Source organism: Bacteroides sp. FSHCM14E1, assembly GCF_019633785.1.
Lineage (GTDB): Bacteria > Bacteroidota > Bacteroidia > Bacteroidales > Bacteroidaceae > Bacteroides > Bacteroides hominis.
Genome location: NZ_JADKYL010000005.1, coordinates 173,014 through 230,684 on the forward strand (window position 1 = coordinate 173,014; position 57,671 = coordinate 230,684).

52 protein-coding genes and 1 pseudogene (2 of these 53 only partly in view) are annotated in these 57,671 nt (G+C 41.7%); 29 read left to right on the plus strand and 24 right to left on the minus strand.

The annotated features are described in order from the left end of the window. From infC to ISX59_RS10075, 3 genes are all read right to left on the minus strand, one after another. Positions 1–287, minus strand: partial view of a translation initiation factor IF-3 gene (gene infC, locus ISX59_RS10065; protein ID WP_032530688.1) — the 5' end (the start) only. The gene continues 325 nt to the left of window position 1, outside the view; the window shows 287 of its 612 coding nt (coding positions 1–287); it begins with the start codon at positions 285–287; its stop codon lies off the left edge, out of view. Between the two features lie 118 nt (positions 288–405). Continuing rightward, the gene (gene thrS, locus ISX59_RS10070) at positions 406–2,346 is read right to left on the minus strand and encodes a threonine--tRNA ligase (protein WP_005776475.1); all 1,941 of its coding nucleotides are present in this window, start codon (positions 2,344–2,346) and stop codon (positions 406–408) included. 80 nt (positions 2,347–2,426) lie between these two features. Then, positions 2,427–4,475, minus strand: coding sequence for a tetratricopeptide repeat protein (locus ISX59_RS10075; RefSeq protein WP_005809025.1), 2,049 nt, complete (start codon positions 4,473–4,475; stop codon positions 2,427–2,429). A 309-nt stretch (positions 4,476–4,784) separates the two neighbouring features. Here ISX59_RS10075 and ISX59_RS10080 point away from each other — a divergent pair, with 309 nt between their 5' ends. After that, positions 4,785–6,002, plus strand: coding sequence for a 6-bladed beta-propeller (locus tag ISX59_RS10080; protein ID WP_220575867.1), 1,218 nt, complete (start codon positions 4,785–4,787; stop codon positions 6,000–6,002). A gap of 133 nt (positions 6,003–6,135) precedes the next feature. Here the strand turns inward: ISX59_RS10080 and def are convergent, their stop codons facing one another. The 7 genes from def to ISX59_RS10115 all read right to left on the minus strand — a co-directional run bounded on the left by def (position 6,136) and on the right by ISX59_RS10115 (position 13,462). Continuing rightward, positions 6,136–6,690 (minus strand): peptide deformylase, encoded by a 555-nt coding sequence (gene def / locus ISX59_RS10085; RefSeq protein ID WP_032539459.1) that lies wholly within the window; start codon positions 6,688–6,690, stop codon positions 6,136–6,138. A 35-nt stretch (positions 6,691–6,725) separates the two neighbouring features. Continuing rightward, positions 6,726–7,142: a Holliday junction resolvase RuvX gene (gene ruvX / locus ISX59_RS10090; RefSeq protein ID WP_005776470.1), complete on the minus strand. Its 417-nt coding sequence runs from the start codon at positions 7,140–7,142 to the stop codon at positions 6,726–6,728. Positions 7,143–7,263: 121 nt separating this feature from the next. Then, the gene (locus ISX59_RS10095; protein ID WP_005819319.1) at positions 7,264–8,382 is read right to left on the minus strand and encodes an OmpA family protein; all 1,119 of its coding nucleotides are present in this window, start codon (positions 8,380–8,382) and stop codon (positions 7,264–7,266) included. Positions 8,383–8,442: 60 nt separating this feature from the next. After that, positions 8,443–9,192 carry a YjbH domain-containing protein gene (locus ISX59_RS10100; protein ID WP_188520888.1) on the minus strand — a complete coding sequence of 250 codons (750 nt, stop codon included), beginning with the start codon at positions 9,190–9,192 and terminating at the stop codon, positions 8,443–8,445. A 69-nt stretch (positions 9,193–9,261) separates the two neighbouring features. After that, positions 9,262–10,338, minus strand: a complete 1,077-nt coding sequence (locus ISX59_RS10105; RefSeq protein ID WP_005776467.1) for a DUF3869 domain-containing protein — start codon at positions 10,336–10,338, stop codon at positions 9,262–9,264. A gap of 10 nt (positions 10,339–10,348) precedes the next feature. Then, positions 10,349–11,596, minus strand: a complete 1,248-nt coding sequence (locus ISX59_RS10110) for a hypothetical protein (protein ID WP_005776466.1) — start codon at positions 11,594–11,596, stop codon at positions 10,349–10,351. A 723-nt stretch (positions 11,597–12,319) separates the two neighbouring features. After that, complete coding sequence (locus ISX59_RS10115) at positions 12,320–13,462, minus strand: site-specific integrase (RefSeq protein WP_005776464.1); 1,143 nt, start codon at positions 13,460–13,462, stop codon at positions 12,320–12,322. A gap of 381 nt (positions 13,463–13,843) precedes the next feature. On the opposite strand from ISX59_RS10115, the gene ISX59_RS10120 reads away from it, so the two are divergent. From ISX59_RS10120 to ISX59_RS10135, 4 genes are read left to right on the plus strand one after another with little or no spacing between them, the layout of a single operon-like run. Then, complete coding sequence (locus ISX59_RS10120) at positions 13,844–14,788, plus strand: hypothetical protein (protein ID WP_032531324.1); 945 nt, start codon at positions 13,844–13,846, stop codon at positions 14,786–14,788. Positions 14,789–14,804: 16 nt separating this feature from the next. After that, positions 14,805–17,030: a carboxypeptidase-like regulatory domain-containing protein gene (locus ISX59_RS10125; protein ID WP_137572328.1), complete on the plus strand. Its 2,226-nt coding sequence runs from the start codon at positions 14,805–14,807 to the stop codon at positions 17,028–17,030. 52 nt (positions 17,031–17,082) lie between these two features. Further along, positions 17,083–17,886: a YjbH domain-containing protein gene (locus tag ISX59_RS10130; protein WP_044301616.1), complete on the plus strand. Its 804-nt coding sequence runs from the start codon at positions 17,083–17,085 to the stop codon at positions 17,884–17,886. Between the two features lie 13 nt (positions 17,887–17,899). After that, positions 17,900–19,021 carry an OmpA family protein gene (locus tag ISX59_RS10135; protein WP_005776459.1) on the plus strand — a complete coding sequence of 374 codons (1,122 nt, stop codon included), beginning with the start codon at positions 17,900–17,902 and terminating at the stop codon, positions 19,019–19,021. A gap of 203 nt (positions 19,022–19,224) precedes the next feature. On the opposite strand, the gene ISX59_RS10140 is transcribed toward ISX59_RS10135, so the two are convergent. The 7 genes from ISX59_RS10140 to cysQ form a co-directional block, all read right to left on the minus strand. Continuing rightward, a complete protein-coding gene (locus ISX59_RS10140) occupies positions 19,225–20,187 on the minus strand; it encodes a PCMD domain-containing protein (RefSeq protein ID WP_005776458.1) in 963 nt (320 codons plus the stop codon). 15 nt (positions 20,188–20,202) lie between these two features. Then, positions 20,203–21,309 (minus strand): sulfotransferase, encoded by a 1,107-nt coding sequence (locus tag ISX59_RS10145; protein ID WP_005776457.1) that lies wholly within the window; start codon positions 21,307–21,309, stop codon positions 20,203–20,205. Between the two features lie 66 nt (positions 21,310–21,375). Then, positions 21,376–22,806, minus strand: a complete 1,431-nt coding sequence (gene cysN / locus ISX59_RS10150; RefSeq protein ID WP_005776456.1) for a sulfate adenylyltransferase subunit CysN — start codon at positions 22,804–22,806, stop codon at positions 21,376–21,378. A gap of 11 nt (positions 22,807–22,817) precedes the next feature. Beyond that, positions 22,818–23,729 carry a sulfate adenylyltransferase subunit CysD gene (gene cysD, locus ISX59_RS10155; RefSeq protein ID WP_005776455.1) on the minus strand — a complete coding sequence of 304 codons (912 nt, stop codon included), beginning with the start codon at positions 23,727–23,729 and terminating at the stop codon, positions 22,818–22,820. 27 nt (positions 23,730–23,756) lie between these two features. Further along, on the minus strand, positions 23,757–24,365 hold the full coding sequence (gene cysC / locus ISX59_RS10160; protein WP_005776453.1) for an adenylyl-sulfate kinase: 609 nt from the start codon (positions 24,363–24,365) through the stop codon (positions 23,757–23,759). A gap of 28 nt (positions 24,366–24,393) precedes the next feature. Beyond that, positions 24,394–25,950: an SLC13 family permease gene (locus tag ISX59_RS10165; protein ID WP_005776452.1), complete on the minus strand. Its 1,557-nt coding sequence runs from the start codon at positions 25,948–25,950 to the stop codon at positions 24,394–24,396. A 20-nt stretch (positions 25,951–25,970) separates the two neighbouring features. Beyond that, positions 25,971–26,789: a 3'(2'),5'-bisphosphate nucleotidase CysQ gene (gene cysQ / locus ISX59_RS10170; protein WP_044301622.1), complete on the minus strand. Its 819-nt coding sequence runs from the start codon at positions 26,787–26,789 to the stop codon at positions 25,971–25,973. 732 nt (positions 26,790–27,521) lie between these two features. Here cysQ and ISX59_RS10175 point away from each other — a divergent pair. Continuing rightward, positions 27,522–30,194, plus strand: a complete 2,673-nt coding sequence (locus ISX59_RS10175; RefSeq protein WP_220575868.1) for a glycoside hydrolase family 2 TIM barrel-domain containing protein — start codon at positions 27,522–27,524, stop codon at positions 30,192–30,194. A 99-nt stretch (positions 30,195–30,293) separates the two neighbouring features. Here ISX59_RS10175 and ISX59_RS10180 read toward each other — a convergent pair whose 3' ends face one another. Further along, a complete protein-coding gene (locus ISX59_RS10180; protein ID WP_220575869.1) occupies positions 30,294–30,791 on the minus strand; it encodes an SPOR domain-containing protein in 498 nt (165 codons plus the stop codon). 113 nt (positions 30,792–30,904) lie between these two features. Then, entirely contained in the window at positions 30,905–31,675 is a 771-nt protein-coding gene (locus ISX59_RS10185; RefSeq protein WP_220575870.1) for an SDR family NAD(P)-dependent oxidoreductase, read from the minus strand. A 189-nt stretch (positions 31,676–31,864) separates the two neighbouring features. Here ISX59_RS10185 and ISX59_RS10190 point away from each other — a divergent pair, with 189 nt between their 5' ends. From ISX59_RS10190 to ISX59_RS10205, 4 genes are all read left to right on the plus strand, one after another. Beyond that, complete coding sequence (locus ISX59_RS10190; RefSeq protein WP_220575871.1) at positions 31,865–33,148, plus strand: DEAD/DEAH box helicase; 1,284 nt, start codon at positions 31,865–31,867, stop codon at positions 33,146–33,148. 454 nt (positions 33,149–33,602) lie between these two features. Continuing rightward, positions 33,603–33,812: a YtxH domain-containing protein gene (locus tag ISX59_RS10195; RefSeq protein WP_005776445.1), complete on the plus strand. Its 210-nt coding sequence runs from the start codon at positions 33,603–33,605 to the stop codon at positions 33,810–33,812. A gap of 26 nt (positions 33,813–33,838) precedes the next feature. Then, positions 33,839–34,204 (plus strand): phage holin family protein, encoded by a 366-nt coding sequence (locus ISX59_RS10200; protein WP_005776444.1) that lies wholly within the window; start codon positions 33,839–33,841, stop codon positions 34,202–34,204. A gap of 4 nt (positions 34,205–34,208) precedes the next feature. After that, positions 34,209–34,472, plus strand: coding sequence for a hypothetical protein (locus ISX59_RS10205; RefSeq protein WP_005809055.1), 264 nt, complete (start codon positions 34,209–34,211; stop codon positions 34,470–34,472). A 69-nt stretch (positions 34,473–34,541) separates the two neighbouring features. Here the strand turns inward: ISX59_RS10205 and ISX59_RS10210 are convergent, their stop codons facing one another. Further along, the gene (locus ISX59_RS10210; RefSeq protein ID WP_005776441.1) at positions 34,542–35,513 is read right to left on the minus strand and encodes a type I phosphomannose isomerase catalytic subunit; all 972 of its coding nucleotides are present in this window, start codon (positions 35,511–35,513) and stop codon (positions 34,542–34,544) included. Positions 35,514–35,776: 263 nt separating this feature from the next. Between ISX59_RS10210 and ISX59_RS10215 the strand changes: the two genes are divergently transcribed. The 5 genes from ISX59_RS10215 (at position 35,777) to rpiB (ending at position 42,121) form a co-directional block, all read left to right on the plus strand. Continuing rightward, a complete protein-coding gene (locus tag ISX59_RS10215) occupies positions 35,777–36,874 on the plus strand; it encodes an aldose epimerase family protein (protein WP_005776439.1) in 1,098 nt (365 codons plus the stop codon). 50 nt (positions 36,875–36,924) lie between these two features. Further along, positions 36,925–38,250: an MFS transporter gene (locus ISX59_RS10220; RefSeq protein ID WP_005809061.1), complete on the plus strand. Its 1,326-nt coding sequence runs from the start codon at positions 36,925–36,927 to the stop codon at positions 38,248–38,250. A gap of 36 nt (positions 38,251–38,286) precedes the next feature. Beyond that, a complete protein-coding gene (gene galK / locus ISX59_RS10225) occupies positions 38,287–39,441 on the plus strand; it encodes a galactokinase (protein WP_005776437.1) in 1,155 nt (384 codons plus the stop codon). 154 nt (positions 39,442–39,595) lie between these two features. Further along, positions 39,596–41,605 (plus strand): transketolase, encoded by a 2,010-nt coding sequence (locus tag ISX59_RS10230; protein ID WP_005776436.1) that lies wholly within the window; start codon positions 39,596–39,598, stop codon positions 41,603–41,605. A gap of 81 nt (positions 41,606–41,686) precedes the next feature. Beyond that, the gene (rpiB, locus tag ISX59_RS10235; RefSeq protein ID WP_005776435.1) at positions 41,687–42,121 is read left to right on the plus strand and encodes a ribose 5-phosphate isomerase B; all 435 of its coding nucleotides are present in this window, start codon (positions 41,687–41,689) and stop codon (positions 42,119–42,121) included. Positions 42,122–42,336: 215 nt separating this feature from the next. Here the strand turns inward: rpiB and ISX59_RS10240 are convergent. Continuing rightward, a pseudogene (locus tag ISX59_RS10240) lies at positions 42,337–42,541 on the minus strand (DUF3352 domain-containing protein); the annotation flags it as partial. Positions 42,542–42,820: 279 nt separating this feature from the next. On the opposite strand from ISX59_RS10240, the gene ISX59_RS10245 reads away from it, so the two are divergent. The 14 genes from ISX59_RS10245 to ISX59_RS10310 all read left to right on the plus strand — a co-directional run bounded on the left by ISX59_RS10245 (position 42,821) and on the right by ISX59_RS10310 (position 53,389). Beyond that, a complete protein-coding gene (locus tag ISX59_RS10245; protein WP_032539790.1) occupies positions 42,821–43,096 on the plus strand; it encodes a tetratricopeptide repeat protein in 276 nt (91 codons plus the stop codon). Positions 43,097–43,114: 18 nt separating this feature from the next. Then, positions 43,115–43,342 (plus strand): ferredoxin family protein, encoded by a 228-nt coding sequence (locus ISX59_RS10250; protein WP_005776432.1) that lies wholly within the window; start codon positions 43,115–43,117, stop codon positions 43,340–43,342. An 11-nt stretch (positions 43,343–43,353) separates the two neighbouring features. Then, positions 43,354–44,436 carry a 3-methyl-2-oxobutanoate dehydrogenase subunit VorB gene (locus tag ISX59_RS10255; protein WP_220575872.1) on the plus strand — a complete coding sequence of 361 codons (1,083 nt, stop codon included), beginning with the start codon at positions 43,354–43,356 and terminating at the stop codon, positions 44,434–44,436. A 10-nt stretch (positions 44,437–44,446) separates the two neighbouring features. Next, positions 44,447–44,620, plus strand: coding sequence for a hypothetical protein (locus ISX59_RS10260; protein ID WP_005776430.1), 174 nt, complete (start codon positions 44,447–44,449; stop codon positions 44,618–44,620). A gap of 94 nt (positions 44,621–44,714) precedes the next feature. Further along, complete coding sequence (locus tag ISX59_RS10265) at positions 44,715–45,476, plus strand: thiamine pyrophosphate-dependent enzyme (protein WP_005776427.1); 762 nt, start codon at positions 44,715–44,717, stop codon at positions 45,474–45,476. Positions 45,477–45,494: 18 nt separating this feature from the next. After that, positions 45,495–46,037 carry a 2-oxoacid:acceptor oxidoreductase family protein gene (locus tag ISX59_RS10270; protein WP_005776426.1) on the plus strand — a complete coding sequence of 181 codons (543 nt, stop codon included), beginning with the start codon at positions 45,495–45,497 and terminating at the stop codon, positions 46,035–46,037. A 122-nt stretch (positions 46,038–46,159) separates the two neighbouring features. Further along, complete coding sequence (locus ISX59_RS10275; RefSeq protein ID WP_220575873.1) at positions 46,160–48,202, plus strand: putative porin; 2,043 nt, start codon at positions 46,160–46,162, stop codon at positions 48,200–48,202. Positions 48,203–48,210: 8 nt separating this feature from the next. Further along, positions 48,211–49,035 (plus strand): transporter substrate-binding domain-containing protein, encoded by an 825-nt coding sequence (locus tag ISX59_RS10280; protein WP_220575874.1) that lies wholly within the window; start codon positions 48,211–48,213, stop codon positions 49,033–49,035. Positions 49,036–49,229: 194 nt separating this feature from the next. Further along, on the plus strand, positions 49,230–50,216 hold the full coding sequence (locus ISX59_RS10285; RefSeq protein ID WP_220575875.1) for a Gfo/Idh/MocA family protein: 987 nt from the start codon (positions 49,230–49,232) through the stop codon (positions 50,214–50,216). Positions 50,217–50,427: 211 nt separating this feature from the next. Next, positions 50,428–50,949 carry an RNA polymerase sigma factor gene (locus ISX59_RS10290; protein ID WP_195316578.1) on the plus strand — a complete coding sequence of 174 codons (522 nt, stop codon included), beginning with the start codon at positions 50,428–50,430 and terminating at the stop codon, positions 50,947–50,949. After that, the gene (locus ISX59_RS10295; RefSeq protein WP_220575876.1) at positions 50,946–51,371 is read left to right on the plus strand and encodes a hypothetical protein; all 426 of its coding nucleotides are present in this window, start codon (positions 50,946–50,948) and stop codon (positions 51,369–51,371) included. Before ISX59_RS10290 ends, ISX59_RS10295 begins: the two co-directional genes overlap by 4 nt. A gap of 28 nt (positions 51,372–51,399) precedes the next feature. Beyond that, complete coding sequence (locus tag ISX59_RS10300) at positions 51,400–51,849, plus strand: DUF6108 family protein (protein WP_005809082.1); 450 nt, start codon at positions 51,400–51,402, stop codon at positions 51,847–51,849. A 13-nt stretch (positions 51,850–51,862) separates the two neighbouring features. Further along, positions 51,863–52,756: a hypothetical protein gene (locus ISX59_RS10305; RefSeq protein WP_220575877.1), complete on the plus strand. Its 894-nt coding sequence runs from the start codon at positions 51,863–51,865 to the stop codon at positions 52,754–52,756. A gap of 165 nt (positions 52,757–52,921) precedes the next feature. Beyond that, positions 52,922–53,389 carry a nucleoside deaminase gene (locus tag ISX59_RS10310; protein WP_220575878.1) on the plus strand — a complete coding sequence of 156 codons (468 nt, stop codon included), beginning with the start codon at positions 52,922–52,924 and terminating at the stop codon, positions 53,387–53,389. Positions 53,390–53,466: 77 nt separating this feature from the next. On the opposite strand, the gene ISX59_RS10315 is transcribed toward ISX59_RS10310, so the two are convergent. The 3 genes from ISX59_RS10315 to ISX59_RS10325 form a co-directional block, all read right to left on the minus strand. Then, positions 53,467–54,585, minus strand: coding sequence for an MAC/perforin domain-containing protein (locus tag ISX59_RS10315; protein WP_220575879.1), 1,119 nt, complete (start codon positions 54,583–54,585; stop codon positions 53,467–53,469). Positions 54,586–54,986: 401 nt separating this feature from the next. Further along, complete coding sequence (locus tag ISX59_RS10320; protein ID WP_032577890.1) at positions 54,987–56,570, minus strand: hemin receptor; 1,584 nt, start codon at positions 56,568–56,570, stop codon at positions 54,987–54,989. 36 nt (positions 56,571–56,606) lie between these two features. Then, positions 56,607–57,671 carry the 3' portion of a hypothetical protein gene (locus ISX59_RS10325; RefSeq protein WP_195316581.1) on the minus strand. The gene runs 258 nt beyond the window's last position, so 1,065 of the gene's 1,323 nt are visible here — the last part of the coding sequence; the start codon falls outside the window, past its right edge; its stop codon occupies positions 56,607–56,609.

Below are 57,671 nucleotides of genomic sequence, written 5' to 3' on the forward strand. Positions count from 1 at the left end.
GGACCAAAACGTATTTCTTTTACGTTTACTTTTACCTGTTTAGCCTTTTGTTCCTTCTGACGCTTCTTTAACTGATACAGAAACTTGGAATAGTCAATAATACGACAAACAGGTGGTTGGGCATTGGGAGAAATCTCCACGAGATCCATTTCTTTTTCTTCAGCCAATTTTAATGCCTGAAAAATGGGATATACTTTAGGCTCTACATCATCACCTACAATGCGGACTTCTTTCGCACGGATCTGTTCATTGATCCGATATTGCGATTTCATACTGTCATTCTTCATTAAATAACGTTTACTTCCAGTTTGTTTTTTATTGTCTACCAAATTAAATTATGTATTAAAGTAAAAGCTGTCTTTAGAACATTATCAAAATGCTGTGCTTTTACAATTGGGCGCAAAGTTACCATTTATTTATCATATTCTGAACTTCTTCGTTCAAAATTTCACCAAAATCTTCAAATTTCATGGTTCCTTTGTCTCCTTCTCCCTGTCTGCGGACAGAAACTTCACCATTTTCAGCTTCTTTCTCGCCGACAATCAGCATATACGGAATGCGCTTCATCTCGTTATCACGAATTTTACGGCCGATCTTCTCATTGCGATCATCCACAATTGCGCGAATTTCTTTTGTTTTCAAGTAAGTCTTCACTTTTTCCGCATATTCATTGAACTTCTCACTAATCGGGAGAATAACGACTTGTTCCGGAGTCAGCCATAACGGGAATTTACCGGCAGTATGTTCAATCAATACAGCAACAAAACGTTCCATAGATCCGAATGGAGCGCGATGGATCATCACCGGACGGTGCTTCTGGTTATCCGATCCCATATATTCCAGTTCGAAGCGCTCCGGCAGATTATAATCCACCTGAATAGTTCCTAACTGCCAACGACGACCGATAGCATCTTTCACCATAAAGTCCAATTTAGGACCATAGAAAGCAGCTTCACCATATTCGATCTTAGCTTTCAGCCCCTTTTCTTCGCAGGCCTCAATGATAGCTTGTTCAGCTTTTTCCCAGTTCTCATCACTGCCAATGTATTTTTCACGGTTCACTTTATCGCGCAAAGAAATCTGTGCTTCAAAGTTAGTGAAATCCATAGAACGGAACACGATTGAAATAATATCCATCACACGAAGGAACTCTCCCTTCACCTGATCCGGACGACAGAAAATATGTGCATCATCCTGTGTAAAGCTACGCACACGTGTTAATCCATGAAGTTCACCGCTCTGCTCGTAACGACACACAGTACCAAATTCAGCAATGCGCAGAGGCAAGTCCTTATACGAACGAGGGAAATTCTTATAAATTTCACAATGATGAGGACAGTTCATCGGTTTCAGGAAGTATTCTTCACCCTCTTCCGGTGTATGAATGGGTTGGAATGCATCTTTACCATATTTTGCATAGTGCCCCGAAGTCACATACAATAACTTGTTACCAATAGGCGGAGTAATCACTTCCTGATAATCGTAACGAGTCTGGATACGGCGAAGGAAATCCTGCAAACGCAAACGCAAAGCAGTTCCTTTCGGCAGCCACATAGGCAATCCCTTACCCACCGTATCGGAGAACATGAAAAGTTGCATTTCTTTACCAATCTTACGATGGTCACGTTTTTTAGCTTCCTCCATTAAAGCCAGATACTCATCCAGCATTTTCTTTTTAGGGAAAGTAATACCATAAATGCGAGTCAGCATTTTACGGTCTTCATGTCCGCGCCAGTATGCACCGGCAACAGAAGTCAGCTTAATAGCTTTAATAGGTGCGGTTGTCATCAAGTGAGGGCCACGACAAAGATCCGTAAAGTCACCCTGTGTATATGTTGTAATATGTCCGTCTTCCAACTCCGAAATCAGCTCACATTTATAAGTTTCCCCACGGTCGCCAAACATCTTTAAAGCATCGTTTTTTGCGATATCCCGGCGAACCACAACTTCTTTCTTTGCAACCAGTTCAGCCATTTTTGCCTCAATTGCAGGCAGATCAGACTCTTTGATGACAGCCTCTCCCGGATCAACGTCATAGTAGAAACCGTTTTCAATAGCCGGACCAATACCGAACTGAATACCCGGATAAAGCTCCTGCAAAGCTTCAGCCAACAAGTGAGCACTTGTGTGCCAAAAAGCATGCTTACCCTGTTCATCTTCCCATTTATAAAGCACTACCGAAGCATCTTCATTGATGGGACGTCCCAAATCATAAATCTCACCGTTCACTCCACACGCCAATACATCTTGCGCCAGACGCGAACTGATACTTTCTGCAATTTGCAGTCCGTTTACTCCCTCGTTATACTCACGAACAGAGCCATCAGGAAATGTTATTTTTATCATAATGTTATGTTATATTTTTCATTATTGCACGCAAAAATAAGGATTTCTTTTTGAGTTTACTATTTTTTATCTAAAAAATGTTATTCCGGCACTTCTGTAAATCGTTTCAGGATATTATAGGCCGAAACAATGCCCAACTCGCCTGCCTTACTTAAGTCAGCTATTCCATTCTTATTGTTACCCAGGAAAATATGTGTCAATCCACGATTAAAATAAGCCTCCGCAAACTCTTTATTCAATTCGATAGCTTTATCATAGTCCGCAATTGCCGCACGATAATCTTTCAACATGGCCAATACATTGGCACGGTTATAATACGCATAAACAAAATCGGGGGCTAAAGAGATCACATGATCCAAGTCACTTTTCACTATATCATAGTCCAAGGCACTGATTTCCGACTTCGGTGGAGCGGATATACCCGGTAGTGTGGCCGGTGCTGCCGAGGCTGCATTAGCTTCTTCTGCCTTTTGATATTCCAACTGCTTGCAACGCACCAAGGAACGCATAAAGTAAGCAGGGAAGAATTTATCATCCAACAAAATGGCCTGAGTCAGATCTTCAACAGAACTGGCAAAATCTTGTACCAGATAGAAATCAAGTGCACGGGAGAATCGTATGCGTGCATCCTGCGGATTTTCAACAATTGCCGAAGTATGTGTATCAATCAATGCAAAGTGGAACTTCACTTGTTCTTCGGTAAGCGGTGATTCCATATTAGTGATATACAAACGTTTTGGTAAAACACCGGCACGATTCAAATCATCTATATACTTATAATAATGTACCGTCCGCTTCACATCGCTCATCTTCTCGTAATAGGTAAGAGCATACATCGGTTCCATCTTGATATTAACATTACGATCCTGTACCCTGCCCCGAATATCACTCTTATATTTCTGTTCCACTTCAGAATTATCTGCGATAACGATTTTCCGGTAATTATTCATATCCTTATCGGACTTTTTACGAGTTTTAGTCTCCTCTTTCTTATTACTTTTTTTATTATCAGCCACGGTCTTATCGCTATTACTTACACCATTTTGCTTGTCAAGTTGCGCTTTCATGACTTTAAACTCGTCCATTTCAGCACCTTTACGGTCGCCGATCTTTCTCCTTGCCTCTGCACGTTGATAATATCCGGCCAAAAAGTTCGGATACATATCAATCACAGTTGTATAATCCTTAATGGCTCCCCGGTAATCCCCCGTTTGTGCACGAAGTAATCCTCGGTTAAACGTAGCCATCATGTTATCCGGTTCTATTTGCAGTACAAAATCAAAATCCTCAATAGCTCGATTGTCATCTCCTACTTGTGCCCGAAGCAAACCACGGTTATAATGTCCGATAAAATTATTCGGATCAATATCAAGAGCCAGATCATAATCACTCATGGCTCCCCGCAGATTATTCTGATGGAAACGGGCTAAAGCACGATTAATATAATTCCCGGCGTTTCTGGCATTCAAATGCGTTGCATGATTCAAATCCGATTCTGCCTCTGCATATTTTCCCTGTTGTAACCTGACGATGGCCCGGGATGCCCAGGCATCAGGATCATACTTATCCATCTCAATAGCTGTATTGAAGTCATTCAAAGCCCGCAATGTATCCTGTTGCTTCAAAGCCACCTCTCCTCTCATCAGATAGGCTCTTGTATATTTGGGAGCAACTGCCAGCAATTTACCCAAATCATCTTCAGCAGCTTTATAGTCTTCTTTCTGTATATGGCATAAAGTCAGATTATGCCAAAGCGTAATATTTTCAGGGTCAAAATGAAGTGCTTTCTTATAGTCTTCAATAGCCCCATCATACTTATTCTGTTTAATCCTTGCAAGCCCACGAATCTGATAAGCACCCACTACAAAAGGATTCCTGTCAATGGCCGCATCACAGTCATCTTCAGCTCCCTGATAATCATCCAGGTTGATCTTGGCAAGCCCTCTGAAAAAATAGGGTTCATACAGGTAGGGTTTTGCATTGATCACTTGATTAAAATACTGAATGGAAAGGACATAGTCCTCAAAGTATAACGCGTTTCGGGCAATCATCATTACCCTGTCTGTGTTTATCTGAGCATATATAAATGTAGGAAACAACAATAATGCTGCTAATATCTTTTTAATCATCGGCTTCTGAATACTTTTTAAGTAGAGCAAAAGTAATGCTTTTCATCTATTAAACAGGGATAACGGACAACTTTTTATATTTTTTGATTATTTTATAGGACCCCTCCATGCAGATATTCAGTAGTCTATACACCTTCTTAACACCTATTAACCTCACATTCATTATTAACTTACGATTATTTCGTAGATTTGTAATATGCCCATAAATCAATATATGAAACGGGTTATCCGAAAATTAAAAATACAGAAAGAAAGACACCTGTACAATATTGCAAACAGGGGTTCTTTTATACATAAAATAGTATCAACATGAAACCAAAATCACTTCTTTTACTACTACCTTTCCTGCTGCTTTCTTGCGGCGGAAAGAAGAACAGTGACCAGCCGTCCGAAGCAACGGTCCAAATTACAGAACCAGAATTCCCTCAAATCGTACCTTTCGAAACAGGTATCGAAACAGAACGGGAAATACTACTGAGTGAAATAGCCGATTCAATACGGTATATCCCGTTGGAGACAAACAATAAATGCCTGATAAGAGGGTTAAAGGGAACCAATATCATCCAGACAAAAGAGTATTTCTTCCTACCATGGCTCGATAAATTATTTCAGTACACAAAAGATGGTAAATTCATACGGACACTGGGCCGCAAAGGCGGTGGACCAGGTGAATTTAACTGGATCATGCAGATTGACGTGGATGAAGAAAAAGGATTGGTCTACATGCTAACAACTACAGGAAAAATCAATATCTACTCTATGGAAACAGGTAAATTCATCCGTGCAATGAAAGTTCCTAATATAGAAGTTAGTGAGTTTGCGATGTTACGTGTTCAGGATACAATTGCCGCAACATTCATGCGCAATAATAACGGAAGACGAAAAGAACGTATTTACCTTTCCAACCTGAAAGGTGATACGTTGCAAATCTTCAATCGTTGGGACCTATTTGAGCTAAACAGCCAATATCGCTGGATGATCAGTAGTGATATAGATCGTTATATGTTCCATTACGAAAACCACACCTGTTATAAAGAATATTATAACGACACCCTATTCACTGTCACTCCAGAAGCTTTAGAACCCCGATATATATTCCAGATGGGCAAATACTCATTACCGATGGAATGCAGGTTTGAATATCTGGATGGAAACGGAAAGCGTTTTCAGGAAATGGCCGCTCCTTACATACAGTACAGTGCCATAGAGACTGACTCCTACATATTCATGCCTTATTCTAATTGGGCAGGAGAGAAAGCGCGAGAAAGACAAATGGCTATTTACGACAAAAAAGCCAAAAACTGTTTCAAAGTAGCCACAGGCCATATAAAAAATGACTTGACTCCTGGTTTACCATTACGCCCGATAACGGCACTTGACAGCCATACACTGTTATATGTATGGGAAGCTCCTGAGCTTTTAGAAAAAGCGGAAGAAACGCCTTCCATACTTCAAATCGAACAGTTGAAAGGCTTAAAGGAAGACGATAATCCGGTAATGATGCTGGTATATTTAAAGCAACCATAACCGGGCTCTTTTAAGAAAAACATCAAATAGCCGTTGCAAGATATTTGAGATGCAGTCCTGAAAAAGTAATGGGTAAAATTGATTTATATGATCAACTTTACCCATTGCTTTTTATTCGAAAATCTCAGGTATATCATTTCACCTGCTTCATCTTATAGGAGCTACGAGCCTTTCCTTTCAACATCGTATTCAGTTTTCCTTTTATCATTTGTTTACGCAAAGGAGAAATGTGATCTATGAACATTTTCCCGTCCAAATGGTCAAATTCATGCTGCATAACCCGTGCCAGAAACCCTTCTACCACTTCGTTATGCTCTACAAAATTTTCATCCATATATCGTACGTGAATCTTACTGCCTCTCTTTACAGACTCGTGTATGCCGGGCAGACTAAGACATCCTTCTTCCATGGATACTTCTTCACCCTCCACAACATCAATATGTGCGTTTATATAAGCCTTACGAAAATCCTTGTATTCAGGATAATCTTCTGAAAGCACATCCAGGTTAATAACAACTACGCGGACAGGTAAGCCAATCTGAGGAGCGGCAAGCCCTACCCCATCGGCATGATCCATCGTTTCAAACATATTTTCAATCAGCTCTTTCAGGTTCGGATAATCCGGCGTGATATCCTCCGCCACCTGCCTGAGAACTGGCTGACCATATACATAAATAGGTAAAATCATATCTTATAATTATTCTTTTTAAATATTGTTTCTTCTTACAAACGTTTACTTTCCAGATAAGACTGCAAAATAATAGTTGCGCTAATTTCATCGACCAATGCCTTGTTCTGTCTGTCTTTTTTCTTAAGCCCGGCTTCAATCATCGTACGGTGTGCAAGCACAGAAGTAAAACGTTCATCTACATATTCAACGGGAATATCAGGCAAACGTTTTCTTAACGAACGTACAAAAGGCTCTATATTTTTCATATTTTCAGAAACCTCATTATTCATCTGCTTCGGCAAACCTATAATAATGCGTTCCACCGGTTCCTGTTTTACATAATTGGTTATGAAATCCAGAAGTTCATGACTTGGTACAGTTGTCAGCCCGTTAGCGATAATCTGCATCGCATCACTCACAGCTATTCCTGTACGTTTTCGTCCGTAATCTATTGCTATTATTCTACTCATATTTGGAGTGCAAAAATACGATTAAAATTTGGATTATCCCCTATTTAACAAACAAAAAGGGTATCCGTTGTGCGGATACCCCTTCCATTATTTATCGGGCTATTGCCTCAATAAAGTTGTATTATTCCAGAATCACAACGCGGTTCAAGAAGTTCTTGCCAAACATGTTGGCAGTTCCACCGAAGCCTACCAGTTCAAGCTGATCCTTGCTTACACCTTCTTTAATAAGTGCATCGTAAACAGCCTGTGCACGAGCTTCAGACAACTTCTGGTTCCACTTGGCGCTACCGGTAGCTTTATCTGCATAACCTGCCACCTTATATTTCTTATCCGGATTAGCCTTCAGGATCTTAGCTGCCAACTGAATATTAACCATACCATAGTCGTCAATCTTAGATTTGCCAATCTGGAAGAAGATAGCGCGAGGTCCGGCTACTTCAACTTCCTTCACAACTTCTTTTGTTACAGGTTTCACGTTAGCCAACGCGTTCTTGGCATCAGCCAAGTCAGACTGAGCCTTAGCCAGTTCGCTTCTGTAACGATTCAGTTCTTCATTGATAGCATTCTGGTCTACCTGAGAACCACAAGATACGAATCTCTTGCCACCAAATGTATAAGTTACACCTGCAGTCAGAGAAACAGCGCCGTCGGTATGAGCAGAGCTAATATTACCGAACGGAGAAGGAGAAACCTCGCCTCTTGCTTCAATGTTGATATCTAAATACTTATTGATATTGAACTGTCCAGCCAAACCAACAGAACCGTTGATCAGTGCATTTACTTTATCCTGATTACCATAAGCTTTGGCAAATGTCAAACCGGGACCTGCAAATACAGAAACTGTGAACAAACGGTCCGGATTGTAACCGCCAATAGCATTCGACAAGTTAAACATACCGTCCGCACGCAGAGTGAAGTAATGTTTATTCTTGCTCTTAATATAAGTATCGGCAGGTTGTCCGTAGTTAGAATACAAGGTAGTCCATGCGCCAGCCACCTGACCACGGATACCCCAAACCGGATTGAACAGTTTACCAACTGACACATTGATCAGCGGAGTTATGGCTTTACCAAAGCCATAATCAAAGTTGTCCGGGTTTACACAACCCTGAGCGCCAACACCTACACTCACAAAGATATTGTCCTTAAAGCTTTCGCTATAGAACGTCTCTTTAGTCTGAGCAGTAGCTGCAGTAGCACCGGCCAACAATAAAGATAATATTACTAATTTACTTTTCATTGTTTTTTGTTTTTAAATATTTCAACTCTTTTAGTTTCTTATTTGCTCCGACCATTCTGCTTACTTCAAATAAATCTTATATGTAAGCCCGCCGGTAAAATATTTCATTCTTTGCAATTCTACCTGCGCATGCAAATGGTTGAAAAGCAAATAGGTAGCACCAAACGCGAAGTCCTTTGCATCATATTCTGCGATCACTGTCAGATCAGGAGCAAAAGATGGAGCATAAGTGAGCCCTCCGGCTAATCCATTCAAGTGGTAATCCACTCTTCGGTTGTACAGATATGACAGATGCACACCTATCTTCTCCTTTCCAACCGGGATATGCTTGGTGGCTGCGACATAAAAACGGCAAAAATAGCCATTACCATCGGCAGAACCTACTTGCCCATCACCTGACTCAGTATAAGGATCAGAAGTTCCCACTACAACAGCCGGCATATGCTTCCACAATTGTCCTTCTTTCAAAACTCGCAAACGGGCAGAAAAATATCTGTCCTGATTCGTAAACTTCTTCTTTCCAACTTTCCAGTCAATCCCTATAGTCTGCGACTGAAACAGCGTACATGTATAGGCTATTTCGAGCCAGGGAAAGATAGTCACGTTCAAAAAGTAATTATACGTATGGTAGTCCCATGTAGGAGGAGTTATCTCCTTATTTAGAAAATTTCCACCGATCATCACTGTCTTATCCCGTTGCATTTCTGCTGACGGAGTATGGAGCAGACCGGTAGTTCCGTACGTCAACTGAGCCGAAAGTGCCAAATGACAGCAAAGGAACAAGCCCATAAGAAGTATCTTTTTCATCATTACCTGCAATTTCTATACTTTCGGTTCAACTCGTACTTTTTAATTCTCAACAATTACTTTTACCTCTGATTAGTCGTTAGATCCACCACCGGCGTTCGGGTTGAAGCCGTGAGAGTCATGAGAATCGTGAGAATCGTGGCTGTAATAGTTAGGATAGATCATTACGCTGTTCTGGTAAGAAACGATACCTTCATAATATTTGCCAGAGATCAGGAATGTCAGCTTCTTAGAAACCAATTGTCCTTTAACTCTATAGCCAATAATACCATAACCGCTCAATACGCTGATCTTAGCATAACCAACCTTCTGTACGAAACCGGCATTCTTGTTCAAAGCTTTAGCAGCATTTGCAAGGAAAGCAGCCTGAATATCAGTAGAAACAGCGCCTTCTGCTCTTGTTGCAGGAGCAGCCACTTCTTTTACATCACCTGTAAGTTCACAACCTTCATTGTAGAAGTAAGGAACCAAGATAGCGGCATCTTTAACAGAGTTTGCAAATTCAAACGGAGTAGTAACCAAGATCGATCCATCAGCCTGAGCTTCAGCAGTAGTAGCTCCAGTAGTAACGTCACCGGTCAACTCTTTTGTAGTTTCCAGACCAGCCTTTTCCTCAGCTGTAGCTGTTGCGCCATCCCACATATTCTTAACTGTTTCAGCAGAAGGTTTAGCTTCTTCAGCCGCTTTAGTTACCAATGCTCCGGCTTCAGATTCAGTAACATCAGTCTTAGGATCAGTCGGAGAAACTACCGGAGGAATAGTTGCTGCTTCAACAGAAACCAAAGCAACGTCTACAGTAGCAACACTTGTCTGGCCGTCACTAACCTGGTTCAGGTATACTTGTCTTGTTACAGAATAATAACCGGTTGCAGAAACTTCCAAGCTATATCCTTCTGCTTTATAAGTAACTTCTTTGTTGAATGTAGCTCCAACTGATTCGCCACCCAATGTAACTTTAGCAGTAGTCAAAACCTGACCTGTAGTTGCGTCAGTAATAGTACCGGCAATATAATACTTTGCAGGGGCTGGTTTTGTTGCTTCATCAACTTCTGCTTTCTCGTAGCAGCTTGTAAACAGTGTACCGCAAACTGCCAAAACGGCTAACGCTAACTTAGCGCCATTACCGAAAAATTTACTTTTCATTTTCATCTCAATAAAATTAAAAATTTAATAATTCTGATTTTACAAAATATGGATTAAAACTATTATCATTCATTACATTATCACTTGCCTGAGAGTTATACCCTTTACCATATATACGTTCATTACCCGCATTATATTGGAATCCGAAATTATTAGGCATTACTCTTGGGATATACCCCTTTCTCTTATATTTGTATGGAGGCAAAGCTATCTGAAACAAGAAACCTCCATTCAGTCCTTTATTACCTGCATGTTGCACTTTCATTCCATAAAAGCCAATAGAGGCATAGCGAAAATGGCGAACCATATCAAAACGGACTCCATATTCTTCCTCCAAATATCGCTCTCCTTTTAAACTAAACTGTGTATTGTATTTCGGCCAATAGAAATTAGCTCCGATAGAACCGGTCAGAGTCCATTTGGTACCATGATAAAAGGCCCAATCTTCAAAATACCCTCTTCCGGTATACCCGATACGCGCATCTACTGAAAAGCGCTCATCTTTAAAGAAGTGTTTTGCTTTTAAATCACCTCCCCAGCGAAACTTATTAAAAAATCCGACTGAGGCGGTCAGAAATGTGCGTTGAGGCAAACGCACTGTCTGTGACAAAGTCACAAATCCGGGACGGATCTGCTTATACCTTTGACCATAATCATTATAGATAGGGAAAATCACTTGTCCGGTCAGTTTCATTCCCTTCCACAAAGAAACTTCTATGGCAGGAGAGACATTAACCACTATTTCATAGACCTTAGACAAAATATAGTTTCTGAATAATAATTCCGGATATACCACTATATCTACCTTAAACAAAGAACTGTTTTGCTTCTTAATACGTCTTGCTTGCTTCCATCCTTCTCCCAAATCATAACTTACATTCCAGTCGGCCCGATTTGCTTCAGCAATACTATCTCCTTTCATAGGCTGATAATAGAGAGATATCTGAGGTATATTATTGTCCAAAACTATTAACCTACATGGCTTATTTTCGGGTAAACCCATCTTTTGAATCAAATCAACAGCTTTACCTATTCCGACTCCTTCAAGACGATAGGCTGAATTCTGTATCACAAAAACCCGTTCCTCATTATCTTCTGTCCACCCTACATTCTCAAATCCCATTTTCACCAGTGCGTCAACAGTAGCCTCTCCTGTTTGACATACACCTTTTAAAGGGAGTAAACAGAATGATATGAGTAAAATTCTGAGCAAAGTAGCGTCAATTGTTATGTTTTTCCTCATGTAAGGGCTTTTGTGATTCATTTGTTTGCTTTAAAACTTATGTACCCTAAAAATTATAGATACAAAATATGGTGCAAAAATAGACACAATTTTAATAATACCAAAGAGTTTTACATGTTTTTTCGCAGATTTGTATCAGTTTTTTTTCATTCGAACTCCTGCTTACTTAAAAATAGACCAGAAAAACCATTTATAATCTTAAATAATATCCATTATATATTTTAGAATCACTAATAGAGCAAGTTATATAGATAAAGAAGTGATAAAATAAAATAGAAATATATATTAATACTAAATTTCCAATAAAATACCGCTATATTACAAATTTACTAAATCCGGGTAAAATCAAGTAGTAGCTAATCTAACCAAATGCACAATTATTACCAACTAAAACAGAAATGCATCGGAAAGACCAGTATATATATAATAATGTATTCATATATTAATATAAACCTACTATATAAAGCAGTTGAATTAACAATGTTAACTACAAAAGCAGCCAATTATATTCTTAGATTTACGAAGTTAACCTTATGTATTTACGAAGTTAATATCTTGGGTTTACGAAGTTAACTTTAACACAGTGTTAAAGTTAACTTCGTAAACCCAAGATATTAGTATTTAATGTCACTGTTTGTCAACACCTTATGTCTTATTAGCTTTTTATCGTTACTCCACAACATTCAGGCATAAGATTGAGGTTCACATTTTCGCAACTACATACCCGAACCATTTATCACCCTCTCAAGTTATATCCGGAATCAGATCAATAGCTTTCTCTTTACTTTCATCTACTATCTTGGCATATATCTGAGTTGTTTGAATGTTAGTGTGTCCCAGGAGTTTGGACACGGTATAAAGATCAGCCCCAAGAGTAATCATCATCGTAGCATGAGTATGGCGTGCCGAATGAAATGTGATATGTTTTTGAATACCGGCTTTAGCAGCCCATCTTGGCAATATCTCATTGGTCCTTCCTAAACTGATCAGTCCTTTGAATACTTTCTCTGTATCCTGAGCCTTCCCACGGACCGGGAGTTGTTTTAAAGCTTCATTACTCAAAGGAAGCGAAAGGAGTTCCTGAGTTTTCTGCTGTGTCATATGCAGTTCTATTTTCCCTATCTTATTTTTTTTCAGATTTCCCCATGTAAGTGCCACTATATCACTATGTCTCAACCCACAAAAACAACTAAATAGAAAAGCCCTCTTCAAAGTCTTATTATGAAAATCCGTTTGCGATAATGTTTTAACTTCATCAATAGTTAAAAAGGCCCTTTCGGTTCTTTTACGTTTAGGTTTTTCCTCTTTTTTTATCTTATCCATCGGGTTTGAGATTATAATTTCATCAATTATGGCACTATTAAGGCAATAATGAAAAACTTTATAATAATATACCTGAGTATTGGCATTTATATGCTTTATACTTTTGCAATGCTTCTGAGTTGCAGTTTTCAAGTACTCAATAAAGCCGAGTATATACTTTTTATCTATCTGCCTAAGCTTAATACCTAATTTATCATAACGCTGGAGATGATATATCAAAGTATACATAGACACTTTTCTTGAAGTTTTTTCTATATCCCTGTCTGCCAAATACTTTATATAGTCTATCAGTGTTATATCCTTTTTCTCTTTTTGATGGTTAAAGCCATATATTCCATTCTGCAATTCTACAATTCTTTGAGCTTTCACCGCATTAGCAAGCTTCATAGTACTCTGATTTAAATCTTTGTCTTCCCGCGTATGCTCAGGTATTATATATAACTTTAAAAACTCATATTGTCTCTTTCCATCTATATATATATCTAAATATATAGACTCACAACCATTCGACAGACACTTGGTTCTAATTCTAACCGGTTCTTTAATCCTTACTTCTTTTTTCATATTATTTGTTTGCATGTTATTAGTTATAAATATAGACATTATTCCGTTATAAGTAACAAACAGGTAACAAAAGTCTCAGAAAAAAGATTTCTAAAGAAAAATGATTAGACGATATCCGCCCACAAAACTCAAATAAACATCTGTTTTTTAGCTACTTATCAATTTCACAAAGATTCTTTATGAGTCTTAATTAAAGTAGCAGTTCGGTAACATACATACTTCATGAAAGTAAAGATCAATCAAAATCATAATAAACCAGGCAAAAGCAACATTTACATAAAACACTATCTATCAATAATCTAAAATCAAACAACAAGCAAAACCATATTATGCAAACCCATATATCGATTTCCCGAAAGAAAGCCATGTCGAATTATCGTTTTGAATAACAACGTTCCTCAGATTTCTCTTTATTATCAGCCATCTAAAAAAGACAGTACCATAGATATTAGCAAACAAGACTGGGAAGTCAGCTATAATCTTGGAAATAGCTGGAACAAAGTAAAAAGGAATAAAAAAAAGAATAGCTCTTTGTATAAAGTAGATATCACAATATATCCGGAATTATCACTAAAAAATCTGGTAATAACGCAAATCTATCAAGTACTTTTCAATTTATCACCCGCCATAGAAGTCTCTTTATGGAGAGGGATGAAATTCACCGCTCAAATGGTGATTCCGGTATACAATGACGGATATGCCAGCAGATACGATAAAGTGCATCCGGGTTTCCTTGAACTATCACAAACGGTTCGTTTACCTTATAACTTATGGGCAACACTGTCTGTAGGTAATTTTAATAATAGCCGATATGGCATTGATTTCAATCTGATTCATCATTTCAACGATGAACGTTTCAGCGTAGAAGGACGTATAGGATATACCGGAACCGGATATTGGGAAGGTTTTACTATGCACTACGGCACAAAGATGCGTACAACATGGTCATTGGGAGGAAGTTTCTATTGGCCCCGCTATAATGTAGAACTAAATGCAAGAGTGGAACAATATCTACTGCAAGAAAAGGCGGTCAGAGTAGAAGCAATCCGGCATTTTCGCTATGCCTCTATCGGCTTTTATGCCATGAAAGCCAAGAATGTAAAAGCCAATGGAGGTTTCCGTTTCCAGATAGCCTTACCTCCTTACCGATATAAACGTAAAGGATATATCCCCCGGATCACACCCTCCAACAATATGGGAATGTCCTATAATGCAGGAAATGAACAATATTACTATAAAACTTATCGGCCGGCACCCGATGACAACATAATGAAGAATAATAGTTTTAATCCATATTTTGTAAAATCTGAGTTATTAAATTTTTAATTTTATTGAGATGAAAATGAAAAGTAAATTTTTCGGTAGTAGCGCTAAATTAGCGTTAACCCTGTTAGCAATGTGCGGTATGTTCGCAAGTTGCTACGAAAAAGATGAGATTGATGTACCTAAAGTGACCGAGCCTACAGCAACAACATATCAAGTTGCAGGTATTGTTGCAGATGCTGAAAGCAATGCTGTGATGGATGGTGTAACGGTAACCAATGTTACAAACTCAAAGTCAATGACCACCGCCGCAGACGGTAAGTATGCTTTGGAAGCCAAAGTAGGAGAAACCAACGTAGTGACTTTTGCAAAGAGCGGCTACAAAACAGTGACAAGCTCTGTATTTGTTACCAAACAAGAGAATGGTTCTATTGTAGCTTATACTATCAATGCCAACATGATAAAAGGCAAAGATACGCCCAAATACAAAACTGTACAGTACAACGTTGAAGGTTCAGTATTTGACGCGACAAGCAGCAATACTAAAGTAGCTATCAAAACAGTAACCATGGCCGGTGTCGTAACCGTCCCTACTATTGCAGGCAACACATTCAGCTTTGATAATGTAACTGTAGGACAACACACTGTATACATTACCGCTGACGGATATACTCCTACTACCGCTGAAGTTGTGATCAACGAAGTAGAAGCACCCGAAGGTGAAGGTGTATACGTTCATACAGCAAAGGTTGCTGTTGGTATGCAAAAAGCAGATGTAGTGGCTGACGCTAAGTACTATCTGTCAGGATGCCTATACAACGAAGACGGAGCTGTTGTAAACAACGCTACTGTTACAGTAAAAATAGGTGCTTATGTCAACACAAGCAACTCGGCAAGTGGCGCTTACAAAATTGAAATTCCTGCAGCAAACATCAAAGGCTTGACAAAAGCTCTTGTTACAATCACTCATGCTAATTACAAAACTTACTATTATACAGCATTCATTGCCCCAGTCAATGCAAATGAAGTGTCTAACAAGACTATTGATGTGACCTTGGTAAAGAAGAGCGAAACGATTGTACCTGATGAAGACGAAAACGAAGTGTTTGTTCCAGGTAATGTTGATATAGCTTTCGATGAAAAAGTAATGGAAAAAGCTCAGGAAGCGGCTCCGGAAAAAGCTCCTGAAGAAAAAGTTCCTTCTAAAGCCGCAGTAGAAACTTCAATCAACAAAGCTTTGGAAGCCGCAGGTTCTACAGTAACAATCACTCCGGTTCAAGCAGAAAAAGTTGTCGAAGCTATGCAGCAATATGTTGATAAAGGAACTATCCAATCTGTAGAAAAGATCGCAATCCTGCCAGTAGAAAAAGAGATGAAAGTAGAAGTTAAGTCTACAATCATTAACACAGATACTGAAGTAGAAGAAAATGTTATCGATGTTATTACTATACCTGAAAACTCAGTGATCATCTTTACAAGCGGTGTTGCCAGCAACTTGAGTATCGAACGTGCAGATGACGGTAAAGAAGAAGGTACTTCACTCCGTGAATTTGACGGCCAACCTACAGGTACAATCTTCGTAACTCCGATGGAAGTGAATTTCGTTCCTGCTAAAGTTGAAGTTGTGAAGGGTGAAACTCCAGAAATCGCTTTGGCTACCCTCTATTACAACGAAACAAGTAAGAAATGGGAAGCTGAAGAAAACTATGCCACTTATAAAGACGGTGCATTCGTTGGTGAAATTCATCACTTCTCTAAATTTAAATTCGGATTTGAAGAAGCCGATAACAAATCTACCGCTGAAGCCCCTATAGATACAATCACTATCGACAAAGTATACTCTACCGGAGATGAAGCTGTTAATACAACCCTGAAAATCACTTATAAGGGTGGCATCAAGTGTAAAGACGGTGCTTCTGTAGCAGCAGTTATCAAGAAAGCACATCCGACATTGACATCTACAACTCTCAACATGGTTACCAATGCTCTGATAGGGGCTATTAAGACAGACAACGAAAACGTGACTCCGACTGCCGACTTTACAGATCAGTTATATTCTGGAACCGTCACAATAGCTGCCAACACCCAGTTGAAGGGTTTCAAGGTAATTAAAAACGCTATTGAAAAAACTTACACCTTACCATTCGCTATCAAGAATGCTAATGGCAGTATTGAAAAGAAGACTGCTTCTGTTACCATTATCAAAGTGGTTAATATCGTAGCCAGCCAGATTACAAGTATCGGTCACGGTCACGGACATGGTGATGACATCAATGCCGGTGGTGGTATCGTAATCTCTGAATAAACAGTGAAAAATAAATGTAGTAATTGAAATCATTGACCTGAAAGTATAAAGGATGTATACAGTAAAATTAAAACGAATCTTCATCGTATCGCTATTTATAGCTATACCCTTTATGCTTTCGGCTCAATTGACCTATGGCACTACAGGATTGCTGCATGCCCCCTCGGCAGAAATGCAAAAGGATAAAACAGTGATGCTGGGTGCTAACTTTATGAATAAGGAGATAACTCCTCCGACGTGGTATTATCATACGTACAATTACTACCTGAATGTAACCATTCTACCTTGGATGGAAGTGGCATATACTTGTACTTTGTTCAAGGCAGAAGCTCTTGGATTAAAACCTTATGGTTACTCAGGGTTCACCAATCAGGACCGGTATTTTTCTCTCAGATTACGGGCATTGAAAGAGGGACAGTTCTGGAAATACATGCCCGCTGTGGTAATAGGAACCTCCGATCCTTTTACCTCGTCCGGTGACGGAGTTGTCGCCCCGACCGAAGGTAACGGATATTTCAGCCGTTTCTATGTCGCAGCCACCAAACATATCCGATTGGGATCAGAGACAATAGGAGTACACCTCTCCTACCTTTATAACAAACGGATAGAATACAAACTGAATGGGATCGCGGCAGGTATCAGCTACAATCCGTCTTTCCATCCGCAATTGAGATTGATTGCCGAATATGATTCGAAAGATTTTGCGTTAGGTGCCACCTATTTGCTTTTCAACCATCTACACGCACAAGTGGAATTACAAAAGATGAAGTACGTTACGGGAGGATTGACACTCCAGTTCCGCTTGTCAGGGAAAAATGGAATAAAAAAGCAAAAACGAAACAAAGAGTTAAAATAAAAAATGAAATAACATGAAAAGTAGAATAGCAATATTGTCTTTACTGTTGACAGGCGCAGCCATCTCCGCCTCAGCCCAGACCAAAGAGCATTATTATAGCGAGAAAGCTAAAGATAATATCTTTATCAGTGTGGGTGTGGGAGCACAGGGATGTGTAAACCCTGACAACTTTGATTATGGCTTCGGACATGCCATAACTCCGCTGATCCATGCATCAGTCGGTAAACTGTTCAACCCTATCTGGGGTATCCGCGGTCAGGTAGCCGGATGCTGGAGCACATTATACTCCGAATACGGCATGCCGGAAGGAGAATATAACAAAATGAAGAATAAAAAGTACTTCACTTTGCGTGCCGACGGATTGTTCAATTTGTCAAATGCCATCGGAGGCTACAACCCCGACCGTTTGTTCACCGTATCAGTGTTTGCCGGTCCGGGACTTACGTTTGCCAAGGCTTATGGTAACCAGGATAAACTGGATGCACTGATTAATGGTTCTGTTGGTCTGATGGGACAATTCAACATCAACAAATACCTGGACATTAATGTAGAGGCAAGAGGAGAAGTTTCCCCTTCCGTATTCGGACGCTATAGCTCAGCTCATACGGATGGCGCTGTTTCTCTGACAGCAGGTGTTACTTACACATTCGGAGGTAAGAGATTCGTATCTTGTGGTGCCCAGGTAGACCAAAGTGCTATTAACGAAGAGTTGAATCGTTACAGAAGTGAATTGTCAAAAGCTCAGTCTGACTTGGCTGATGCTAAGAACGCACTGGCTAACGTGAAACCTGTAACAAAAGAAGTTGTAAAAGAAGTTGAAGTAGCCGGTCCTCGTGCTGTTTTCTTCCAGATTGGCAAATCTAAAATCGATGACTACGGCATGGTTAACATCCAGTTGGCAGCTAAGATCCTGAAGGCTAATCCGGATAAAAAATACAAAGTGGCAGGCTATGCAGATGAAGCTACCGGTAGTGCAAAGTGGAATCAGAAACTATCTGAAGCACGTGCCCAAGCTGTATATGACGCTCTTATCAAAGAAGGCGTAAGCAAAGATCAACTGGAACTCATCGGTTTCGGTGGAACTGCCAACATGTTTGGCAAGAACTTCCTGAACCGTGTTGTAATTTTAGAATAATAGGGTTTCGATTTCCTAATAGAGCGGGAAACAAATTGCTCTATACTTTGAAAAGGTACGTCGCTGAGACGTACCTTTTTTCTTGCCTTGTCAAGCCATGACTCCCCGCTCCGGAATATTTTCTTCCAATGTAAACTAACAAAAAAAGATGTGTCCATTATTCATGAACACATCTTCGCTTATCCTTTTCGTCTGACAGAGTCCTAATATACTAACTTCACATTGTCAATATAGAGCGAGTTTCCAGGCGATCCGATATATGCACCACCATGACTGGACGTAAACTGGAGTACCATATGTGTCGGTACATCATCAGCTTCTCCCCATGCCACTTCATGGATTGGAACACTCTCCCCCTTACTGTTCACCGTAAAATACTCAGAAGCCTGAAGACGCATCATATGAGCCTTATATGCCGGATCATTAGTTATATCGCCATACATAATATTGTAAGTGGCACCATTTTTCCAATCAGTCGAATGATAATAATAGTTCACCATTGTCCCGATACGTTTGGCATATACATTCCCTTTGGCATCTTCCCAACGTTTCTGCAACAACAAAATAACAGCAGGGAAATCCTTGCCCGGCACGTCTGTTATCTTACTGAATCCCGTCGCCCGTATGCGGTTTTCACGATCGGACATTTTCACTTTATAGTCAAACTGGATAGCTGACGGACGTTCGGTAAACGGCACTCCCATCTGTAACATTTTATTAGGATTCTTAGTGCTTTTAATCGGTTCATGTACTGTCCCGAGAAACATAGATCCTGCCGCCAGAACTGTGATATCTACGATTCCGAGCACTTTCACACTCTCCATACGGGTATCCAGACGTGCACAAAAACCATCTCCTCTTGCTTCAGGAAACACCGAAGTATTGGTCTTCGTAATCCCTGACACACGTGCCATAACGTTAGAAGTAGCCCATGGAGACCCTCCTTTATTCGTATAAGGTTTCGCACCTACAATGGTTTCCGTAGGTCCAATGGCATATACTTTTTTGGTATTTCCGCCAATAATACCCGATTCTTTTATCTCACGTGTCACCCACTGATCCATATTCCCAAAAGAGAACATCTCCACCTTCTGCTGTGCCACAGCAGGAGCAGAACACAAAGTTACCAGACCTGCCACCCATAAGCGATATGTCTTCTGAATCATCTTTCCTCCTTTCTTTTATAAACTATAATCCCATTGCTTCAGTGCAAAATCCCAATGATCCTGCACCAGCTGAACAGTACGGTCATCATACTTATATTTGTTTTTCTTATATCCTTTTTTACCTCCCACATACTTTTCTATTGCACCACGTGCTTCGGAGAATCCGGGAATATCCAAAGCATGGTAAATATTCTCAGTCATTCCCATAGCGTCTGCCTCAAAATCCTCAAATTTCACTTCCATCAGGTTTCCCTTGGGAATGAACTGCTTATCAGCTTCATATTTATGGTACAATTTAGCATAAATGGAAAGAATATTGTCCTCCAACTCGGCGGGAGTAATATCCTGTAATTTCAATGGCTGAATCGTATTGGTAAAGAAACTCCGTGTAGATTCAAATACTGTATACGGATTGCGCATCAGATAAACAAACTTCGCATTGGGGAACATTTTTACCAGCTCCTTCACCCGTCCTGTATGAGGGGGATTCTTACTGAGAAACTGGGTACCTTGCGTATTCCATAAAGAAATCTTGATCAACTTGGTAAATGTCTCCTCAAAAACCTTCAGTTCAGCTTCGCTGATATCATCAAAAAGCAAATATTTATCAGCATATTCTTGCTGATATTTGGGTAGGAACCAGAAATTATAGTAGGTATAAGGCATCATATTGGCAAGTGCGAACTCTTCTTCCTGCGGTAAATCGACGGCCAGTTCCATATTATCCGTCGGACGCTTATCCGGCATAAGCCAACTCATATTTTTCTTGAAGAACGGCTGGCCCCACATCATTAAATGTGGAAATACGGTTTGATAAGTCGTGTTATAGCCGAAATGTGTATCGCATGAAAAAACATTGTGCACAAAAGTAGTTCCACTACGCCAGTGACCAAGAATAAAAACCGGATCATGCTCCAATGGTTTATCTGCCAGTATCTTCTCATAACGCTTATCCTGAAGAGGAGCCAAAGTAGACAGTAAACGGCAAACAGCCTTTGTCAGACGATATTTACCTTTATAGGGCGCATCGACCTCCCTTCCTCCCGTAATAGCTTTAAATGTTTGCCAGTCTGCACCCACCAGAGTATTTATAGGAAGTTTATTAAATTCAAGTAATCCCATAATAATGTGTTAGTTGTTAATGTGTCAACAGGCCGTAACCAGCCCGTCGGCACATCGAATCATTATTTACTTTTCTATTCTGACTTCGAAACCTTGTTCACTCAACGATTTCACAGCCTTTTCAATCGCTTCATAATGCTCAGTCGTTATGCCCAGTTTTGGCAGGTTCAGAACCGGAAGATCATCAGAAGCATTCATGTCTTTCCTTTCAACCCGATCGATAATCATCCCCACAGCACTGGTATTATTGGTAATCGGATCAATCAGAATGAACGAGCCACACGATTTATTCTTCTGATACGGATCAAAGAACAACTCTTTGGCTGTAGTAAACACCACACGTGCTATTTCGTTCAAAGAAAGGAAAGGGACAGATGAATGTTCCATCGTATTGACATCCACTTTATACTTAATGCTATCAATACGGGTACGGCTAACGTTCGTTGTCTGTTTGATAAAGAACGATTTGTTGACATCCATCGGTTCTTCATCCATCCACACCAGCATCGCTTCAAAATTACGGTCTACAATAGGCAGGTTGTCCGGATGAACCAACATTTCTCCTCTCGATACATCTATTTCATCTTCAAGTGTCAGTGTAACCGACTGTGGAGGAAAAGCATACTCCTGTTCACCATCAAAAGTAACAATACTCTTAACATGAGATACCTTACCGGAAGGCAAAGCCATCACTTTATCCCCTTTACGTATGACACCGGATGCCACCTTACCGCAAAATCCGCGGAAGTCAAGATTCGGACGAAGTACATATTGTACGGGAAAGCGGAAATCATCAAAATTATTATCACTGTCGATATGCACCGTTTCCAGAAAATCGAGTAAGGAGAGTCCTTCGTACCACGGAGTTCTTTCCGACCTATCCACCACATTATCTCCATCGAGTGCCGAAAGAGGAATGCAGGTTACGTCAGGAATCCCCAGAGGAGCTACAAACTTTTTATACTCTGTTACTATTTCGTTGAAACGCTCTTCCGAAAAATCGACCAAGTCCATCTTATTGACTGCCAACACCACATGCTTGATTCCCAACAAAGAAACCAGGAAGGTATGACGTCTTGTCTGAGTGATCACTCCCATGCGGGCATCTACCAGAATAATAGCCAGATTGGCCGTAGAACCACCGGTTATCATATTACGGGTATACTGTTCGTGCCCCGGAGTGTCAGCAATGATAAATTTGCGGTTATTGGTAGAGAAGTAACGATAGGCCACATCAATCGTAATGCCTTGTTCGCGTTCGGCCTTCAGCCCATCCAGCAACAGAGCATAATCAATGTGTTCTCCTGCATTACCCAACCGTTTACTATCGCGTTCCAGCGCATCGAGCTGGTCTTCATACAATTTCTTGCTATCGAACAGCAGACGCCCGATCAATGTAGACTTTCCATCGTCTACCGAACCTGCCGTCAACAGACGCAGCAAATCTTTCTGTTCGTCTTTATCCAGAAATGCTTTTATATCTAATTTATCTGCCATAGTTGTAATATTTAAAAATATCCTTCGCGTTTCTTCTGTTCCATGCTACCTTCCTGGTCGAAATCAATAACGCGGGTTGTACGTTCGCTCTTGGTAGTAGTCATCATCTCTTCCACAATCTTCTCAATGGTGTCGGCTTCGCTCTCGACAGCACCTGTCAACGGCCAGCACCCCAACGTACGGAAACGTACCATTTTCATCTCAATCTGATCACGATATTTCTCCGGCAGACGCTCATCATCAGCCATAATCAGATTTCCGTCCATCTGCACCACAGGACGCTCCTTGGCATAATACAATGGTACAATCGGAATATTCTCCAAGCGAATGTATTGCCAGATATCCAGCTCGGTCCAGTTGCTCAACGGAAACACACGTATGCTTTCACCTTTATGTACGCGGGCATTGTAAATATCCCACAGTTCCGGACGCTGGTTTTTAGGATCCCATTGATGAAACTTATCACGAAAAGAGAATATGCGCTCTTTGGCACGTGATTTTTCTTCATCACGGCGGGCACCGCCAAATGCGGCATCAAATTTATATTTATCGAGTGCACGCAGCAAAGCTTGTGTTTTCATCAGGTCGGTATGTACCTTACTTCCATGTGTAAACGGTCCTACTCCCGCATGAAAAGCTTCCATATTGCTTTCCACAATCAGATTCCAACCATACTTTTTAGCATATTCATCACGGAACTGAATCATTTCCTTAAATTTCCATTTAGAATCGATGTGCATTAAAGGAAACGGCACCTTGCCCGGATAGAAAGCTTTCTCGGCGAGGCGTACCATGACCGAAGAATCCTTTCCGATGCTATACAGCATAACCGGATTCTCAAACTCCGCCGCCACTTCGCGGATAATGTGAATGGACTCGGCTTCGAGTTCCTTTAAGTGGCTTAATTTATATTCCTCTTTCATTGTTATGATTATTTCTTCATCTATATTCTATTCATGTCTGCTCACACGGGGCAATACAATGTCCAACAGACGCTTGACTGACTCTTCAAGTGAAAGTGTTGAAGTATCAAGTGACAAGGCCGGATGCTCCGGAGCCTCAAATGGAGCGGATATCCCGGTAAAGTTTTTTATTTCTCCTCTGCGGGCCTTGGCATACAACCCCTTCACATCGCGTTTCTCACATTCGGCAAGCGGAGTGCTGACAAATACTTCTAAAAAATCATCTTGCCCGATAATGCGGGCTGCCATCTCGCGGATATCATTATTAGGACTGATAAAAGCAGCAATCGTAATAATACCGGTATCAATAAAAAGTTTGGAAACCTCAGCTATACGACGAATATTTTCCACCCTGTCGGCTTCAGAAAAGCCTAAATTATTGTTTATCCCCGTACGGATGTTATCTCCGTCCAGGATACGGCACAACAATCCACGTTTATGCAATTCGCGTTCCAAAGCAATTGCAATCGTACTTTTGCCCGATCCGCTCAGACCGGTAAACCAAATCATCACGCCATGCTGCCTCAGGAGTCCTTCTTTATCCTGCCGGGTCAGCATCCGGTCGAATATTGGATATATGTTATTATTTTCTTCCATTATAATATGTTAGATGTTGTTTCAGTCATTAAAACGGCCAGATTAAAGGAATCAGGAAAATAGAAATCAGGAATGTTATAAGATTTAAAGGTAATCCGATACGGACAAAATCCATAAACTTATAGTTACCAATACCTTGTACGATCAGGTTAGTCTGATACCCAATCGGTGTAGAGAAACTGGCCGATGCAGCCATACAAATGACCACAAAGAACGGCATCGGATCGACTCCCAACTGGGTTGAAAGCGACAAAGCCAACGGAAAAGCCAACGCAGCGGCCGCATTGTTTGTAATCAGTTCCGTAAACAGATTGGTAATAATAAATAGAACCGCCAGCAATACATGGGGACCGTAATCATCGCTCATGCCGATTATGAACTCTGCCACCTTATCGGCCACTCCCGAGTTCACCATTGCTTTACTGATGGCAAAAGCACAAGCAATCGTTATCAAAATGTCCCACGAAATATATTTAGTATACTTGCGTGCCGGGAAGATTTTAGTCCAGGCCATGATAATAGTAGTAACGGAAACAAAGAAAAACATATCCAGTTTCATGTCCGGAAACATTTCCTTCACTATTGGAAGTTCTCCGACAGTAGCACCTGCTATCATCAGAATCAACAGAATCAATGCAAACCAGCGTTTCCCTTTTCCCGGTACAGGTTCGTTATCATTGCCGTTGGCTAACAACACAAACACGGAAGATTCTCCCCAAGTAGGAATAAATGTATCATCTGCCATCACTACCAATGTATCACCTTCACGCAAAACAACCTCTTCCAGGTTATTGACGAACCGCTGTCCGTTGCGTTTCTTGATTTCTTTGACCTCAGCACCATAATGACGCTTGAAATTAAACTCACCCAACGTTTTATTAATACCCGGAAAACGGGCACCAAGCACAGCTTCCACCCGGTGGAGTTTATCTCCTTCTTCTATTTCCTCATCAGGTACGGCCGTATCGGGACGTGCATCAGGGAGCAACTTTTTAGAAAAAGCAAACAGATAAATGATGCCGGCAATTGCAATAAAGATCCCCACTTTACCCAATTCAAACATCGTAAATCCTTCATGTCCGGATTCCAGTATCATTCCGTGCACAACCAAGTTGGTAGACGTACCGATCAAAGTACAAATACCTCCCAATATAGTCACATACGAAAGAGGAATTAAGAATTTGGTAGCAGGTAAGTGGACGGTACGCGCCCATCGTTTAATGATTGGAGCAAAAATAACAACAACCGGAGTATTATTCAAAAAAGCCGAAATAAAGGCAACGGAAGGTAATAAACGCAATTGTGCCCTAAATACCGTCGTTCGCTTCTGAGGAAGCAACTTTTTAATGACCTGCCCCAACGCTCCCGACTGGCGGATACCCTCGCTTACCAAAAAAAGCAGGGCCACGGTTATCATCCCTTTATTACTGAATCCCTCGAGCATCTCCTTCGGAGTCAAAATACCTGCACAGAGAAACAACACCACTACTGAAAAAAGTATCATGCCGGGACGCATCTTGTCCAGAATCAAAGCAATAACCATCCCCAATAAGGATAATAACACAAACGCAATTTCAAATGTCATAAACGCAAACAATTAATGGTTTATCTTCTCTTCTCAACAATAAACCAAGGATTCAGCAAATTTTCTTTATTATACTGCAAGGGAACATCTTTTTTATCCGCCTGATAAACCTCCATTCCCGCAGCACGTGCTATGGCATGTCCGGCAGCAGTATCCCACTCCATAGTAGGAGCAAAACGAGGATAAACATCCGCTTTACCTTCAGCAACCAAACATATTTTAATAGAACTGCCACTGGATATCAACTCCACATCGCCGTATTTCTGCTTCAACGCTTCAATGTATGCCTCTGTCTCCGGAGTCAGATGTGAACGGGAAGCAACAACCACAAATTGATTTTGCCGACCGCCCTGCGGTAGCCGTACGGAAGCAGCAATCAATTTATCAAGTGTGGCATTATCCTCTAAAGCTGTAATATCCGACAATTTATAAGCACCGATCTCTTCACCGGCAAAATAGAGTTCTTTTTTCACCGGCAGATAAATAACTCCAATAATAGGAACCCCCGCTTTCACCAAAGCTATGTTCACTGTAAATTCACCGTTTCGCTTGATAAATTCTTTCGTACCATCCAAAGGATCGACAATCCACAACATTTCCCACTTACGACGGGTATCATAATCCAAATGTCTCCCCTCTTCGCTCAGAACAGGAAAAGGAGTTTCATTCAAAATAGTGGAAATTATTATATGTGCTTTCCGGTCAGCAATGGTCAAAGGAGAATTGTCAGCTTTCCGCTCTATTTCGAAGTCCGAAGCCGGATCGGTATAAATAGACAATATCTCCTCTCCTGCTTTCAGGGCTGCATCAACAGCAATAAATAAGTATTTATGTTCCATTTTATTACGCAATTAAAACCTTGTTTCCGACAAGGCGTAAAATCCCCAGGTAAATAGAGACACAAAAGTAAAAACTTTATCTCTTTAAAAAGTTTTTAAATAGCTAATTATAACTTCTTTTAGTAGAAACCGGCAAAACCCTAAAAAACCTTTCATATCAAAAAAAACTATTCAGCTATACCTCCAATTTTTTATATGACACAGACAGTGCTAAAAAGAAGCTTCAAAGATAAAACATACGCTCCAAACAACTTCTCTGACGGAGCGTACAAATTAACATTGTTAATTCCTCTTTTGTATCATTTGTTTTCCATTCACAAACATCAAACCTTTTGCATCAAAAAGACTTGATATTTACCCACAAAAGACTTGGTTTAACACAATGTTAAACCAAGTCTTTTCCAAGCTTAGAACAAGCACTGCCATATCACTGGTTATAAGCAAAATAGTACAATACAGCCTTCTTTATCTAAAGAATCTTTATCTTATAGTTTCGGAAAAGATAATTGCTATTTAAGCAAGTAGCAACTCTCCCATCTGAATATATGAAAATAACGAACGGTAATTATACAGCTTAAAAGATGATTTATATAAAGAGTTTGTAAGCCTCTTGCGAGTATTAGACTTTTTTAATAACTTCACGCCGTACTCCGCGAGGATTATGAAACCAACCTATTAAGATTTAAAATCAAAAAAGAAAACACCAATAACTGATTATCAAAACCTACCACAATGAAGAAAAGTATTATTCTGCTATTTATTAGCCTACTTTTATCCCCGCTATGCATTAAAGCGCATCAGCCAGAATTCTCCACCGCCGGATTTTTCCGACTGGCTGATTCCGGTCGGGAGGTCTATTCCATGAATCCTGCATGGCGCTTTTATAAAGGAAATTGCGTTGGCGCCGAAGCTGTTAACTTCAACGATCGATCATGGGAGGTAGTTTCCTTGCCCCATGGCATCGAATACTTGCCTACTGAAGCCAGCGGCTGTGTTAATTACCAAGGTGAAGTATGGTATCGCAAACATTTTACACCGGATGCAACCTTGAAAGGCAAGAAATTATTTCTGCACTTTGAAGCCATCATGGGTAAAAGTAAAATATATGTAAACGGTAAACTACTATCTGAACACTTTGGAGGTTATCTACCTGCAGTTGTCGATGTGACGGATGCCCTGGAATTTGGCAAAGACAACCTGATTGCCGTATGGGCCGACAATAGCAATGACCCTAATTATCCCCCCGGAAAACAACAGGAAGTTCTGGACTTCACTTATTTCGGAGGAATATACCGGGACTGCTGGCTGGTGGCACATAATCAGATATTCATTACCGATCCGAATTATGAAAACGAAGAAGCAGGCGGAGGATTATTTGTCGCTTATGACAATGTATCGGATCTCTCGGCCGAAGTATTGCTCAAAATACAGATTCGGAACTCCGGAAAAAAAGCTTTTAAAGGAGTCGTCGAATACGAGCTTCAACAACCGGACGGACAACAAATAGCTTTTCTGAATTCAGTCATTCGTGTCAAATCCGGTAAGGCAGCCAGTTCATCTGATAAGCTGACGGTAAAAAATCCAATGTTGTGGAGCCCAGAGACACCTACACTATACAATCTGATTGTCCGCGTTCGTGACGAACAGGGCAACGTAATAGACGGATACCGCCGCCGAATCGGGATCCGCAGCATCGAATTCAAGGGAGAAGCCGGATTCTGGCTGAACGGAAGGCCTTATGAAACACCATTGATAGGAGCTAACCGCCATCAGGACTTCGCGATAGTGGGCAATGCAGTGCCAAACAGCATTCACTGGCGCGATGCCAAAAAGCTGAGAGATGCAGGGATGAAAGTTATCCGTAATGCACATTGCCCGCAAGACCCGGCTTTCATGGACGCTTGCGATGAACTTGGACTGTTTGTAATTGTCAATACACCGGGCTGGCAATTCTGGAACGATGCCCCTGTCTTTGCGCAACGGGTATACAGCGACATCCGGAATATGGTTCGACGGGACCGTAACCATCCCTGCGTATGGATGTGGGAACCAATCCTGAACGAAACCTGGTACCCGGCCGACTTTGCCCAGAATGCACATGATATAGTAAAAGCAGAGTATCCGTATCCATATTGTTACAGCGGATGTGATAGTGAAGCCAAAGGAAAAGAGCATTTCCAAATACTTTTCACCCATCCGCTCAATGGAGGCGGAGGAGCCTACTCAACCAACCATATCAAGAAACAGATCACTTACTTCACACGTGAATGGGGTGATAATGTGGATGACTGGAATTCTCACAACTCTCCCAGCCGGGTGGCACGCAACTGGGGTGAACAAGCCATGCTTATACAAGCGCAACATTATGCTTGCCCACCTTACAAATACACCAGTTATGATGCTTTATACCGTACCCCCCGGCAACATATAGGAGGCTGTTTATGGCATTCGTTCGACCATCAACGCGGTTATCACCCCGATCCGTTCTACGGAGGTGTGATGGATGTATTCCGACAACCCAAGTATTCTTACTATATGTTTATGTCCCAACGATCTCCCCGGAAAGAGAAGCGTCTTTTTAAGACAGGTCCGATGGTTTATATCGCCCATGAAATGACCCCGTTCTCCGGTAGAGATGTCACAGTCTATTCTAACTGCGACGAAGTGAGACTTACTTATCTCAAAGGTGGAAAAACACAAACCTATGTCCGCACCCCGGAGAAAGAAGGGATGCCTTACCCCATCATTACTTTCAAAGACGCATACGACTTTATGCAAGACAAAGCATTGTCACGCCAGGGCAAACAGGCCGACGTATACTTATTGGCAGAAGGGCTGATAGACGGCAAAGTAGTAGCTACGCATAAAGTTTATCCGGCACGACGACCGGAAAAACTACTCTTATGGATAGATAATGAAGGAGTAGATCTGAAGGCAGATGGTTCTGACTTTATCACTGTTATAGCTGCCGTTGCCGACAAGAATGGTAATATCAAACGTTTGAATAACTATACCATCAAATTTCAGGTAGAAGGTGAAGGACGTATCTTAGGCGGCGCAAATAACTTGGCTAACCCGGCATCTGTTCGTTGGGGAACGGCTCCGGTACTGATTCAATCTACTTTAAAACCCGGCAAAATCAAAATCACGGCCAGTGTTTTATTCGAAGGGTCACAAATGCCAAGTAGTGCCGTATTAGAATTAGAAAGTAAACCGGGAACCTTCCCTCAAATTTACAGTCAAGAAGAATCTGCATTTATTCCGGCCTTTACCGGACAAGGAACAAACAGTCTAACTCTAAAGTCAGAAACACAACTGGAAAAAGAGAGATTGCAGAAAGCTAAGAATGCCGAGAAACTGAAAGAAGTAGAACAGCAACAGGAGGAGTTCGGCGAAAAGAAATAATCACATCACTATTTGAAAAAGGCAGTAACTTCACAGTTACTGCCTTTATCCGGGAGCAAACATCTGTTGCTCCCGAAATTACCAAAAAGAATTTCTTTATTAATAGATTCTATATAACAACCAGGCACCCTGGAAGTCTTTTCTATTAGGATATTTAGCCTTGAAAGCATCACGTGCCTGTGCAGCAGAAGCTCTATCGGCAAATGTATTTACAATCACACGATACATGGCTGTTTCAGCATTAAAAGCAATAATTGCATTATAACCTTCTTTATCCAAAAAATCTTTCAGACCTTCTGCATTTGCTTTCAAACCAAAACTACCGCATACTACGCTATAATCTTTCAATCCATCGGCACCTGAAACCACTGTTACCTTTTCCTGACGAACGCCTGCAGCATTATCAACAGCTTTTTTAGTTTCTACCGGAGCAGTAACCACCGGAGTGACCTCTACGGGAGCTTCTACCTGCGGTTCAGCCAATTCCTGTTGTTTAGCTTTCTCGTATGCCTTTTTATAAGCACTTTCGCTGGATTTACATGAAGCAAATGCCAAGGCAACGCATACGCCCATCCCTAATACTACTAATTTTTTCATAATCTATACACATTTAGTTAATAATTTCGTATCCACTGTTTGAAGGGGACAAAATAATAGAATTTTTATCACCCCACAAAACAATCTTCCTAAAAAACACCTTTTCAGAAATCTCAGCAATCCTTTTTCTTATAAGAAATCGTACCGGTGGCCTGATAAGTGGGCATCACCAATACCTCGGCTATCTGTATATGCTCGGGGGCAGAAGCAGCATAATAAACGGTTTCAGCAATGTCATCCCCGGTCAGCGGACGAATGCCCTTATAAAAAGCATCGGCAGCATCTTTATCTCCACGATAACGGACGACCGTAAAATTAGTTTCCACCATTCCCGGTTTTATATTCGTAACCCGCAAGGGAGTATCTACCAAATCGATCCGCAGACCGTCCGAAAGTGCTTTGACGGCAGCCTTAGTAGCGCAATACACACTTCCACCGGGATAGGCTGCATCACCGGCTATCGAACCGATATTAATAATATGCCCGCGGCTACGCTCCACCATTCCGGGAACCACCATACGCGTGATAGCCAACAATGCCTTAATATTGGTATCAATCATAATATCCCATTCGTCCAAATTTCCTTCAAACTCTTTGTCCACTCCAATCACAAGACCGGCGTTATTCACCAACACATCGATATTTTTCCACTCTTCCGGTAAAGAGGCCAATGCTGCGGAAGCCGCTTTACGGTCACGTACATCAAACGGCAACAAACAGACACGCACCCCATTTTTAGTTTCCAGTTCCTTTTTCAGTTCTTCCAGCTTTGCCACATTACGGGCATTCAAGATCAAGTCCGAACCCTGTGAAGCAAACTTACGTGCACAGCCTTCACCAATACCGCTGCTTGCTCCTGTTATAAAAACGATTTTACCTTTCATTTCTCATATATTAATTTAGATTTCCCATATAATGAGACACAAAAGTACGCTTAAACCTCCGATGATATGCCCTACACCTTAGTTAAATAAGATTAAAGCATTACAGAAAAAAGGATTTACGTCTTACTATTGACCTATCTTTGTGCTATATAACATAACAGAGCCGAGAGGCTCATTCAATTATTGTACATGACATTTGAAAATTTGAATTTGATAGAGCCTATTTTAAAGGCTTTAAGACAAGAGGGTTACACCTCTCCCACCCCGATACAAGAACAGTCAATCCCCATTTTACTTCAAGGAAAAGATCTATTAGGTTGCGCTCAGACAGGCACCGGTAAAACGGCGGCTTTTTCTATCCCTATCTTGCAAAAATTGTATAAAACGGACCATCGCAAAGGGATCAAAGCATTAGTGCTGACACCAACCCGGGAACTTGCGATACAGATTGGTGAAAGTTTTGAAGCATATGGCCGTTACACCGGTCTGAAACATGCCGTTATTTTCGGCGGAGTAGGACAGAAACCACAGACCGACGCTTTACGGGGGGGGATACAGATATTGGTTGCAACTCCGGGCAGATTATTGGATTTGATATCACAAGGATTCGTTTCCTTGAATTCACTTGACTTTTTTGTTTTGGACGAAGCAGACCGAATGCTTGACATGGGATTTATCCATGATATCAAACGTATCCTGAAACTGCTTCCGACGAAAAGACAGACTCTGTTCTTCTCGGCTACCATGCCACCGGAAATAGAGAGACTGGCAAACTCGATGTTGACAAAACCGGAAAAAGTGGAGGTAACCCCGGCTTCTTCGACTGTGGATATCATCTCTCAACAAGTTTATTTTGTCGAGAAAAAAGAAAAAAAAGACCTGCTGATTCACTTGCTGAAAGACGCCTCTATCGAGTCGGTACTTATTTTCACACGCACCAAATACGGAGCTGATAAACTGGCACGTATATTGAACAAAGCCGGCATCGGCGCAGAAGCGATTCACGGCAACAAAACCCAGAATGCCCGCCAACGGGCCTTGACCAACTTCAAGAATCACACCCTACGCGCCTTGATAGCAACCGATATCGCCGCACGAGGCATCGACGTAGATCAGCTATCGCACGTGATCAATTATGAGTTACCTAATGTACCGGAAACTTATGTGCATCGCATCGGACGGACAGGACGTGCCGGACATGAAGGTGTAGCCATCTCTTTCTGCGAATCAGAAGAACTTCCCTACCTGAAAGACATTCAAAAACTGATAGGGAAAAACATTCCTGTAGTGAAAGAACATCCGTTTGTCACTGCCGAAGGCGCCAAAGCTCAGGAAGAAAAACAAGAAGAGATTAAGGTCAAAGCAAAAGCCAACAAAGTATACCGTGGAAGTCGGGCGAACGGTGACTTCTGGAGACGGAAAAAACAAAAGCCTAACCAGCCTTCTTCTAATAAGCAAGAAAAAAGGAAATAATCCGTTGGCAATAGGGCAGATGTGATTTTCTTTCACATCAAAATATATAAATCAAGCCAATGGTAAATAGAACCCAAAAGCGCCATATACACAGCCCCATGGTATGAGAAAAATCTTGGAGATTTATAACTCCAAGAAAACACTCCATATAAAAGTATAAAGAAGGTGCGTCATAACTCTTTTCACCACGGAGTGCCACAGAGTATCACAGAGTATTTTATTAATAATCAACAACTTTAAATTGCCTCCGTGTTACTCTGTGTCCTCTGTGGTGAGTTTCGACACACACTCTTTATTGATTAAATACGAATATTCCCACAAAGAAGTGAATCTCCCGCTTTAGGGGCTTCAGATTTTAAACAGAGTATTATTTTCTAAAAAAATTAGGGCAAATAGAACAAGTTTTCAATAAAAATGTTAGCTTTGTAATATGATCATTTAAAAACAAAAGATTATGAAAGGACTTAATGTATTAGCAGCTTTTCTAGGTGGTGCAGCCGTAGGCGCAGCCCTGGGTATTTTATTTGCTCCTGAAAAAGGAGAAGATACTCGTCACAAAATCGCAGAGATTCTTCGCAAAAAAGGTATCAAGTTGAATCGTAACGAAATGGAAAATCTCGTTGACGAAATTGCAGCCGAAATCAAAGGTGAAGTAATTGACTAAATGAACAAGACCAAAACAGAGCTATCATGTTTACAGACGATAAAAGCATTGAAAATATCCAGCAACTGTTTGCTGAGTTCAAGAAGTTTCTTGTGCTCCAAAAAGAGTATACCAAACTGGAATTGACGGAAAAATTAACGATACTCCTATCCACGTTAATTATGATTTTAGTGCTTACTATCTTAGGTATGGTAGCCCTGTTTTATCTGCTTTTTGCCTTGGCTTACATTCTTGAACCATTAGTAGGTGGATTGATGGTAAGTTTCGGCATCATAGCAGGCATCAATATCATATTGATCGCCATCATTTATTTTTTTCGCAGGCAACTTATCATTTCACCAATGGTAAACTTCCTTGCAAACCTGTTTCTCAACGATCCCGATAAAAAATGAAGCAATGAACAACAGCACACCTACTCCCCAAAAAATTACGCTGGAAGACATTGCTCAGCGTAAACAAGAAATATTGCAGGATATCCGCAACCAGAAACAAGCCATGGCGGATACTACCCGCCGGATTTTCGCCCCCCTTGCACCTGCAGCTTCAGGTGGTAGCTCACTGATGCGTTCTTTCAATACCGGTATGGCTATTTTTGACGGCGTCATGCTGGGCATGAAAATGATCCGCAAAGTTCGCGGACTTTTCCGGAAAAGATATTAAAAAAACACCCGGACATACATCATTGTATATCCGGGCGTCTATTATTATCATGTGATATCAAGGAAGTCTTCACACGTACGTTTCCAGTAATTTCACATTGCCACCTTGTGGAACAATCGTCACATCCTGAGTGGTGGCAGGAAGCAAAATCGTTTCTCCCGCACCAAGCGTCACCTCGTTGCCTTCATTATCGGTCATCAGACAAGAACCTTCTATACAAATGAAGATAACAAATGAATCCAGCTCTGAATAATCACAACTGATCTGCTCACTCATGTCATAAACCGACGTGGTAAAGTAAGGACAAGCCACCAACTCAACCGGTTCATCTTTCAGAGGTTCATATTTAGTACGATAGTCATCAAGCACTTCATAGTTGATTGCATCGAGTGCCTGGCTGGTATGCAACTCACGTGTTTTTCCATTCGCATCTTTACGATTGAAATCATAAATACGATAAGTAATATCCGAGGTCTGCTGGATTTCAGCGATGAATGCCCCCGCACCAATGCTATGGATACGTCCCGCAGGCAAAAAGAAAACATCGCCCGGATGGATTTCGTATTCCTGAAGCACATCTGTGATTGTATTATTGTACACGCGCTCTTTATATTCTTTCGGAGTAATCTGCTCAGAAAATCCCGAACGCAGTTTAGCCCCTTTATCGGCACCTACTACATACCACATCTCAGTTTTACCTTTTGAGTTGTGGCGCTTCTTAGCCAGTTCATCAGTTGGATGCACCTGTATAGACAGATCTTGCTTCGCATCGATAAACTTTATCAGCAAAGGAAACTCATTGCCAAAACGGGCATAGTTTGCTTCGCCTACCAGTTCCTCACGGTATTTTTTCACCATATCGGTCAGCGTAAGGCCTTTGTCCGGACCATTAGCTACGACAGACTCGTTATTTTCTACGCCGGAAATTTCCCAGCTTTCCCCCACTCCCTTCAAATCATCTTTCAGATGCTTGAACGGGATAATTTTGTCGCCCCCCCAAAGCGTCTGCTTCAGAATGGGTTCGAATTTTAACGGATACATTTTTGTTTTTCTTGTTATAAACTTAGATTAAAAACTCATGATTTTAACAATCAAGGGACAAACATACGAAAAATATCAAATAATACACAAAATCCTGCCTTTTAATTAAAAGTAACATGAAAATTTTATCTTCACATTACAATTTTGGATGCTTTTTCGGGAAACGCTAAACTTTCCTAAATCGCCGAACAGATTTACAAGGAATAATTTGGGAGAACGAAAGAATTTCCCTTTATTTGCAAGAAATTTTAATAATACCAGACATGATTAACACATTCCCAACTGAAGGAAATCTGTCAGGGCTCAGCCGGAAAGATTTTCAAAAGGATATAAACGATAAGAAAACCGATTTGTTTATCCTCAAAAACAAGAAAGGAATGGAAGTTGCCGTAACAAACTACGGATGCGCCATTCTATCTATCATGGTTCCGGACAAAGACGGAAAATATGCCAACGTCGTACTCAGCTACGGCACACTGGATGCACTGATGCACGGACCAGAACCTTTCCTAAGCACCACTATCGGACGTTATGGCAACCGTATCGCCAAAGGTAAATTTACCTTGTATGGTGAAGAGCACAATCTCACAATCAACAATGGCCCTAATTCACTTCATGGTGGCCCCACAGGATTTCATGCCAGAGTTTGGGATGCCGAACAGATAGAGGAAGGCATGATCCGGTTTAACTATACTTCGGCAGACGGAGAAGAGGGCTTCCCCGGTAATCTGGAAGTGGAAATGATTTATCGCCTTGAAGAAGAAGAGAATGCAATTGTCATCGAATACCGTGCTACTACCGACAAAGCGACTGTCGTAAACCTGACCAACCACGGATTCTTTAATCTGGCAGGTACTGCCAATCCCACCCCAACAGTAGAAAACAACATCGTCACAATCAACGCAGATTTCTATACTCCGATAGATGAGGTATCCATTCCAACAGGAGAAATAGCCAAAGTAGAAGGCACTCCAATGGACTTCCGTACCCCGCACACCGTCGGTGAACGAATTAATGATAAATTCCAGCAATTGATACATGGTGCAGGTTATGACCATTGCTATGTACTAAACAAAATAGAAGCGGGTTCTCTGGACCTGGCAGCTACCTGCAAAGAGCCTAACAGCGGACGTACTATGGAAGTATACACCACAGAAGCAGGCGTACAACTATATACAGGTAACTGGCTGGGAGGTTTCGAAGGGACAAACGGAGCAACCTTCCCAGCACGAAGCGCAATCTGTTTCGAAGCGCAATGCTTCCCCGATACACCGAACAAAGCACATTTCCCGTCAGCTACGTTACTGCCGGGTGATGAATACCAGCAGGTAACTATCTATAAATTCGGAGTTGAAAAATAAATAAGGAAATAACTAACCTCATTTTTATAACTAACAACTTTTTAAAAACCATGACACAACAAAAAAAGAATTATGTGTTGCCTATTGCAATGATGTTTGCGCTTTTCGCAATGATTTCATTTGTAACAGGACTTACTAATCCGCTCGGACTTATTGTAAAAGAGCAATTCCAGGCTGCCAACTGGATGACGCAGCTGGGTAATGCAGCCAACTTCATAGCTTACGCCTTTATGGGACTGCCGGCAGGTATGATGCTCAAAAGAATCGGTTACAAAAAGACTGCCCTTACTGCCGTAGCCGTAGGATTTATCGGAGTAGGCATTCAAGTGCTATCGGGACAGATGGACTATCAGCCGGGAGAACTGACTGTATTCTGGGTTTATCTGACCGGTGCTTTTGTTTCAGGTTTCTCAATGTGTATGTTGAATGCGGTAGTAAACCCGCTGTTGAATACACTTGCAGGTGGTGGTAAAAAGGGTAATCAATTGATCCAGTTCGGTGGTTCTCTGAATTCTATTTCTGCTACGATCGTTCCGGTATTGGGTGGTTATCTGATCGGTACCATCAGCCAGGATACACGTATCAGTGATGCTAACCCTGCATTGTTCATCGCTATGGGTATCTTCGCTGTCGTATTCATCGTATTGGCCATCATGGACATTCCCGAGCCTCACAAAGAAAGTGCAAGCGATCATAAAGTAAAAGACACTCACAGCCCGCTTTCATTCCGCCACTTCGTTCTCGGAACAGTTGCTATTTTCGTATATGTAGGTGTGGAAGTAGGTATTCCTAACTTTATCAACCTGTTCCTGACCACTTCACCGGATGCGGCAGGTGCCAAAGGATTCGGTATGGATACAGCTATGGCAGGTTCAATCGTAGGTACCTATTGGTTCCTAATGATGATCGGCCGTCTGTGTGGGGGTGCTCTGGGAGCTAAGTTCTCAAGTAAAACTCAGTTGACAGTAGTCTCTTCGCTGGCTCTGATCTTCTTGCTGATCGGTATGTTTGCCCCCAGTGCAACAACAGTAGCTATGCCTGTATTTAAAGGAGGTGCCAGCATCGGCTTCGGTATGGAAACAGTACCTGTAGGAATCATGTTCTTCGCACTTTGCGGACTCTGTACTTCTATCATGTGGGGTGGTATCTTCAATCTGGCAGTAGAAGGATTGGGTAAATACACAGCAATGGCTTCCGGTATCTTCATGGTAATGGTTTGCGGTGGTGGTATCCTCCCGCTGATCCAGGGCGCTGTAGCCGATGTAACCAGCAGTTATATTGCAAGCTACTGGGTAATCTTCGCAGCTGTAGCATACATGCTGTATTATGCACTTGTAGGTTGCAAGAATGTAAATAAGGATATTCCTGTTGAATAAAAAACATAAATAATAACTTTTAATACCAAAACGATCATGGATATAGAACACGTAAGAAGTCGCTTCATCAAACATTTTGATGGAACTACAGGATTTGTATATGCCTCTCCGGGCCGTATCAATCTTATTGGCGAACATACCGACTACAATGGCGGATTTGTTTTCCCGGGAGCTATCGATAAAGGAATGATTGCCGAAATCAAGCCAAATGGTACAGACAAAGTAAATGCTTATTCTATCGATCTGAAAGATTATGTTACTTTCGGATTGAACGAAGAAGATGCTCCGCGCGCCAGTTGGGCAAGATATATATTCGGCGTATGCCGTGAAATGATCAAACGTGGTGTTGATGTGAAAGGATTCAATACAGCTTTTTCCGGAGATGTGCCTCTGGGTGCGGGTATGTCCTCTTCAGCAGCTTTGGAAAGTACTTATGCTTTCGCACTGAATGATCTGTTCGGTGAGAATAAAATAGACAAGTTTGAATTAGCCAAAATAGGACAGGCTACAGAACACAACTATTGTGGTGTAAACTGTGGTATTATGGACCAGTTTGCTTCTGTATTCGGAAAAGAAGGCAGCCTGATCCGCTTGGACTGCCGTTCTCTGGAATACCAGTACTTCCCGTTCAAACCGGAAGGTTATCGTCTGGTATTGCTTGATTCGGTTGTAAAACATGAACTGGCTTCATCAGCATACAACAAACGCCGTCAGAGCTGTGAAGCTGCCGTAGCTGCTATCCAGAAAAAACATCCTCATGTAGAATTCCTGCGTGACTGTACAATGGATATGCTGGCAGAAGCAAAAGCTGATATCAGCGCAGAAGATTATATGCGTGCCGAATATGTTATCGAAGAAATCCAACGCGTACTCGATGTATGTGATGCTCTGGAAAAAGGAGATTACGAAACCGTAGGCAAGAAAATGTATGAAACTCACCATGGCATGAGCAAACTTTACGAGGTAAGCTGCGAAGAGCTTGACTTCTTGAACGACTGCGCTAAAGAATGTGGCGTAACCGGCTCACGTGTAATGGGTGGCGGTTTCGGTGGTTGCACCATTAACTTGGTAAAAGACGAATTATATGACAACTTCATCGAAAAAGCCAAAGAATCATTTAAAGCTAAATTCGGCAGAAGCCCGAAAGTGTATGATGTAGTTATCAGTGACGGTTCAAGAAAACTGGCATAAAGATTTAAAAACTAATATTCAGAAGGCAAGGCACATCCTAAACAGATGTGCCTTTCTTTTTGTTATGTAAAAAAGCTATCTTTTTATGGTAGATAAATCCCACTAAAAGGTTATCTTTGCGAAAAATCTGAAAAAACTAAATTAATCAATAGATATGAACGATAGTAAACTTATGAATCGTGCGGCTGATAATATCCGCATATTAGCTGCGTCGATGGTAGAAAAAGCCAATTCGGGACACCCGGGAGGCGCCATGGGCGGTGCTGATTTTGTGAACGTACTCTTCTCTGAGTTTTTGGTATACGATCCGCAAAACCCACGTTGGGAAGGTCGCGACCGCTTTTTCCTCGACCCGGGACACATGTCACCGATGCTTTATTCCGTATTGGCTTTCACCGGAAAATATACATTGGACGAATTAAAGCAATTCCGTCAGTGGGGTAGCCCTACTCCGGGACACCCTGAAGTGAATGTAGACCGTGGCGTTGAAAACACTTCCGGCCCGCTGGGACAAGGACACACTTATGCAGTAGGTGCAGCCATTGCGGCAAAATTCCTGAAAGCCCGCTTCGGCGAAATAATGAACCAGACTATCTACGCATACATATCTGACGGAGGTATCCAGGAAGAAATTTCCCAAGGTGCAGGCCGTATAGCCGGTACACTCGGACTGGACAACCTTATCATGTTCTACGATTCAAACGACGTACAGCTTTCTACCAACACAGAAGATGTGACAACCGAAAACGTAGCCATGAAATATGAAGCATGGGACTGGAAAGTAATCACAATCAACGGCAATGACCCGGACGAAATACGTAAAGCTTTGATTGAAGCCAAAGCTGAGAAGAGCCGTCCGACCCTGATCATCGGTAAAACCACCATGGGTAAAGGAGCACGCCGGGCAGATGGAACCAGTTATGAAGCCGATTGTGCAACACACGGTGCACCGTTAGGCGGTGACGCATATGTAAATACAATCAAGAATCTGGGTGGAAATCCGGAAGCTCCATTCACTATATTCCCCGAAGTGGCCGAACTGTACGCAAAACGCGCGGAAGAGCTGAAGAAAATTGTTGCCGGAAAATATGCAGCCAAAGCAGAATGGGCAAAGGCGAATCCCGAACTGGCCGCTAAATTGACAGAGTTCTTCTCAGGAAAAGCCCCGAAAGTAAATTGGGATGCCATAGAACAGAAAGCAGGCGGAGCAACCCGTGCCGGATCTGCAACCGTATTAGGTGCATTGGCCACTCAGGTAGAAAATATGATCGTGTCTTCGGCTGACTTGTCTAATTCAGACAAAACAGACGGTTTCCTGAAAAAGACCCATGCATTCAAAAAAGGCGACTTCAGCGGTGCCTTCCTGCAAGCAGGAGTTTCTGAGTTGAGTATGGCTTGCATCTGCATCGGTATGTCTCTGCACGGAGGTATTATTGCTGCATGCGGTACATTTTTTGTCTTCTCGGACTACATGAAACCGGCTCTTCGCATGGCTGCCCTGATGGAGCAACCGGTGAAGTTTATCTGGACTCACGATGCATTCCGTGTCGGAGAAGACGGACCTACTCACGAACCGGTAGAGCAAGAAGCACAAGTACGTCTGCTTGAAAAGCTGAAAAACCATAAAGGACACAACTCGATGTTGGTACTCCGTCCGGCAGATGTAGAAGAAACAACAATTGCGTGGAAGCTCGCCATGGAAAATATGTCGACTCCTACAGCACTGATCCTTTCACGCCAGAACATCGTTAACCTGCCCGCAGGAACCGATTATTCACAGGCTGCCAAAGGTGCTTACATCATTGCAGATGCCGATGAAAATCCAGATGTAATCCTGGTAGCTTCGGGATCGGAAGTTTCCACACTGGTTGCCGGTGCCGAACTTCTGCGCAAAGAAGGTGTAAAAGTCCGCATCGTTTCTGCTCCGTCCGAAGGATTGTTCCGCAATCAAAGTAAAGAATATCAGGAATCGATACTCCCTGCAGGTGCCAAAGTATTTGGTCTGACAGCCGGACTACCGGTGAATCTTGAAGGTCTGGTAGGATCCAACGGTAAAGTATTCGGTCTTGAGTCCTTCGGTTTCTCCGCACCATACAAAGTACTGGATGAAAAGCTTGGATTCACAGCAGAAAACGTATACAATCAGGTAAAATCAATGCTCTGATCAATCATTCAATGTGCTAATGTGCCAGCTCTTCCGGACTGGGGCATTAGCACATTCACTATATTAGCACATTAAAGAAAAATGAAGAAAATTGGAATTTGTTGCGACCATGCCGGTTTTGAATTAAAAGAATATGTAAGAGGTTGGCTGGAAGCAAAAGGCTGGGAATACAAAGACTTTGGAACATACTCGACAGACAGCTGTGACTATCCCGACTTTGCCCACCCGCTGGCTCTGGCTGTAGAAGCCGGTGAATGCTATCCGGGAATTGCCATTTGTGGCAGTGGAAACGGTATCAGTATGACACTTAACAAACATCAAGGTATACGTGCGGCACTTTGCTGGTCAGCAGAAATTGCACACATGGCACGCCTGCACAACGATGCAAACGTACTGGTCATGCCCGGCCGTTATATCAGTACCGAAGAAGCGGACATGATTATGACGGAGTTCTTCTCGACTGAATTTGAGGGCGGACGCCATCAAAAACGTATTGATAAGATCCCGGTAAAGTAAAACCATATGGTTTCATATCAATAGAAGACCAATTCTTATAATAATACGAGGGTGTGTCGAAACTCTTTTCAGCACGGAGTAACACAGAGTAGCACAGAGTCTTTTTTTTTGCTAATAATCAACAACTTAAAATCATCTCTGTGTTACTCTATGTCCTCAGTGGTGAGTTTCGACACACCCTCTTCTATTTACAGGCAATCCGGCATACTTCTCTATCAGTGCTTCTCCTTACGTTCAAACTCACCTTCTTCAGTATAATATTTCCACGTACCTTTAGGTTGATTATTTGCATACTTCCCACGGAATTTCAGTTTACCATTTTCGTAATATTCACGGTAACGACCATGACGTTTTCCTTCTTTAATCTTCGCTTTTCAAAGCACCTTCCGGATAAAACTCCCGTAATACATTTCCCGGAAAAAAAAGTTCATTGATTACCAAGTGATAAGAATACCTTAAATTAAGCACATTAAGATATAAAAAACATAATTCTTCAAAAGTCTGATATAATCAAAGAATTGTAAACAGTAGGAGCTACAAATACCTACAAACACATCAAAAGAGTATCAGATTGACAAAGAGGTATACTATACTCAGATCTCTATTTTTTTCGGTTTTCCTATTTTTCACAATAGAGATGAACAGGTTAAAAGATAAAAAGCTATCTTTGTGACTCAATAATCCGGAAAATCAAAAGATATGGATCAACTGAAAACCATCAAAGAGCTTATCAACCAAGGAGATATAGAAAAGGCGCTTCAGGCACTTGACGAATTTCTCCGGACTGAACCAGTCGTAAAAGATGAAGCTTACTATCTGATGGGAAATGCTTACCGCAAATTGGGAGACTGGCAAAAAGCTCTCAACAATTATCAATCCGCCATCGAACTCAATCCCGACAGCCCGGCTCTCCAGGCACGCAAGATGGTGATGGATATTTTAAATTTCTACAATAAAGATATGTATAATCAATAAACGTAATAAAGACAGATTATGGCAAAAATCAAAGGAGCAATCGTAGTCGACACGGAGCGTTGCAAGGGGTGCAACCTGTGTGTGGTAGCTTGTCCGCTCAACGTAATATCCCTCGCCAAAGAGGTGAATGTAAAAGGGTATAATTATGCCCAGCAGATTCTTGAAGATACCTGTAACGGATGCAGTTCATGCGCAACTGTATGCCCGGACGGATGTATCTCTGTTTATAAAGTTAAAGTAGAATAAAAGAAAAGAATATGGCAGAAGAAGTTGTATTAATGAAAGGAAACGAAGCCATCGCCCATGCGGCCATCCGCTGTGGTGCCGACGGATACTTCGGATATCCTATTACTCCGCAATCGGAGGTGTTGGAAACTCTTGCCGAACTGAGACCCTGGGAAACTACCGGTATGGTAGTTCTTCAGGCAGAAAGTGAAGTGGCAGCTATCAATATGGTTTATGGCGGTGCCGGCAGCGGCAAAATGGTGATGACTTCATCATCAAGCCCCGGTGTCAGCCTGAAACAGGAAGGTATCTCTTATTTGGCAGGTGCCGAACTTCCATGTCTGATCGTGAATGTGATGCGCGGTGGTCCCGGATTGGGTACCATCCAGCCCAGTCAGGCAGACTATTTCCAGACAGTGAAAGGAGGAGGGCATGGCGACTATAAACTTATCGCACTGGCTCCGGCATCTGTTCAGGAAATGGCAGATTTTGTCGAACTCGCTTTCGAGCTTGCGTTTAAATATCGCAATCCGGCAATCATCCTTGCAGATGGTGTCATCGGACAGATGATGGAAAAAGTCGTTCTTCCTCCCGCCAAAGCTCGTCGTACGGAAGCAGAAGTCATAGCGCAATGTCCTTGGGCTTCTACCGGAAAGACGAAAGACCGCAAGCCCAACATCATTACTTCACTGGAGTTGCGTCCGGAAGAGATGGAAAAGAACAACCTGCGCTTCCAGGCGAAGTACAGAGTTATTGAAGAAAACGAAGTACGTTTCGAAGAAATAGACTGCGAAGATGCAGAATATCTGATCGTAGCTTTTGGCTCAATGGCACGTATCGGTCAGAAAGCCATGGAGCTGGCACGTGAAGAAGACATTAAAGTCGGTATGCTTCGTCCCATCACTTTATGGCCGTTCCCGACAAAAGCAATTGCCGAGTATGCCAATAAGGTAAAAGGTATGCTGGTAACCGAGCTGAACGCCGGACAGATGGTAGAAGACGTCCGCTTAGCGGTAAACGGAAAAGTGAAAGTAGAACATTTCGGCCGCCTGGGAGGCATTGTTCCCGACCCGGACGAAATAGTAACTGCATTGAAAGAACAATTAATCAAATAACTACAGTACGATGAATCCCGATAAAATAAGAAACGTATTGAACATACTGTTTATGATATTGGCCCTGGCGGCTATTATCACCTACTTCGTAGCGAAGGATGACTTTAAGGTGTTTATCTACGTATGCGGCGCGGCAATCTTTGTCAAGCTGATGGAGTTTTTTATACGGTTCACCAACAGATAAGTTTCTGAGTTTTTGTGTTTTCAAATCCGTGAGACTTAAAACCTCCGAACTTAAAACCATAAGTTCAGTGACTTAAAGATTAAAAAAAGAAGTTATGACGAAAGAAGAAATAATCAAGCCCGAGAATCTGGTTTATAAAAAACCGACTCTGATGAATGACAATGGCATGCACTATTGCCCGGGTTGCAGCCACGGCGTAGTACATAAACTGATTGCCGAAGTAATTGAGGAGATGGGATTGGAAGACAAAGCAGTCGGTATCTCACCTGTAGGTTGCGCTGTATTCATATATAATTACCTTGACATCGACTGGCAAGAGGCTGCCCATGGACGTGCACCCGCACTTGCTACAGCCATCAAGCGCCTCTGGCCTGACCGCCTGGTATTTACTTACCAGGGAGACGGCGACCTTGCCTGCATCGGTACGGCAGAAACCATCCATGCACTGAATCGTGGTGAAAATATTACGATTGTCTTCATCAACAACGCCATCTACGGTATGACCGGAGGACAAATGGCTCCTACAACCCTGATGGGAATGAAGACGGCTACCTGCCCTTACGGACGTGATCCGGAACTCCATGGCTATCCGCTGAAGATTACTGAAATCGCTGCTCAACTGGAAGGTACAGCTTACGTAACCCGCCAATCGGTACAAACAGTTCCCGCCATCCGAAAAGCTAAAAAAGCGATTCGTAAAGCATTCGAGAACTCAATGAACGGAAAAGGTTCCAACCTGGTAGAAATCGTTTCAACCTGTAGTTCCGGATGGAAAATGACTCCGGAGAAAGCCAACAAATGGATGGAAGAACACATGTTCCCGTTCTATCCTTTGGGCGACCTGAAAGATAAATAATAATTTAATATTATTAAGATGAAAGAAGAAATAATTATAGCAGGATTCGGTGGACAGGGTGTACTGTCTATGGGAAAGATTTTAGCTTACTCCGGACTGATGGAAGGCAAAGAAGTGACCTGGATGCCGGCTTATGGTCCTGAACAACGTGGTGGTACAGCCAACGTTACAGTCATTGTAAGCGACGACAAAATATCCTCACCGATTTTGAGTAAATATGACACGGCCATCATTCTGAATCAGCCTTCACTTGAAAAGTTCGAAAGCCGTGTGAAGCCGGGAGGTATCCTGATTTATGACGGATACGGAATCATTAACCCTCCTACCCGCAAAGACATCAAAGTATACCGCATCGACGCAATGGACGCGGCCAACGAGATGAACAATGCCAAGGCATTCAACATGATTGTACTGGGAGGATTACTGAAGCTTCGCCCCATCGTTACATTAGAGAATGTAGTGAAAGGTCTGAAGAAAACATTACCCGAACGTCACCATCACTTGATTCCGATGAATGAAGAAGCCATCAAAAAAGGTATGGAACTGATCAGAGAGGTTTAAGCCGACCGAGAATTGAGAATCGAAATTTAAAAATTATTAGCTATGCCACAGCCCGGGAAACCGGATAATTTTTAAAATTCAATTCTCAATTCTCATTTTAATAAGTATCTTTGCGGCTAATTATGAGACGAATCCTACTTACATATATACTCCTTGTCGTAGGTTTACTGACCGCACAGGCACAGTTCAATCCTACACAACAAGTCGATCCCCGTACCGGTAGAGATGCCAACGGTAACCAAATAGACCCGGCCATGCGGGTGCATGAGGACAGTACAGACGTTGAAATACAAGGACTTCCCCCAAAACTCTATATGTGGCATGTCAGCGAAAACCTGGGAACAATCCAGAAAATACCCGCTGATACGGCAACCCACATGTTTCAAAACACCAATTTAGTGGAAGGCCTGAGAGGGCATTATAATTATCTGGGTAACTTAGGTTCTCCCCGCCTGTCACGTCTCTTTTTCGAACGCCATGACGCAGAACCGACCATTTTTATGGAGCCATTCTCCAGTTTTTTTATCCGTCCTGACGAATTCAACTTTACTAACAGTAACGTGCCTTTCACCAATCTTAGCTATTATAAAGCCGGTAATAAAGTGAACGGAGAGGAGCGATTTAAGTCCTATTTCTCAGTAAATGTAAACAAACAACTGGCATTTGGTTTCAACTTCGATTATCTGTACGGACGAGGTTATTACAACAATCAAAACACTTCTTTCTTTAATGCCGCACTCTTCGGAAGTTATATAGGCGACCGTTACGAAGCGACATTGCTTTATAGCAACAACTATCTAAAGATGAATGAAAACGGCGGTATCACCGATGACCGTTACATCACCCGCCCGGAAGAAATGGCAGAGGGAAAAAAGGAATATGAATCACAGAACATTCCCACCCTGTTAAGCAAAAGTGCCAATCGTAACAAGGACTTTTACATATTCCTCACCCAACGTTACAAACTGGGATTCACTCGTGAAGTGGCCAAAGCCAAAGACGATACCACCAGTACGGAAAAGACGGAATTTGTTCCGGTTACCAGCTTCATCCATACAATGAAAGTGGAACGTGCCCGCCACCAGTTCACTTCGGAGGACGAATTGTACAAAATCTACCCGGAAGCTTATATCCAGCCGGGCAATAAGCTGGTGAATGACTCTACCAGCTATATCGGAGTAAAAAATACATTGGGAATCGCTCTGCTTGAAGGTTTTAATAAATATGCCAAAGCCGGATTGACTACCTTTATCTCACATAAGCTAAGCAATTACCGGCTAATGGACAGAGACTCCGTGAGTGTAGATAAATACAGTGAACACGAAGTTTTTGTCGGGGGTGAATTGGCCAAACGTCAGGGAAAAACGCTACATTACCGTGCCATGGGTGAAGTAGGTATTCTGGATAAAGCGATTGGGCAGTTCCGTGTCAATGCCGATCTCGACCTGAACTTCCGCTTATGGAAAGATACGGTCAGCTTTATTGCCCGCGGATCAATCAGTAATACCCTTCCGGCATTTTATATGCGTCATTATCATTCTAAATACTTCTACTGGGATAATGACAATATGGACAAAGAGTTCCGCACACGCCTGGAAGGCGAGCTGAACATCGAGCATTGGCAGACCCACCTGAAAGCCGGAGTAGAAAATATTAAAAACTATACGTACTTCAATCAAAAGGCACTCCCTCAGCAGAATGACGGTAATATTCAGGTGCTTTCCGCCACTCTGTCGCAGAATTTCCGATTGGGTATTTTCCATCTGGACAATGAAGTGACCTGGCAAAAGTCGAGCAACACTACCGTATTGCCCTTACCGGAGCTTTCACTTTACCATAATTTCTACATTCAAACAACCTTGGCGAAAAAAGTGCTTCATGTGCAGTTGGGAGCCGATGTACGCTATTTTACCAAGTATTATGCCCCGGCATATACCCCGGCCATCCAGCAGTTTCATCTGCAACCGGAAGACGATCAGGTAAAGATTGGCGGTTACCCCATCATCAATGTATATGCCAACCTGCAACTGAAACGCACGCGTCTTTTCGCAATGATGTATCACGTCAATCAGGGAATGGGTAACTCGAATTACTTCCTGTCGCCCCACTATCCCATCAATCCGCGCCTGTTTAAGATCGGCGTTTCCTGGAACTTCTACGATTAATCGCTACCATGAATCTATTGAAGCCTAAATATCTGAGATATGTAGTATTAGGACTGATATCAGCCCTCGTTGTCACATTCTGGCCTCGTAAAGAGAAGCCGCAAGGACATCCGCGCGACTACGCAGAGATCGAAGAAAGCGGCATCCTCCATGCCGCCACGGAATATAACTCCATCAGTTTTTATGTGGATGGAGATACCGTTTCGGGATTTCATTATGAACTGATAGAGGCATTTGCCCGTGACAAGGGCTTGCAAGTACAGGTCTCCCCGGTGATGAGCTTCAACCAACGGCTGGAAGGATTGGCCAATGGCACCTATGACGTAGTAGCTTATGGTATACCGACAACAAGTGAACTGAAAGACTCCCTGCTCCTCACCTCACCCATTATCTTGAGCAAACAAGTCCTGGTGCAACGCAAAGCCGAAGAAAACGACTCGCTTGCCATCAGAAGCCAACTCGACCTGGCCGGCAAAACACTAAACGTCGTAAAAGGTTCTCCATCCATTCTTCGGATACACAACCTCAGCAATGAAATAGGTGATACAATCTACGTAAACGAAGTAGCAAAATATGGTTCCGAACAACTGATCGCAATGGTTGCGCATGGAGATATCGATTTTGCCGTATGCGACGAGAGTATAGCCCGGATGGCCGTAGATTCATTGCCTCAACTCGATATTAATACCGCCATCAGTTTCACCCAATTTTACTCGTGGGGAGTCAGCAAGCAGTCCCCTGCTCTGCTCGACAGCCTGAATACATGGCTGTCCAGCTTCCGAAAGAAAGGTGAATATCAGGTCATCTATCGTAAATACTACGGAAAGCAGTAACAACTCCCTCCCCTTCTTTCCAATTCATTTAAAGACTACGATTACCAGTTGCGCAACTGGTAGCATACGGAGTTGTGCAACCAGAGAATGTGAACTAAGAAACGGGCACAGAGAGTCTCTATTATGATAACTGTAAATCATTCGTCGCTTTCAGCAGAATTGAGTATATTTGCGGATGGATAAATAAAAAAGATATGAGCGATAAGATTATAAAATGGGGATTCATTGGTTGCGGAGAAGTAACCAAATACAAAAGCGGACCTGCCTTTCAGAAAGTAGAAGGTTCCAAAGTCATAGCAGTCATGAGTCGTGACGGCAATAAGGCCAAAGCTTATGCCAAAGAACGGAACATTCCGAAGTGGTATGACGATGCACAGGAGCTGATTGACGACCCGGATGTAAATGCCGTATACATAGCCACTCCTCCCTCTTCACACGCCACTTATGCCATCATGTCCATGAAAGCCGGAAAACCGGTATATATCGAAAAGCCAATGGCGCAAACTTACGAAGAATGCGCCCGTATCAACCGTATTTCTCAAGAGACAGGAGTGCCTTGCTTTGTAGCTTACTACCGACGTTATCTGCCTTACTTTATGAAAGTCAAGGAACTGGTAGACAAAGGAATTATCGGAAATGTGATTAACGTGCAGATCCGTTTCGCTCAACCCCCACGCGACCTGGATTACAACAGAGAGAACCTGCCTTGGCGTGTACAGGCAGACATTGCCGGAGGAGGATATTTTTATGACCTTGCCCCCCACCAGATCGATCTTCTACAGGAAATGTTCGGTTGTATTCTTGAAGCCAGCGGATATAAGAGTAACCGTGGGGGACTTTATCCAGCAGAAGATACATTGAGTGCTTGTTTCCAGTTCGACAACGGTCTGGTAGGAAGCGGTTCATGGTGCTTCGTTGCCCATGATTCGGCTCGCGAAGACCGCATTGAGATTATCGGTGATAATGGTATGATCTGTTTCTCCGTATTCACCTATGACCCGATTGCCCTTCACACCGAAAGAGGACGTGAAGAAATAGTTGTAGAAAACCCCGAACACGTGCAGCAACCTTTGATTCAAGCCGTGGTAGACCATCTTCTTGGAAAATCGACTTGTTCCTGTGACGGCGAAAGTGCCACAACGACTAATTGGGTCATGGATAAAATACTTGGAAAGCTCTAAACGATAAACGTTTTGAACGATGAATGAATCATCCACGCTGAACGATCAACGGTGAACAATGACTGATGAACAATAGAGATTGTTTTTTCCTTATGCCTTCGGTCTATTAAAGCACCATTCATCATTGATCGTTCAGCGTGGATAATTAGTTCATCGTTTTTTTATCTTTTCCATGTCACGTTTTCCTTCCTCTTCCGTCTTGCTTATGTAAATGGAACTAAAACAATTCAAAATAGCCGTTCTTCCACTCCGCGACAAATTACTTAATTATGCGCGGAAGTTGACCGATGACCGTTCGGATGCTGAAGATGCCGTGCAAGAAGTAATGCTGAAATTATGGAACCTCCGCCTGAAACTGGACGAGTACCACAGCATTGAAGCACTTGCCATGACTATGACGCACCATACCTGTATGGACATCTGGCGGGGAAAACATACGGACAATTTATCGCTCGACAGCATACAAGCTGCCAGTCCGTCTGCCACCCCCGAACGCTTACTGGAAGAGAAAGACGAATTCCGTCTGATGCGCGAAATAATCGGCACGCTACCACCTCTGCAACAAACCATCCTGAGGATGAAAGATGTTGAAGAGTATGAAAACGAGGAAATCGCCGAAATAACAGGATGCGGTGCCGAAGCCATTCGCAGCAACCTAAGCAGGGCACGGAAGAAAGTGAGAGACATTTACCTACAAACCATACAACAAAGAAAAAGGAGAAACGAAGCATGAATATAGAAGAATTATTGAACAAGTATTTTGAAGGGGAAACCAACTGTGAGGAAGAACGTGAGCTCCGCCGTTTTTTCACTCAGGGCATCGTACCGGAACATCTGCAGATGTATGGCCCGATGTTTGCTTTCTTCAGCGAAGAGAACCGGCAAAGCAAGATTGCCGGCTCCGGAGTTCCGAAAACTTCCGTTCCTCTGCGCCACCGTCTGCTATACATATTCAGCGGAATGGCTGCCGGAATGTTGATTGTGCTGGGTATCGCCGGCCTCAATCAACATTTCAGTACCTCTACCGGAAATTATGTAATCATCGACGGAAAATGCTATACCGACACCCGACTGGTGCGCGAACAGGCCATGGTCGCATTCCGTGATGTCAGTATCAGCGAAGAGGAAGTGTTTGCCACGCTATTCTCCGAATAAAAAAAGAAAACAATAAAAGAAACGATGTATGAATAAAGTCATTCGCACCACATGGATTGTCCTACTGCTCACCGTTGCCTCGGGCATGGTAAGAGCACAACAGGGACTGCAAATAGCTTCCGTATTCCAGAAATACGGCAAACAGAAAGGAGTGACTATGGTAGAGTTATCCAATGAGATGCTGGAAACCTATCAGATGACTCTCTATAAAAGCCTTGTTTTTAAAGACGTCGAAGAAGCTTTGCCCGATATTCTCAACTGCCTGGAAGCCGACAAGAGAAAGGCCAGGAAAGTAAAGGAAGTAGTAGCAGGCGGACAAATACAGTCCGGCTATTATCAGTTACCCCAACTAAAAGAAGATGTCAACCGGTTCATCCTCTTCAAAACCGGCAAGAAAGGCTCGGCTACCTTGATTTACATCGAAGGCGAGTTGGATGCAGATGATTTGGTAACCATGTTATTTATGAAGAAAAACTAAACATTATAAGAGTATGAAACACATTTATTTATTACTGTTTATGCTGATCCCGATGGCGGGAATGGCTCAAGAAAGCGTTTCGCAAGACACGACTCTTTACGTAAACGGACGCAAAATCCTGATTAAAGAAAAAGAGGGGAAAATAAAGGTAAAACTTTACGAACAGTCTTCGCGCGGTGATACGATAGAGAACGATCAGATATTCGAAGGAATCTATACGGACGGACAAACAACCGAACGCCGCACAGCATTCACCATGCCTTTTGTTAAGAGAAAGAACTATTATCGGTTTGAACCGCATATTGCCGGGATCTATATGGGATACACACGGCTCTCCGACGGTATCAATTTCAACACTCCGAACGGATTGGACGTCAATGCAAATAAGTCTTGGGAAATTGGTTTTAACCTGTTTCAAGGTTCCCTGACGCTCTCACGTGATCGCCAATGGGGCATAACGACAGGCTTAGGCTGGGGATATCGCTCCTTCCGTCTGGGTGGCAACTACGCTTTCAGACAAACCGATGGAATCACAAACATTGTTCCAGGGATTCCAGATGAAGAAGTTTACAGCAAAAGCCGGTTACGCTATTTCTATTTCCGTATTCCGGTAACATTGGAATGGCAAAAAAAATTTAGCCACAGTAACGGACACGGTCCTTTATTCTTCTCAGCTGGACTTGAGGCAGAAATCCGCCACGGGGTTAAGTCAAAGGCGAAAGTAAACGGACATAAAGAAAATTTAAGCAATAACCTGAATGTTCATCCGATAGGTATCAACCTTTTGGCACAGGCAGGTTATGGCGATATCGGAGTTTATTTGCGCTATTCTACCTACAGCCTCTTCGAACACAAGAAAGGACCCGAACTTTATCCTTATTCTTTCGGCCTCTGCTGGTATTGGTAACAATAGCCCCCAGCGGTCAGCCGCCGCATCCTGGCAGATGAAAGTAACCTGTCAATCCGTAAAGAATAGGCCGATTTCTTAACTTGAAAGAACAATCTATCGTTCTAATTGTTTATATTTGCAAAAAACATATAACAATATCAACGATAGATTTTTTTATATCACATGACCAAAGAAGAACTAATGCGGAAAGCGATTGAGCTTTCCAAAGAAAATGTAGCAAACGGAGGAGGCCCTTTCGGAGCCGTTATCGCAAAAGATGGAGAAATAGTAGCCACAGGTGTTAACCGCGTAACAGCTTCGTGCGATCCCACCGCTCACGCAGAAGTAAGCGCTATCCGTGCTGCCGCCTCAAAACTGGGAACTTTTAACCTGAGCGGTTACGAGATTTACACCTCTTGCGAACCATGTCCCATGTGCCTGGGTGCTATCTATTGGGCACGATTAGACAAGATGTATTATGGCAATAACAAGACAGATGCCAAAAACATCGGGTTCGACGACTCGTTTATCTACGATGAATTGGAACTGAAACCTGAGGACAGGAAGTTGCCATCCGAGATATTACTCCACGAAGAAGCAATCAAAGCTTTTGAGGAGTGGATGGAAAAAGAAGATAAGATAGAATACTGATAAAAATGAACTTTATACAGGGCTATTTCTACCTCAAAAAATAGAAAAGCCCTGTATAAAAGTATAATTTCAAGAGGTTATGGTCTCCTATAAGTACTTCTATTTCCATTAGCCCCAATAACTCGAGTTGAATTACCATACGAACTGGTATTATGCCCCCGGGAATTATTACGTACAGCTCCTCCTTTACTAGAATCATCAATGTCTACATAACTATGCTCCTTCAAATAATTTTCTACCGCAAGTTTCAACTGCTCTTTCTTAGCCATATCAGATACCAAATCATAAATTGGAATAAGACTTCCAGGTTCTGCATCAACTAAAGTCATATTATTATCATCACAACTCTGTTGCCATGATGATATATCAATTACGGATGGATTTTTAGAATCATAATTAAGTTGCCCTATTAAAGCTCTACTCGGATCTCCTCCCTCTGTTCTATAAACAATTTCCTGCTCCGAATTATCCTTAACCAAAGTTTGATCATAATGCCCATCAACACTCAAATTAAACATATTTTTTATACCCGATGCACATCCAGCTTCTACGGTTGCTGTTTTCTTTGATGTGTTAACAGCGCTTCTATATAGAATTGTTATCCTTCCTCCCAAAGTAATATCTGTTAATACATGTGTTCCATAATGTTGGATAATAAAAGATGGAGATTGTTTAGATAAATCATCAACAAACATCTTTGTCAAATATTTCGATAGTAATTCTGTCGAAGCAGTAAGAAAAAGTCTACGTCTCCTAATAAAAGAGGTATAGTCAGCTATAGAGTATTTCGATGAATAATGTTGAGTGCTACTAAAAGAACTACTCAAAGAACCCGAGAATAAAGATAATGCTCCTCCGAGTTTTACTTTAGAAGTTACATTACGAGTATAGTCTTGTGCCGTAGTACCCGAAGTCATTCTAGCATAATTGGAAGGCACAGCGCCAATATCGACCCTTTCCTCATAATCCTTTCTCAGTGCAACTATATCAATTATTTTACTTTTAGCAGAAGCAGAAGTAAAGTATAATCCTGTCACATCATATCCATAACCTAATAAATCATATAGTTTATCTCCAGAGGCCCTAGTTACAGCAGTGGGTAAGGTAATTTCTTCATTTTCCTGTAATACAGAAAAATCATCATTAGTACAAGCGGCAAATGTGAATAGCATTAGTAAAAGTCCAAGTTTTTTCATACTCCAAAACAATTAAATTATACATTATAAAAAGTGTAAAAGACTATTCAAATGAAATACCAAGTAAAACCGGTTTTTATAAAATCATCTCTCCATATTTTTCCAAATTAAAATTTAAATATTCCAATAACACTACTCAAAAGAGAAAGACTTATTTAAATTAAGGAATAAACTCACTTGCATTCATAATTACATAAATCACAATATCTTCGTTAGAATGAAGACAAATTCTAATTGGATATCAGTGAGTTCATATATTAACATAAAACAAATTTTCTAATAATAAGTTCATTATGCTCACTTAAATCTTTATAAACAAGAATCCCCGAAGAACACTGCATCGTCCTTCAGGGATTTCTATACACACAAAAGTTATAATTTAAATTGCTTGGAAATCTTATTTAGAAACGCATACCTAAAGTAAATAATACTTGGCTACGGGTATTAGTTATCTTAGTTACATTAGGAGTTACAATGCCTCTATCATTAAACTCATTATAGAAAGGATAGAAGTCTTCTTTATAAGAAGAGAATTTATAGGCTAGATCTGCATAAATCATAGTCCCACGATATCCAATACCTAAAGTATAATTGCTAAGTGATTTAGAATTAGCAAAATCAGTGTCTGTATTAACAGAATTATATGGTAAGTACTTTATAGCACCATTCTTGAATATAGATGAACTATAATTGTATCCTAAACGAAAAGCAAATTGAGGGATTACTTTATATTCGGCACCAATGCGAAATGTATTAACTCCCTTCATAACCATCTTTGCTGCATTCGTCTCAAATTCCATCTTATCACCTTCTGGATAACGAAACTTCACAGAAGAATAATCTTCATATTCATATTCAGCACCGATGGCTAAATTTTGTCCAACAGTATATCCAAGGCTGACATTATATTTCCAGGGAGTTTTTAAACGAAATTCCCGATTCATATCTTTATTATTCAACTCCTTATAAGTATCAAAATAACTATTAAGAAGTTCATCTTTCCCTGTATCATTATTATGCATCCAGATATTAGATTCCAAATAAGCACTTGTTGTATACGTCAATCTGTAAAAAGTAGGTGTATGTACTGCAAGACCGATCCGAAAAGGAGAATCTTCAAACGGACGAATAATAGCTCCCATCTTAAAGTCAAAACCGGAACCACTAATGCGATTCATACTTCCTATATTATAGTTCTGTTTATCACCATAATCTTCTGAATAGTAATATGATTTAGTATAGTCTACATCATAAGCTCCAATTGTCAGTCCCAGATAAACTCTGTCACTAATATTAAAGGCTATATTAAAATCATACTGATCAATTCCCCCTTTTTCTCTTGAACGAAAAGTAGAATATGGAGTTTGTGGCAAGACACCAATATACTCACCATTCTTAAAATCGAACAAAAGCCCATCCCAGCCTAAAGCACCTAACCAGCCAACGCCATTATCACTATAAGGATTCAATTTATTATCTGACAGTTCCTTAAGACTCACGCCATTGGCCAACATCCCATTAGCTTGTCCAGTCATATAATCGATTTGCGAATAATTCAAAGCGCCCTCCATAAACATATTTTTATAGAAAGATTTTGCACGATGATAATTAAACCCAAAATTTACATAACGTAATGGAGTGTGATTACCTATTTTAGAAGCAAAGACAATTCCAATGTTATCATAAGACCATCGATTATTATTATTATCAAATGTCTTTCCACCATATTTACTTTCCGTCCCATAAGTAGAAAAACTAAAAGAAGTCATAACATCATTACTTCGATAAATACCTATGCCAGCCGGATTTGTCCCCATAGTAGATATATCTCCTCCTAATGCTCCCATTGCACCTCCCATACCAACAAAACGAGCTGTTCCATTTAAATCTTTGCTAACCAATTTTGCAGCATCATATGCAGTTTGAGCATTTGCTCCTGCAGTCCATAAAAGAACTAATGCAGAAACTATTATTATCTTTTTCATATCCTAATTCTTTTAAAATCTCAATTCACAATTTTCTTATCTTCGACCACCGCTACTTCTGCTGTAGCTACCTCCACCACTTGTCGAACGAGAACTGCTACCACTACTTCTGCTACCGGAAGAATAACTACTACTAGAGCGAGTAGAACTACCTGAGGAATAGCTTCGAGAAGATGAAGAAGAGCCATAAGAACGACGGGTACCTTCATTTGAATAAGAACGAGAAGGTGTTGTTGTCGAACTTCCACGAGTATAAGTAGAAGAAGACCTACTAGTACTTCTTGAATATGTTCCAGAGTTTGTAGAACGATTCGGATGAACGTTACTATTATAACTAGAGCTACTACGTGTACTACTTGGACGAGTATAAGTAGATCTTCTTGATGAAGAAGCATCCGTGCGGGTTGTTGCATCAGGACGTTCTGTATCTCGAACACTTATTACTCTACGTGAGCCATAATTCATACGGCTATCACCGCCACGCGAAGGAGAGATATTATTACCTGAACGAGTATAAGAATCTGTACGCCGTATAGAAGAGGCGTTTACTCTGGAAGAGGTGCTAACACGAGAAGAACCATAAGAACGGCGGTTGGTATAAGTATTATGACTCGCCCAATAATTTCCTCCGCCACCCCATCCGGGATGATAGTGATGATGGTGTCCCCAGTAGCCGCCGCCATACCAGCCGCCCCAGTAACCACCCCAGTAGCCACCCCAATAACCGGGATAATAGCCTCCCCAGGCGTAATAAGGTGAAGACCAGCCCCATCCCCAGCCCCATCCGGGACCATAAGAGTTATAACGCCAATCCCACCACAAGCGGTTGGTAAACGTTGGGAACGCATAAGCATAGAAACCGTCTGTATAAACATTCCAATCCCAAGAATTAGCTCCATAAACAATGTCCCAGTAAAGCGGACTGCTGATGCTCACCGCAAAACGAGGATTACGGAAACGAATGATACGTTCGGCATACTCGTAGTCATCCTGTGAGCCATTGAACCCGTTCACCCATTCACCATCCGGATCGGAGATAGCTTTTTCTTTTACATATAATGTATCGTCCTCCATTGCGAACTCATTATCTTTAGCATCGTA

Coding starts and splice junctions, on each gene's coding strand:
- thrS (WP_005776475.1), bottom strand. CDS start 2,346: ATGATAAAAATAACATTTCCTGATGGCTCTGTTCGTGAGTATAACGAG.
- ISX59_RS10075 (WP_005809025.1), bottom strand. CDS start 4,475: ATGATTAAAAAGATATTAGCAGCATTATTGTTGTTTCCTACATTTATA.
- ISX59_RS10080 (WP_220575867.1), top strand. CDS start 4,785: ATGAAACCAAAATCACTTCTTTTACTACTACCTTTCCTGCTGCTTTCT.
- def (WP_032539459.1), bottom strand. CDS start 6,690: ATGATTTTACCTATTTATGTATATGGTCAGCCAGTTCTCAGGCAGGTG.
- ruvX (WP_005776470.1), bottom strand. CDS start 7,142: ATGAGTAGAATAATAGCAATAGATTACGGACGAAAACGTACAGGAATA.
- ISX59_RS10095 (WP_005819319.1), bottom strand. CDS start 8,382: ATGAAAAGTAAATTAGTAATATTATCTTTATTGTTGGCCGGTGCTACT.
- ISX59_RS10100 (WP_188520888.1), bottom strand. CDS start 9,192: ATGATGAAAAAGATACTTCTTATGGGCTTGTTCCTTTGCTGTCATTTG.
- ISX59_RS10105 (WP_005776467.1), bottom strand. CDS start 10,338: ATGAAAATGAAAAGTAAATTTTTCGGTAATGGCGCTAAGTTAGCGTTA.
- ISX59_RS10110 (WP_005776466.1), bottom strand. CDS start 11,596: ATGAATCACAAAAGCCCTTACATGAGGAAAAACATAACAATTGACGCT.
- ISX59_RS10115 (WP_005776464.1), bottom strand. CDS start 13,462: ATGAAAAAAGAAGTAAGGATTAAAGAACCGGTTAGAATTAGAACCAAG.
- ISX59_RS10125 (WP_137572328.1), top strand. CDS start 14,805: ATGAAAAGTAAATTTTTCGGTAGTAGCGCTAAATTAGCGTTAACCCTG.
- ISX59_RS10130 (WP_044301616.1), top strand. CDS start 17,083: ATGTATACAGTAAAATTAAAACGAATCTTCATCGTATCGCTATTTATA.
- ISX59_RS10135 (WP_005776459.1), top strand. CDS start 17,900: ATGAAAAGTAGAATAGCAATATTGTCTTTACTGTTGACAGGCGCAGCC.
- ISX59_RS10140 (WP_005776458.1), bottom strand. CDS start 20,187: ATGATTCAGAAGACATATCGCTTATGGGTGGCAGGTCTGGTAACTTTG.
- ISX59_RS10145 (WP_005776457.1), bottom strand. CDS start 21,309: ATGGGATTACTTGAATTTAATAAACTTCCTATAAATACTCTGGTGGGT.
- cysN (WP_005776456.1), bottom strand. CDS start 22,806: ATGGCAGATAAATTAGATATAAAAGCATTTCTGGATAAAGACGAACAG.
- cysD (WP_005776455.1), bottom strand. CDS start 23,729: ATGAAAGAGGAATATAAATTAAGCCACTTAAAGGAACTCGAAGCCGAG.
- cysC (WP_005776453.1), bottom strand. CDS start 24,365: ATGGAAGAAAATAATAACATATATCCAATATTCGACCGGATGCTGACC.
- ISX59_RS10165 (WP_005776452.1), bottom strand. CDS start 25,950: ATGACATTTGAAATTGCGTTTGTGTTATTATCCTTATTGGGGATGGTT.
- cysQ (WP_044301622.1), bottom strand. CDS start 26,789: ATGGAACATAAATACTTATTTATTGCTGTTGATGCAGCCCTGAAAGCA.
- ISX59_RS10175 (WP_220575868.1), top strand. CDS start 27,522: ATGAAGAAAAGTATTATTCTGCTATTTATTAGCCTACTTTTATCCCCG.
- ISX59_RS10180 (WP_220575869.1), bottom strand. CDS start 30,791: ATGAAAAAATTAGTAGTATTAGGGATGGGCGTATGCGTTGCCTTGGCA.
- ISX59_RS10185 (WP_220575870.1), bottom strand. CDS start 31,675: ATGAAAGGTAAAATCGTTTTTATAACAGGAGCAAGCAGCGGTATTGGT.
- ISX59_RS10190 (WP_220575871.1), top strand. CDS start 31,865: ATGACATTTGAAAATTTGAATTTGATAGAGCCTATTTTAAAGGCTTTA.
- ISX59_RS10195 (WP_005776445.1), top strand. CDS start 33,603: ATGAAAGGACTTAATGTATTAGCAGCTTTTCTAGGTGGTGCAGCCGTA.
- ISX59_RS10200 (WP_005776444.1), top strand. CDS start 33,839: ATGTTTACAGACGATAAAAGCATTGAAAATATCCAGCAACTGTTTGCT.
- ISX59_RS10205 (WP_005809055.1), top strand. CDS start 34,209: ATGAACAACAGCACACCTACTCCCCAAAAAATTACGCTGGAAGACATT.
- ISX59_RS10210 (WP_005776441.1), bottom strand. CDS start 35,513: ATGTATCCGTTAAAATTCGAACCCATTCTGAAGCAGACGCTTTGGGGG.
- ISX59_RS10215 (WP_005776439.1), top strand. CDS start 35,777: ATGATTAACACATTCCCAACTGAAGGAAATCTGTCAGGGCTCAGCCGG.
- ISX59_RS10220 (WP_005809061.1), top strand. CDS start 36,925: ATGACACAACAAAAAAAGAATTATGTGTTGCCTATTGCAATGATGTTT.
- galK (WP_005776437.1), top strand. CDS start 38,287: ATGGATATAGAACACGTAAGAAGTCGCTTCATCAAACATTTTGATGGA.
- ISX59_RS10230 (WP_005776436.1), top strand. CDS start 39,596: ATGAACGATAGTAAACTTATGAATCGTGCGGCTGATAATATCCGCATA.
- rpiB (WP_005776435.1), top strand. CDS start 41,687: ATGAAGAAAATTGGAATTTGTTGCGACCATGCCGGTTTTGAATTAAAA.
- ISX59_RS10245 (WP_032539790.1), top strand. CDS start 42,821: ATGGATCAACTGAAAACCATCAAAGAGCTTATCAACCAAGGAGATATA.
- ISX59_RS10250 (WP_005776432.1), top strand. CDS start 43,115: ATGGCAAAAATCAAAGGAGCAATCGTAGTCGACACGGAGCGTTGCAAG.
- ISX59_RS10255 (WP_220575872.1), top strand. CDS start 43,354: ATGGCAGAAGAAGTTGTATTAATGAAAGGAAACGAAGCCATCGCCCAT.
- ISX59_RS10260 (WP_005776430.1), top strand. CDS start 44,447: ATGAATCCCGATAAAATAAGAAACGTATTGAACATACTGTTTATGATA.
- ISX59_RS10265 (WP_005776427.1), top strand. CDS start 44,715: ATGACGAAAGAAGAAATAATCAAGCCCGAGAATCTGGTTTATAAAAAA.
- ISX59_RS10270 (WP_005776426.1), top strand. CDS start 45,495: ATGAAAGAAGAAATAATTATAGCAGGATTCGGTGGACAGGGTGTACTG.
- ISX59_RS10275 (WP_220575873.1), top strand. CDS start 46,160: ATGAGACGAATCCTACTTACATATATACTCCTTGTCGTAGGTTTACTG.
- ISX59_RS10280 (WP_220575874.1), top strand. CDS start 48,211: ATGAATCTATTGAAGCCTAAATATCTGAGATATGTAGTATTAGGACTG.
- ISX59_RS10285 (WP_220575875.1), top strand. CDS start 49,230: ATGAGCGATAAGATTATAAAATGGGGATTCATTGGTTGCGGAGAAGTA.
- ISX59_RS10290 (WP_195316578.1), top strand. CDS start 50,428: ATGGAACTAAAACAATTCAAAATAGCCGTTCTTCCACTCCGCGACAAA.
- ISX59_RS10295 (WP_220575876.1), top strand. CDS start 50,946: ATGAATATAGAAGAATTATTGAACAAGTATTTTGAAGGGGAAACCAAC.
- ISX59_RS10300 (WP_005809082.1), top strand. CDS start 51,400: ATGAATAAAGTCATTCGCACCACATGGATTGTCCTACTGCTCACCGTT.
- ISX59_RS10305 (WP_220575877.1), top strand. CDS start 51,863: ATGAAACACATTTATTTATTACTGTTTATGCTGATCCCGATGGCGGGA.
- ISX59_RS10310 (WP_220575878.1), top strand. CDS start 52,922: ATGACCAAAGAAGAACTAATGCGGAAAGCGATTGAGCTTTCCAAAGAA.
- ISX59_RS10315 (WP_220575879.1), bottom strand. CDS start 54,585: ATGAAAAAACTTGGACTTTTACTAATGCTATTCACATTTGCCGCTTGT.
- ISX59_RS10320 (WP_032577890.1), bottom strand. CDS start 56,570: ATGAAAAAGATAATAATAGTTTCTGCATTAGTTCTTTTATGGACTGCA.